Annotated in this window: 43 protein-coding genes and 1 pseudogene (2 of these 44 cut by a window edge); 16 read left to right on the top strand and 28 right to left on the bottom strand. The window is 68.1% G+C overall.

Annotated elements, in window-relative coordinates:
• The 19 genes and pseudogenes from FFI97_RS13275 to FFI97_RS13180 form a co-directional block, all read right to left on the bottom strand.
• Window positions 1-433 carry the 5' end (the start) of an arylsulfatase gene (locus FFI97_RS13275; RefSeq protein ID WP_139705194.1) on the bottom strand. The gene continues 1,928 nt to the left of window position 1, outside the view, so the window shows 433 of its 2,361 coding nt (coding positions 1-433); it begins with the start codon at window positions 431-433; the stop codon falls past the left edge of the window.
• Between the two features lie 53 nt (window positions 434-486).
• Window positions 487-1,470, bottom strand: a complete 984-nt coding sequence (locus FFI97_RS13270) for a Bug family tripartite tricarboxylate transporter substrate binding protein (RefSeq protein ID WP_139705196.1) — start codon at window positions 1,468-1,470, stop codon at window positions 487-489.
• Between the two features lie 245 nt (window positions 1,471-1,715).
• Window positions 1,716-1,880, bottom strand: a pseudogene (locus tag FFI97_RS13265) (acyl-CoA dehydrogenase family protein); the annotation flags it as partial.
• A 9-nt stretch (window positions 1,881-1,889) separates the two neighbouring features.
• Window positions 1,890-4,640 (bottom strand): FAD-dependent oxidoreductase, encoded by a 2,751-nt coding sequence (locus tag FFI97_RS13260; RefSeq protein ID WP_185993607.1) that lies wholly within the window; start codon window positions 4,638-4,640, stop codon window positions 1,890-1,892.
• Window positions 4,641-4,817: 177 nt separating this feature from the next.
• The gene (locus tag FFI97_RS13255; protein WP_062470843.1) at window positions 4,818-5,474 is read right to left on the bottom strand and encodes a response regulator transcription factor; all 657 of its coding nucleotides are present in this window, start codon (window positions 5,472-5,474) and stop codon (window positions 4,818-4,820) included.
• Window positions 5,475-5,552: 78 nt separating this feature from the next.
• Complete coding sequence (locus tag FFI97_RS13250) at window positions 5,553-6,914, bottom strand: TolC family outer membrane protein (protein ID WP_144004450.1); 1,362 nt, start codon at window positions 6,912-6,914, stop codon at window positions 5,553-5,555.
• 86 nt (window positions 6,915-7,000) lie between these two features.
• Window positions 7,001-7,654, bottom strand: coding sequence for an SCO family protein (locus FFI97_RS13245; protein ID WP_070059880.1), 654 nt, complete (start codon window positions 7,652-7,654; stop codon window positions 7,001-7,003).
• Window positions 7,655-7,683: 29 nt separating this feature from the next.
• Entirely contained in the window at window positions 7,684-9,468 is a 1,785-nt protein-coding gene (locus tag FFI97_RS13240; protein WP_139703579.1) for a multicopper oxidase domain-containing protein, read from the bottom strand.
• A 34-nt stretch (window positions 9,469-9,502) separates the two neighbouring features.
• A complete protein-coding gene (locus tag FFI97_RS13235) occupies window positions 9,503-10,840 on the bottom strand; it encodes an HlyD family type I secretion periplasmic adaptor subunit (protein WP_070059823.1) in 1,338 nt (445 codons plus the stop codon).
• Between the two features lie 36 nt (window positions 10,841-10,876).
• Window positions 10,877-12,559: a type I secretion system permease/ATPase gene (locus FFI97_RS13230; RefSeq protein ID WP_139703580.1), complete on the bottom strand. Its 1,683-nt coding sequence runs from the start codon at window positions 12,557-12,559 to the stop codon at window positions 10,877-10,879.
• 31 nt (window positions 12,560-12,590) lie between these two features.
• Window positions 12,591-12,902, bottom strand: coding sequence for a hypothetical protein (locus FFI97_RS13225; RefSeq protein WP_139703581.1), 312 nt, complete (start codon window positions 12,900-12,902; stop codon window positions 12,591-12,593).
• Window positions 12,903-12,944: 42 nt separating this feature from the next.
• Window positions 12,945-23,669 (bottom strand): peroxidase family protein, encoded by a 10,725-nt coding sequence (locus FFI97_RS13220; RefSeq protein WP_144004449.1) that lies wholly within the window; start codon window positions 23,667-23,669, stop codon window positions 12,945-12,947.
• Window positions 23,670-24,165: 496 nt separating this feature from the next.
• Window positions 24,166-24,612: a hypothetical protein gene (locus tag FFI97_RS13215; protein WP_139703583.1), complete on the bottom strand. Its 447-nt coding sequence runs from the start codon at window positions 24,610-24,612 to the stop codon at window positions 24,166-24,168.
• Window positions 24,613-24,625: 13 nt separating this feature from the next.
• On the bottom strand, window positions 24,626-25,399 hold the full coding sequence (locus FFI97_RS13210) for a LuxR C-terminal-related transcriptional regulator (protein WP_139703584.1): 774 nt from the start codon (window positions 25,397-25,399) through the stop codon (window positions 24,626-24,628).
• A gap of 859 nt (window positions 25,400-26,258) precedes the next feature.
• Window positions 26,259-26,945, bottom strand: coding sequence for a response regulator (locus FFI97_RS13200; RefSeq protein ID WP_095950012.1), 687 nt, complete (start codon window positions 26,943-26,945; stop codon window positions 26,259-26,261).
• Window positions 26,946-26,982: 37 nt separating this feature from the next.
• Window positions 26,983-28,665 (bottom strand): sensor histidine kinase, encoded by a 1,683-nt coding sequence (locus FFI97_RS13195; RefSeq protein ID WP_139703587.1) that lies wholly within the window; start codon window positions 28,663-28,665, stop codon window positions 26,983-26,985.
• A gap of 373 nt (window positions 28,666-29,038) precedes the next feature.
• On the bottom strand, window positions 29,039-29,509 hold the full coding sequence (locus FFI97_RS13190) for a hypothetical protein (RefSeq protein ID WP_083259040.1): 471 nt from the start codon (window positions 29,507-29,509) through the stop codon (window positions 29,039-29,041).
• Window positions 29,510-29,905: 396 nt separating this feature from the next.
• A complete protein-coding gene (locus FFI97_RS13185) occupies window positions 29,906-31,252 on the bottom strand; it encodes a DUF5666 domain-containing protein (protein WP_139703588.1) in 1,347 nt (448 codons plus the stop codon).
• Window positions 31,249-32,082 carry a DUF6502 family protein gene (locus FFI97_RS13180; protein ID WP_139703591.1) on the bottom strand — a complete coding sequence of 278 codons (834 nt, stop codon included), beginning with the start codon at window positions 32,080-32,082 and terminating at the stop codon, window positions 31,249-31,251. Before FFI97_RS13180 ends, FFI97_RS13185 begins: the two co-directional genes overlap by 4 nt.
• A gap of 354 nt (window positions 32,083-32,436) precedes the next feature.
• On the opposite strand from FFI97_RS13180, the gene FFI97_RS13175 reads away from it, so the two are divergent.
• The gene (locus FFI97_RS13175) at window positions 32,437-33,390 is read left to right on the top strand and encodes an alpha/beta fold hydrolase (protein WP_139703593.1); all 954 of its coding nucleotides are present in this window, start codon (window positions 32,437-32,439) and stop codon (window positions 33,388-33,390) included.
• Window positions 33,387-33,704, top strand: coding sequence for an antibiotic biosynthesis monooxygenase family protein (locus FFI97_RS13170; RefSeq protein WP_139703595.1), 318 nt, complete (start codon window positions 33,387-33,389; stop codon window positions 33,702-33,704). The genes FFI97_RS13175 and FFI97_RS13170 overlap by 4 nt, the downstream gene beginning before the upstream one ends.
• A gap of 4 nt (window positions 33,705-33,708) precedes the next feature.
• Here the strand turns inward: FFI97_RS13170 and FFI97_RS13165 are convergent, their stop codons facing one another.
• Window positions 33,709-34,425 (bottom strand): FadR/GntR family transcriptional regulator, encoded by a 717-nt coding sequence (locus FFI97_RS13165; RefSeq protein ID WP_139703597.1) that lies wholly within the window; start codon window positions 34,423-34,425, stop codon window positions 33,709-33,711.
• Between the two features lie 74 nt (window positions 34,426-34,499).
• Window positions 34,500-35,825 (bottom strand): MFS transporter, encoded by a 1,326-nt coding sequence (locus tag FFI97_RS13160; RefSeq protein WP_095950005.1) that lies wholly within the window; start codon window positions 35,823-35,825, stop codon window positions 34,500-34,502.
• 185 nt (window positions 35,826-36,010) lie between these two features.
• Here FFI97_RS13160 and FFI97_RS13155 point away from each other — a divergent pair, with 185 nt between their 5' ends.
• Both FFI97_RS13155 and FFI97_RS13150 read left to right on the top strand, forming a co-directional pair.
• A complete protein-coding gene (locus FFI97_RS13155) occupies window positions 36,011-36,568 on the top strand; it encodes an ureidoglycolate lyase (protein WP_062470974.1) in 558 nt (185 codons plus the stop codon).
• Window positions 36,569-36,706: 138 nt separating this feature from the next.
• Window positions 36,707-37,069 (top strand): hypothetical protein, encoded by a 363-nt coding sequence (locus FFI97_RS13150; protein ID WP_095744465.1) that lies wholly within the window; start codon window positions 36,707-36,709, stop codon window positions 37,067-37,069.
• 62 nt (window positions 37,070-37,131) lie between these two features.
• On the opposite strand, the gene FFI97_RS13145 is transcribed toward FFI97_RS13150, so the two are convergent.
• Window positions 37,132-37,338: a hypothetical protein gene (locus FFI97_RS13145; RefSeq protein WP_062470893.1), complete on the bottom strand. Its 207-nt coding sequence runs from the start codon at window positions 37,336-37,338 to the stop codon at window positions 37,132-37,134.
• Between the two features lie 145 nt (window positions 37,339-37,483).
• Between FFI97_RS13145 and FFI97_RS13140 the strand changes: the two genes are divergently transcribed.
• The 12 genes from FFI97_RS13140 (at window position 37,484) to ntrC (ending at window position 51,324) form a co-directional block, all read left to right on the top strand.
• Window positions 37,484-39,079, top strand: coding sequence for a methyltransferase regulatory domain-containing protein (locus FFI97_RS13140; RefSeq protein ID WP_139703599.1), 1,596 nt, complete (start codon window positions 37,484-37,486; stop codon window positions 39,077-39,079).
• 61 nt (window positions 39,080-39,140) lie between these two features.
• Window positions 39,141-40,877 (top strand): gamma-glutamyltransferase, encoded by a 1,737-nt coding sequence (ggt, locus tag FFI97_RS13135; RefSeq protein WP_139703601.1) that lies wholly within the window; start codon window positions 39,141-39,143, stop codon window positions 40,875-40,877.
• Window positions 40,878-40,938: 61 nt separating this feature from the next.
• Window positions 40,939-41,679: a pseudouridine synthase gene (locus FFI97_RS13130; RefSeq protein ID WP_139703602.1), complete on the top strand. Its 741-nt coding sequence runs from the start codon at window positions 40,939-40,941 to the stop codon at window positions 41,677-41,679.
• A gap of 105 nt (window positions 41,680-41,784) precedes the next feature.
• Window positions 41,785-42,798, top strand: coding sequence for a YncE family protein (locus FFI97_RS13125; RefSeq protein ID WP_139703604.1), 1,014 nt, complete (start codon window positions 41,785-41,787; stop codon window positions 42,796-42,798).
• Entirely contained in the window at window positions 42,782-43,612 is an 831-nt protein-coding gene (locus FFI97_RS13120) for a polysaccharide deacetylase family protein (protein ID WP_139703606.1), read from the top strand. Before FFI97_RS13125 ends, FFI97_RS13120 begins: the two co-directional genes overlap by 17 nt.
• A gap of 16 nt (window positions 43,613-43,628) precedes the next feature.
• Window positions 43,629-44,603 (top strand): sterol desaturase family protein, encoded by a 975-nt coding sequence (locus tag FFI97_RS13115; protein ID WP_139703607.1) that lies wholly within the window; start codon window positions 43,629-43,631, stop codon window positions 44,601-44,603.
• A gap of 56 nt (window positions 44,604-44,659) precedes the next feature.
• Entirely contained in the window at window positions 44,660-45,562 is a 903-nt protein-coding gene (locus tag FFI97_RS13110; RefSeq protein ID WP_139703609.1) for an EI24 domain-containing protein, read from the top strand.
• Window positions 45,559-46,359 carry a competence/damage-inducible protein A gene (locus FFI97_RS13105; RefSeq protein ID WP_167394999.1) on the top strand — a complete coding sequence of 267 codons (801 nt, stop codon included), beginning with the start codon at window positions 45,559-45,561 and terminating at the stop codon, window positions 46,357-46,359. The genes FFI97_RS13110 and FFI97_RS13105 overlap by 4 nt, the downstream gene beginning before the upstream one ends.
• 147 nt (window positions 46,360-46,506) lie before the next feature.
• Window positions 46,507-47,922, top strand: coding sequence for a type I glutamate--ammonia ligase (gene glnA / locus FFI97_RS13100; RefSeq protein WP_062470904.1), 1,416 nt, complete (start codon window positions 46,507-46,509; stop codon window positions 47,920-47,922).
• Window positions 47,923-48,155: 233 nt separating this feature from the next.
• Entirely contained in the window at window positions 48,156-48,683 is a 528-nt protein-coding gene (locus FFI97_RS13095) for a hypothetical protein (RefSeq protein ID WP_062470907.1), read from the top strand.
• 14 nt (window positions 48,684-48,697) lie between these two features.
• A complete protein-coding gene (gene glnL, locus FFI97_RS13090; protein ID WP_062470910.1) occupies window positions 48,698-49,777 on the top strand; it encodes a nitrogen regulation protein NR(II) in 1,080 nt (359 codons plus the stop codon).
• Between the two features lie 26 nt (window positions 49,778-49,803).
• Window positions 49,804-51,324, top strand: coding sequence for a nitrogen regulation protein NR(I) (ntrC, locus tag FFI97_RS13085; RefSeq protein WP_139703611.1), 1,521 nt, complete (start codon window positions 49,804-49,806; stop codon window positions 51,322-51,324).
• Between the two features lie 26 nt (window positions 51,325-51,350).
• Here ntrC and FFI97_RS13080 read toward each other — a convergent pair whose 3' ends face one another.
• The 6 genes from FFI97_RS13080 to glp all read right to left on the bottom strand — a co-directional run.
• A complete protein-coding gene (locus tag FFI97_RS13080; RefSeq protein WP_070059800.1) occupies window positions 51,351-51,881 on the bottom strand; it encodes a hypothetical protein in 531 nt (176 codons plus the stop codon).
• 5 nt (window positions 51,882-51,886) lie between these two features.
• Window positions 51,887-52,672: an exodeoxyribonuclease III gene (gene xth / locus FFI97_RS13075; protein WP_139703613.1), complete on the bottom strand. Its 786-nt coding sequence runs from the start codon at window positions 52,670-52,672 to the stop codon at window positions 51,887-51,889.
• A 223-nt stretch (window positions 52,673-52,895) separates the two neighbouring features.
• Window positions 52,896-54,389: an ABC transporter permease gene (locus tag FFI97_RS34310; RefSeq protein ID WP_144004448.1), complete on the bottom strand. Its 1,494-nt coding sequence runs from the start codon at window positions 54,387-54,389 to the stop codon at window positions 52,896-52,898.
• 76 nt (window positions 54,390-54,465) lie between these two features.
• Window positions 54,466-55,296: a substrate-binding domain-containing protein gene (locus FFI97_RS13065; RefSeq protein ID WP_139703615.1), complete on the bottom strand. Its 831-nt coding sequence runs from the start codon at window positions 55,294-55,296 to the stop codon at window positions 54,466-54,468.
• A 57-nt stretch (window positions 55,297-55,353) separates the two neighbouring features.
• Entirely contained in the window at window positions 55,354-57,273 is a 1,920-nt protein-coding gene (locus FFI97_RS13060) for a molybdopterin biosynthesis protein (protein WP_139703616.1), read from the bottom strand.
• On the bottom strand, window positions 57,270-57,671 hold the final stretch of the coding sequence (glp, locus tag FFI97_RS13055; protein ID WP_139703618.1) for a gephyrin-like molybdotransferase Glp. It continues 852 nt past the right edge of the window; 402 of the gene's 1,254 nt are visible here — the last part of the coding sequence; its start codon lies off the right edge, out of view; it ends in the stop codon at window positions 57,270-57,272. Before glp ends, FFI97_RS13060 begins: the two co-directional genes overlap by 4 nt.

Here is a 57,671-nt window from a genome sequence, read left to right as displayed (position 1 = left end):
CGGCGCTCTTGGGTATGACGCCCACGTAGCCGTCCCAGTCGGTGGCGTATTCGGAGATGTGGCCGTAGCCCACGCGGTGCGCGTTGCGCCCCGTCAGCAGCGACGCGCGCGTGGGCGAGCACACGCCGCAGTTGTGGAAGGCGTTGTAGGTGATGCCGCTGCCGGCCAGCCGCGTCAGCGTGGGCGTGTGGATCTCGCCGCCGAAGGTGTCGGGGTGCGCGAAGCCGGCGTCGTCGAGCATCACGATCAGCACGTTCGGTGCGTCGTCGCGCAGATGCGGCACGGCCTTGCGCCGCTCGTGCGTGGACTCCGACAGCTTGCGCCCCGCGATGCTGGCGCTGGGCGGTGCATCGAAGGGCAGGTGGCTGCCCTGGCCGGGCAGGGTGTTGAAGCCGCCGAGGGTCGCGGACGGGTTGGATTTTTCTTGTGTCATGGGGTCTCCGGGACGCGCGGAGGCAGGGCCCCGGCGTCGTGGTGGATCGGGCGTCAGTCCAGCGTGACGCCGATGGACTTGACCAGGGCGCTCCAGTCCTGCAGGTCCTGGCGCAGGACCTCCTTGAACTGCTCCGGCGTGGGGCGCGGCAGGTCGGTGAAGTTGAGTTCGCGCAGGCGCTGGGTCACGGCCGGGTCCTGCAGGGCGCGGTAGATCTCTTCGTTCAGGCGCTTGACGACGGCGGGCGGCGTCTTGGCCGGCACGAAGAAGCCGTACCAGGTGTAGTTCTTGAACGGGAACCCGGCCTGCGTCATCGTGGGCACGTCGGGCAGCATCGGCAGGCGGTCGGGGCCGCTGTAGGCCAGGGCCTTGACCCGGCCGGCCTTCACCACCTCGATGGTGGAGGAGATGTCGGCGAAGCCGGCGTCCACCTGGCCGCCCATGAGGTCCTGCACGCAGGGGCTGCTGCCCTTGTAGGGCACGTGCAGCAGCGAGATGCCGGCCTGCTTCTTCAGGCTTTCCATCGTGAGATGGCCGCCCGAGCCGTTGCCCCACGAGCAGTAGTTCAGCTTGTCGGGGTGGGCCTTGGCGTGGGCGACGAAGTCCTTGAGCGTGTTCGGCGGCAGGTCCTTGCGCACCAGCAGCAGGTTGCCGCCGCGGCCCACCTGCGCGACGGGCGCGAAGTCCTTGAGCGGCTCGTAGGGCAGCTTCTTGTAGAGCGCCGGGTTGATCACCATCGTGGCGGCGTAGGTGAACAGCACGCGCGTGCCGTCGGCCGGCCCCTTGGCGACGAAGTCGACGCCCAGGATGCCGTTGGCGCCGGCGCGGTTGTCGACGATCACGCTCTGCTTGAAGGCCTTGCCCAGCACGTCGGCGAACAGCCGCGCGATGAGGTCGGTGCCGCCGGCGGGCGGCGTGGGCACGACGATGGTCACCGTCTTGCCCGGGTAGGCGGCGCCGTCCTGCGCCGTGGCCGTGCCGGCGAGAGCGAGAAGGGCCAATGCGGTGAGTGCCGGCCGCAGCAATGTCCTGTTCACGGGAATGTCTCCTTGGGAATGGGTCGCGCAGGCCCCGCGCCTCTGGGCGCGTCCCCCATTGCCATGGGGGGTGGGACTGCGTCTCCATGCTAGGAAACAGCGGCCATCGATTCCGTCAACCAGCCGACAGATTCGCCGACACCGGCTCGGGGAATACCCTCTGGCTCAGCCGGATGCGGGCCGTATGTCGACCGGTGAGGGCGCGTTGTCGTTCCGTGGTCGCGCGCACTCTCGACGGGGCGCTCTCATGCGCCCAGCTTGCGCGCAATCAGGTCCTTCATGATCTCGCTCGTGCCGCCGTAGATGCGCTGCACGCGCGCGTCGGCATGCATGCGTGCGATCGGGTACTCGACCATGTAGCCGCAGTCGCCGAACCGCTGCAGGCATTCGTTCAGGACCTTGTCCTGCTGCGTGTAGGGCTAGGCCGCCAATGCCACCGAGTGCTGCTGCCAGTCCCCACGCTCCAGCAAGGCGGTCATCGCGGAGACCGGCGCGTGCTCGCGCACGGCCGGAATGACCTCGTCCGCCTCGTCCGGCGATCCGACCAGCACCGCGCCGACAAGCCGGCCCTCGGCGACCACCAGCTTGCGATAGATGCCCTGCGCAGGCTCGGACTGCGTCAACTCGAATTCGCCGGGCCGCGCGGCGTGCACGGAGCCCGCGGAGCGGACGTCGATGCCCGAGACCTTCAGCGCGGTCACGGGCACATGGCCGCGATAGACGCGCTTGCCGCCCAGCGCATTGACGGCCGCAATCTCTCCCTGCTCGGCCGCCACGGCCCACAGGGGGATCGAGTGGCCCTCGAACTCGGCCACATCGCCCGCGGCATAGACATGGGGGGCACTGGTGCGCATCTGTGCGTCGACGATGATGCCGCGGCCGAGCGCCAGGCCGGCCGACTGCGCGATGTCGACGTTGGCGCGCACGCCGGTGCACACCACGACCACGTCGGCGGGGAGCTGGCGTCCGTCCTTGAGCACGAGCCGCGCCACGCGGCCCTCGCTGCCCGGCTCCAGCCGCGCGGCGTCGGCACCGGTCATGACATGGATGCCCTGGGTTGCCAGGTGTGCTTCCAGCAAGGCGCTGGCTGGGGTGTCGATCTGCCGGTCCAGGATCTGGCCGCTGTTCGACAGCACCTGGACCTGCGCCCCGAGCTGCGCCAGCGCCTGCGCGGCTTCCAGGCCGAGCAAGCCGGCGCCCAGCACGACCGCGCAGGTGCCGTGGAAGCGCTGCATGTAGTCGCGGATCGCCATCGCATCGTCGGCATCGCGCAGCACAAAGCTGCCCTCGATGCCGTAGCCGTCGAGCGGCGGGACCCACGCCGAACTGCCTGAGCACAGGATGAGCCTGTCGTAGCCCAGCGTCTCCCGGGTCGCCAGCGTGAGCTCGCGACGCTGCGTGTCGACGCCCGACACATGCGTGTTGAGCCACGCGGTGACACGGTGCTCGGCATACCACTGCTCGGGGAGCAGGTGCAGGCCCTGGACACCCGTCGGCATGCTGATCAGCTTGGCAATGGCCATCCGGTTGTAGGCGTTGTGGTTCTCGCGGCCGATGAGATGGATCTCGCAGTCGGGGTGGCGGCGCCGCACATGGTCGGCCGCGGTCAGGCCGGCCACGCCGTTGCCCACGATCACGACGCGGCGGATCGACGCATCGAAGGGCACGACCTCGGGCTTGCGTGTCTCGCGCGCCGCCGGGGTCGCCTCCCGCTTCAGGTCGATGCGGATGGGCCCGGCATTGCGGATGCGCGCCATGCAGGCCAGGCGCGTGCCGTCGGCGCAGCCGAGCCGGGCCAGCGTCGCCCGCTCGTCGCTGCCGATGGGTGCGAGCCGTTCGCCGCCCGCCACGACGGCGATCGGGTCGGCGCCGCACACGCCGGAACGACAGCCGGCGTTGATGGGGGCGCCGCAGTCCTCGAGCGCTTCGAGCAGGGTCTGGCCCTTGCGGATGGGGGTCTTCATGCCGGTGGGGTCGATGCAGAGTTCGGCAGGCTGCGGGGACGCATCCGCCGGCGCGGCCGCAGCGGCCTCGTTCTCCGGGGGGGCTGCAACCGGCGCCTTGCGCGCGGCGTCGTTCGGGCCGCGGTGCAGCCGCATCGTCTCGATGACGATCGGCGCCAGCCGGGAACCGTCCCGGACACCCTTGCGCAATTCACGGCGAAGGAACAGGCGCTCGACATGCAGCGACCGCGCGATCCACGTCAGGCTCGCGATGATCGTCAGGCCGCGCAGCGTGGCGACGACTTCGGGGGCGATGGCCATACCGCTCAGGCTGCTCAAGGTGCTGACGACCAGCGGGGCGGTGAACCAGTAGTACAGCGAGAACGCGGCCGCCGCGAAGAGCACCGGCGACAGGTTGCGCGTCTTGCTGCCCAGCAATTCGATCAGGTTGAAGAGCGTCAGGCTGGCCGCCATGTAGACAAGCATCTGCATGACCGTGGAGACCGGACCGATCTCGGCGGGCGAAGGCACGAGGTAGTAGCCGAGGATCAGGCCCGGAAAGACGCCCGCGAAGAAGCTGCGGAAGTTGCGGTAGGCCGGGTTCGGGTCGTACTGGTCGGCCAGGTACGCGGCGCCGGGGTTGAGGTCGTAGCAGTTCTTGGCGCAGCCCACGCACGGTTCGCAGTGCGTGTTGGCGATGCGGATGAACGGCGTCTGGCCGTACAGCCGCTGCACCGGCAGCAGGGGGCAGATGCTGCTGCACCAGCCGCTCTTGCCCTTGAACAGCAGGCCGCCGATGAGCGCCGCCCCCATGGCTGCCGCCAGCAGGCCGGCGGTGGCCATGCCGTTGCCGTTGAACAGCAGCTTGCGCGCGACGACCGCGCAGATCAGCAGGCCGATGCCGATCGGAAATGCCGCGCCCTGCGACAGGCGGCGGCTCGTGAGTGCGCGCGTGATGCCGAGCCTGCGGGGGATCTGGTTGATGGCGGCCAGCGGGCAGACGTTGCGCCACAGCCCGGGTGCCAGCATGAACACGAGCGGGAGCGACGGCACGATCAGCCCCCAGAACAGCGGCATCGCGGTGGCGGGCCGCAGCGCCAGCATGACGGCCAGGGCCAGGGCCGAGGCGATGCTCACCACGCGCAGCGCGCGCCACACCGCTTTCGGCACGATGGTCGGCAGCTGCATGAAATTGGCGAAAACGAGAGCGGGAGAGGGCTTGAACATGGTTCGGTGGTACCTGCGTGAGAAGGTGTCGCCATTCATGCCCCGGGGGGACGCTGCGACAGTGGTGGCGCCATCGATGGGTGATGGGGCTCTGCGAGTGGTGCGATTCTGGCCAGTCGCACGTCTTAAGGTTGCTATCTTGTGTGCGGCACGCTTACGAGTCTGAAGACGACGGGCTCAGGTATTCAGGCGGTAGCCGACCCCGCGAATCGTGCGGATGATCTGCCGCCCGAGCTTGCGCCGCACGTTGGACAGGTGCACTTCCAGGGCGTTGCTCGTGGGGGCTCCGTGGATCCCCTGCACCAGCAATTCCACCTGGGCCTTGGGGACCGTGTGATCGAAGCGCAGCGCGAGCGCCTCCACCAGGTTCCATTCCCGCTCGGTCAGCGCGACAGGCATGCCGCAGCGGACCGTCGTCCGGCTGCCCAGGTCGAACTCGACGTCGCCGCACCGCACGCGCGGCGTTGCCAGGCCCGCGGCCCGGCAACGCAGTGCCCGCACCCGCTCGGCCACCAGCTCGGGGCGGCACGGCATCACCACGAAGTCGTCCGCGCCCGCGTCGAGGACCTCGGCCTGCGCGGTCGGGCCGGGCGCTCCCACCATCAGCATCAGGACCGGCGTGGTGATGTGCTGCACCCGCAACAACCGGACCCAGTCGAGTCCCGATCCGTCGGGCAACTGCGAGCTGACGAGCAGCACGTCGTAGGACTCGTTCTCCAGCATGTCGATGTCGCCGAGCCGCTCGACGCTGTCGATCAGGAACCCGTTCTTGCGCAAGTGCGTGAACAGGCCGTCGTCGACCCGCGCGCGATCCTGAAGCAGAAGCAGTCGCATGGCGTCACCTGCATGTTCAGCGCCGTCATGGCCGCGAGCAGTCGCTGGTGCTGTCGGTACGTGCCATGGCATGCCTCGTCATTGGCGAGCCGGCGTTCTCCTGGACACGGAGACGGGCGCCGCGCTGTCGACCGGGGTGCGGCCGTGGGTTGCAAGCGCGGCATCGATGGCGTTCAGGTCCTCGGGCACCAGCGTGCCGTTGGCCTGCCGCAGCTTGAGATTGCCGAGCAGCACCGAATAGCGCGCCACCGCCAGGTCGCGCTTGGTCTGGAACAGCTGGCTCTGCGCGTTGAGCACGTCGATGTTGATGCGCACACCCACCTGGTAGCCCATGCGATTGGCCTCCAGCGCGATCTGGCTGGAGACCTCGGCGGCTTCGAGCGCTTTCACCTGGCCGGCGGCCGACACCAGCCCCAGGTAGGTGGCGCGGGTGGCCTGCGCGACGCCGCGGCGCGTGGCCTCGAGCAGCGAGCGCGACTGGTCTTCGAGCGCCAGCGTTTCCCTGACGCGGTTCTCGATCGCGTAGCCGGCAAACAAGGGCAGGTTGAGGGAGACGCCCACGGTGAGGGCCTTGACCCGCGAGCGGCCCGGCGTGGTGTTGGTGCCCTGGGGGTTGTTCGTGACGTTGTAGCCCAGGGTCGCATCGAGCGTGGGCAGGTGGCCGGCCTGCGCCTTCTGCACCTCGAGCCCGGCCACGTCCAGGCCCAGGCGGGCCTGCTGGATCGCAGGGTGCCCGGCATCCGCGTGCGAGGTCCAGACCTCGATGTCGGCGGGCGCGAGCGGAGGCAGCATCACGGGCGCCGCCAGCGGCACGGGCACGCTGCCGGTGCTGCCGACGAGCTGGTCGAGCACGATCTTCTTCACCTGCAGGTCGTTCTCGGCGGCGATCTCCTGCGCGATCACCAGGTCGTAGCGGGCCTGCGCTTCGCGCGCGTCGGTGATGGTGGTGGTGCCGACCTCGAAGTTGCGCTTGGCCGAGGCCAACTGCTCGGCCACGGCCACCTTCTGCGCGCGCACCAGGGCCAGGCTGTCCTGGCTGGCGAGCACGTCGAAGTAGGCCTGGCTCACGCGCACGATGAGGTCCTGCTCGGCGATGGTGAGCACCATCTGCGCCACCTCGGCCTGCCGCTGGCCCTGCTCGTAGGCGGCCCAGTTGGCGGGGCGGTACAGCGGCTGCGTGGCGTTGATGCTGACGCTCTGGGTGTTGAACCCGCGCGTCGTCGCGCTGCCTTCCGTCGAGAGGTCCTGCCGGGTGTGCGAGGCGCCGGCCGACAGGCCGACGGTGGGCAGGATGCCGGCCCTGGACTGCGCCGCCCGCGCCAGCGTGGCCTCGTACTGGGCCCGCGCGCCCTGGTAGGTGGCGTCGTAGCCGCGCGCCGACGTGTAGATCTCGACCAGGCTCTGGCCATGGACGGGCCACGCGAAGCTCGCTGCGAGCACGGCGCCCCATGCCGGGACGAGACGCTTCCCGGTGGCGGGGGCCCGTGAGCCCTGTCCACCGGGTGGGGGTCGGCGCAGGCGCTGGTTCAGACCGTGCTCCGAGGGTCGGCCTGCAAGATGGCGCCACCCGCGCGGCGAACCGCGGCCGGGCTGCGATCGACATGCAGGATGGCGGCCACGATCTGCTCGGGCGCCGCCAGCGCCGGCGCCATCGACCAGCGGTCATAGACGTCGTTGCCGATGCGCACCATGCCGGTGTGGCGATTGATCTCCTTGTCGACCTTCGGGTCCGGGTCGTAGAAGCCCAGGGCAAAGCGCACGAGGTCGATGTTGCTCCGGCTCCCGGTCAGGAAAAGCCAGCCCGGGTTCACGCTGTGCATCTCGGCGTAGTCGGCCAGGTGCTCCACGGTGTCGATCTCCGGGCGGATGGTGATCGAGTACATGAAGATGTCCCGGCCCACCCGAGAGGCCAGGCGCTCCTGCACGCGCAGGAGGTTGTTGGTCATGAGCGGACAGATGCCTTCGCAGTCCGCATACATCATGTTGATGGCGACGATCTTTCCCCGGACCAGGTCGTCGTAGAAGTTCACCTTCGCCCCGGTGTGGGTCTTCAGTTCGACGTTCGGCATGCGACGCCCCGGGCGTGCAGCCGTTGCCGGTGCCTCGGCGGAGGCGGGCAGGCCGAACGCGTACAAGGACGCGACGCCCAGGCCGGCGATCAAGTGTCTGCGGTGGTTCATGAGAATCTCCTGAAAGTCATCGGCGTTCTTCACACGATGTCGAAGCGAACCATCATTGCGTGGTCCTCGTGGGTGAGGTTGTGGCAGTGCATCAGGTACTTGCCCGAGAAATCGCGAAAGCGCACGAGCACCCTCACGGTCATGAGTTCGCCGACGACGAAGACGTCCTTGCGTCCGCGCTCGTTCACGGGAATGGTCAGGCTCACGCCGTTGACGCTCTTGCTGAGAATCCGTCCTTCTTCGAAGTGCACGTGGATCGGGTGCTGCCAGCCGTTGTCGGGATTGATGAACTCCCAGATCTCGGCGGTGCCCCTGGTGACCCTGGCTCTGGCCGTGAGCGAATCGAAGAACAGCCCGTTGACGTTCCACATGCCGCTGTTGCGCTGGAACACCCAGGTGCGAACTGGCAGGGCCGCGAGTTCGCTGGCACTGGGCAGGTCGCGCAGCGGGCGCAGCACGCTCGGCACCACGCTCAGGTCGGGCGTCGGGGGCTGGCGATCGACGATGAACTTGAGCACGCGCGTGCCCGGCGACTGCACCACGCCGGGTTTGCGGGTGTCGACCTGCGTGAGCTGGTTGACGAGGTACAGCGTGGTGTTCAGCGGGAATCGCGAGAAGTCCACCACGATGTCCGCGCGCTCGGCCGGGGCGATCCGCACCCTCAGCTGGTTCAGGATCGGTGCCGGCAGCAGGTTGCCGTCGCTGGCGATCTGCGTGTACGGGTACACGATGGTGCCGCCCGTGTTCTGCAGCACGAACTCGTAGAAGCGCGATGGGCCGACGTTCAGCAGCCGCAGCCGGTACTTGCGGCGTGCCACGCGCAGCACCGGCTCGATCTTGCCGTTGACCACGATCTTGTCGCCCAGCACGCCCTCGGGGTTGAGCTCGTCGAAGGTCAGCCGGCCGCCCGAGTCGAACCGCTTGTCCGAGAAGCTCAGGGGGTAGTCGTACGCGCCGCTGGGCAGCCGCAGCCCCGTGGTCTCGTCGCCGGTGTCGAGCGTGTCGAAGACCATGTAGCGCCCGAACATGCCCTTGAGCACGTTCGGTGCCGTCACGCCTTCCGTGTGGTCGTGATAGAAGAGCGAGCCCAGGGCTTCGCGCGAATCGCCGAGGCCGCCGAACTCGTCGAAGCCGGCGTAGAGGTTGGGGTAGAAGTGGTCGTTGAAGGTCCCCGGCGCGGTCAGTGTCACGCCGCCCTGGACGGCGCTGTAGAAGTCGCTCGCGAAGCCGTCGCTCTCCGACGGCGTGTGCATGTTGTGCAGGTGCGTGCTGATCTCGGGCGAGCCGAATCCCGTGTGGTTCTGCGGCAGCTGGTTGCGGATGCGGCAGATGACCGACTGCCCGTAGCGCGCGTGGATCGTGGGGCCCGGCGTGGTCACCCCCGGCGTGTTGCCTTCGTAGCCCCAGATGGGCTGCGGGGGGTAGTAGGGGTTGTTGCCGTTGAACAGCCAGGCCGGGTTCTCCTTGGCCGTCAGCTGGTACAGCAGCGGCGTGCCGGCCTTGCCGGGCACGGTCAGTTCCGCGTAGCGCTGGTGCGGCGCACGCCCGCACTCGCCGCCTGCGATGTTCGCGTTGAGGGTCGGGGCCGGGGTCAGCGTGGCCAGCGGTGTGAGCGGCGTGACCTGGTTGGGCAGGTCCTCGACCCACGGTGTCGTCGGCGGGCTGGGCGGCAGGGGCGTGGGTTGTGCGCGGGTCTTGCCCGGTGTCAGGACCAGGGGAGCCGCCGTGGCTGCCAGCGAGGCCTTCAGGAACGTGCGTCTCTTGCTGTGGGCGACAGGCGTCACGGGGTCGTGGTGGTTGGAATCCTTGCGCATGATGTATTCCCCTCGTTGACAGAGAACAGCCCCGCTACATCTGCCGTCCCGATCGGCGGATGGTGGAGGTGATGGGCTCGATGACGTACTGCAGCGCGGTCTGCGAGACGCCCGCGATGTAGACCTCGGCGGGCATGCCCGCCTGGAGCTTGAAGTCGCCGATGGCCCTGAGCGACTCGGCGTCGGCCAGGATCATCACGCTGTAGTAGGGCAGGTTGGTCTGGCGCTCGATCAACCGGTCGCCGGCGACATAGGTCACCTTGCCCGTGACCATCGAGGTGTTGCGGTACTTGAAGGCGGTGAACTTCACCCGCGCGCGCTGGTTGAGGTGCACGTTGCTGATGTCTTCCGGACGGATGCGCGCCTCGATCATCAGCTGAGCGTCGCTGGGCACGATGTCCGCGATCGCTTCTCCGGGCCCGACCACCGCGCCGGGCGAGGTGAACTTCAGGTCGATCACTTCGCCGCTGGCCGGGGCCACGACGACCTGCCGCTGCGCCGCGTCGTTCGACTTGCGCTGCTCCTGCTCGATCTCGCCCAGGCGCTGCGTGGTGGCCTTGAGCTGGTCGCTGGCGGCCTTCACGTAGTCGTTGCGGATCGACTGGATCTTCAGGTCGATCTCCACCAGGCGCTGGGCGGCGCGCGCCAGTTCCGTGCGCCGCTCTTCGAGCTTGGCCGCGTACTCCATCACCACCGATTCGAGCTGGGAGATCCGGCTCGACGAAATGAAGCCTTCCTGGATCAGGCCGCGGTTGGCTTCCAGGTCCTGGCGCTGCAGGACGAGCGAGTTCTGCGCCTGCGCGATCTGCGCGTGCACGGCGACGATTTCCTGCTGCACGCGATCGCGCTGCGTTCTCATGAGCGAGGCCGCGCTGTCCAGCGAATGGCGCTGGGCCTGGAACAGCGCCGTCTCCTTGAGCAGGGCCTGGCCGATGCGATCGTCCTGCCGGGCCGCGCGCAGCAGGTCTTCGGGGAAGGCGAGCGTCTTGGCGACGGACTGCTCGGCCTCCAGGCGCACCAGCATGGCACGCTCCAGATGGACGCGATAGCTCAGGCGGTTGCGGTCGGCGTCCACGCGCACGTCGCCCAGGACCAGGATCGGATCGCCGGCGTTCACATGCTGGCCGTCGCGCACCATGACTTCCCGCACGGTGCCGCCTTCCAGGTGCTGCACCGGACGGCGGTTGAGGTCCACCTTGACGAACGCGGGGGCCACCACCGCCATCGAGAGCGGGGCGAGGCCCATCCACAGGCCCAGGGGCAGGATCGCGCCGAGGATGACCCAGCATCCGCTTCGCGCGAGGCGTCGTGCATGTTCCCGGCTGCTGCGTGGGGCGGCAACGGGAGGCATCGGGAGTGTGGCGGTGCTCATGGTGCGGGGTCCTTGTTCGCAACGGCGGCGCGGCGCTCAGGCGGCCTTCTGGTCCACGATGGCCTGGGCCTGGCGCTGCATGTCGCGCATCACCTCGCTCGCCGGGCCGAACTGCTGGATGCGGCCCGCGGCGAGCACCAGGATCTTGTCGACGTGGGCGATCAGCGACGGGCGGTGGGTGACGACGACCGAGGTCACGCCCGCCTGGCGCAGGCCGCTCATCGCCTGGGCGAGTGCGACTTCTCCCGCGCCGTCGAGGTTGGAGTTCGGCTCGTCCAGGATCACCAGCTGCGGGTTGCCGTACAGCGCACGGGCGAGCGCGATGCGCTGGCGCTGGCCCGGAGACAACCGCGAGCCGTGTTCGCCCACCGGCGTGTCGTAGCCCTTCGGGAGGGTCAGGATCATGTCGTGCGCATTGGCGCGCACGGCGGCGGCAACCACCGCTTCGGAGTCCACCTTGTCCAGGCGCGCGATGTTGTCCGCCACGCTGCCGTCGAAGAGCTCGACGTCCTGGGGCACGTAGCCGATGTAGGGGCCCAGCTCTTCGCGCGGCCAGTACGACACGTCGGCACCGTCCAGGCGGACCTTGCCGCTGCTGGGGCGCCACACGCCCGTGAGCACGCGCGCGAGGGTCGACTTGCCGGCCGCGCTCGGGCCGACGATGGCCAGGGCCTCGCCGGGCGCCAGCGCGAAGACGATGTTCGAGAGCACCAGGGTGTCCGAGCCGGCCGCGCGGTACGAGATGTTCTCCGCGCTCAGGCGTCCTTCGGGGCGCGGCATGGCGACATGCGGCTCGGTGCGCTCGAAGTCCTTCGACAGTTCCAGCAGGCGCCCGTAGGCCGCCCGCGCCTCGATCAGCGTGCGCCAGCTGCCCACGAGCTGCTCCACCGGCTGCACCGCGCGGCCCAGCAGGATGCTGGTGGCGATCATCACGCCGGCGGAAGCCTGCTGGCTCAGCACCAGGTACGCGCCCAGGGCCAGCATGAGAATCTGGATGGCCTGGCGCGCGGCCTTGGTCCCGGCGGTGAACGCCACGGTGCTGCGGCTGGCGCTGGTCTGCATGGTCGCGATCTGGTCCTGGAGCGCCCGCCAGCGCACCAGCAGGCGCTGTGTCATTCCCAGGGCCTGCAGCACTTCGGCGTTGCGCAAGGAACTCTCGACGTATTGCGCGGCGCGTCGCCCTTCGTTCTGCAGGGTTTCGAGCGACCGGCGGCTGATGCGGTCGTTGAGCCAGGCCAGGCCGAGCATGAGGAGGGCGGAGAACGCAGCGCCCACGCCGAGCGCGGGGTGGAACATCCAGATCACGAACACGTACACGAACACCCAGGGCGCATCGAACACCGCGATCAGGCCATTGGCGGAAAACACGGCGCGAAGCGCGGCCACGTCGCGGATTCCTTCTGTCCTCACGCCGCTCGGGGCGCGTGCGGCGCGCTCCACGATGGCGTTCACCACCGGTGGGGAGAGTCGCTCGTCCACCATGATGCCCACCACGTTCTGCAGCCGGGTTCGCAGGTAGTCCAGCAGCAGCAGGATGAACAGCGCCACGCCCGTCCCGGCGAGCAGCACCAGCAGCGTTTCATGGCTGCTGGTCGAGATGACGCGATCGAACACCTGCAGGGTGAAGAACGCGGGAACCAGGAACAACAGGTTGATGAAGAAGGAGAACGCCGCGATGTAGCCCAGCAGCGGTCGCAGTTCCGTCCACAGGGGTTTCATGTGCTTCTCCTTCGGTTTCGCCGGCCGGCGCTCAGTCCGCGCGCTGGTCCTGCGCGGCGGCCGGGGTCTGCGCCCCGTTGCCGTTCATGCCGCGCGCCGTGCCCGCGGCCGCTGCTTCCAGCAGCTTCACGCGTCGCACGAGCCTGTCGATGGTCAGCATCTGCGCCGAATAGGCGCGAGAGAGCTGCTGGGTCGCGTCGCTGAGCGCCTTGATGGCGATGGTCAACTCGTCCTTCTTGGCGTTGACCATGCCGATGCGCGACATGATCAGTGCCGCAACCTCGCGCGGGTCGGAGACCGAACGCGCTTTCTGTTCCGGGGGTGAGGTGTTTTGCTCGTCCATGTCTTTCTCCGTGATCGATGTCATTGAAACGTCAGCCGCGCCTCATGCCGACAGCAGGAAATCGGCCTGCGTGATGGTGTTCGCCCCGACACCGTTCACCCCCACCAGCAGGACGCTGTCCAGGCCGTCGAACTCGATCAGCGTGTCGGCACCCAGATCGGTGATGGTCACGTTGGCGGCAAAGTTGCCCGCGTTGATCCCGAGCCCGGAGATGTCGAGCCGGTCCTGTGCGTTGGCCCCGTTCGGACTGGCGTCGAAACCGTTGATCGTGTCGCTGCCGAATCCCGTCACGAACACGAAGATGTCGTTGCCCGCCCCGCCGTCCATGGTGTCGTTGCCATCACCCGCCGTGGCGACGATGGTGTCGTCGCCAACACCGCCGTTCACCGTGTCGCTGCCCAGGCCGCCCGTGAGGGTGTCGTTGCCCGCTTCGCCGTTGAGGGTGTCATTGCCGGCGCCACCCAGCACGACGTCGTCGCCGCCGCCGGCGTTGATGGTGTCGTTGCCGCCCTGGCCGTCGATGAAGTTCGCGCCGCCGTTGACGACGATGACGTCGTTGCCCTGACTGCCGATGATGTTCTCGACCGTGTTCAGCGTGTCGATGCCGATCTGCGCGCTGATCGCGAGATTGGCGAGGACCGTCGCTCCCGCCGTGGTGGCGGACAGGTCGTAGGTGTCGACGCCCGCTCCACCGACATAGCTGTCGCTGCCGTCGCCGGCGGCCGCGAAGAAGGTGTCGTTGCCGCCGCCGCCGTTCAGCGTGTTGGCACCGGCGCTGCCGGTCATCGAATCGTTGCCGGCACCGCCGGTCGCGTTCTCGATGTTCGCCACCGATTCGAAGCCCGTCGCCGTCCCGGCGCCCAGATTCACCGTGACGGCCGTGGTCGTGGCGCCATAGCTCAGGGTATCGACGCCGCCCTGCAGATCGGCCGTGACCGCCTCGACATTGGCGACGCTGCCGCCCGCAACGGCCGTGATCGCCGTTCCTGCCAGGACGACCGCGAGCGTCTGGCCCAGCGCCGTGCCGTTGATGCTCAGCCTGTCGTTGGTGCCGGCTCCGCCATCGATGGCGTCCGCGCCATCGCCAACGACGTAGTGGAAGGTGTCGTCCCCCTCGTTGCCGGTGAGCGTGTCGTTGCCCGCGCCGCCGGTGAGCGTGTCGTTGCCGGCGCCGCCGGTCACGACGTCGTTTCCGCCTCCGGCGTTGATGGTGTCGTTGCCGCCCTGGCCGTCGATCACGTTCACGCCGCCATTGACGTTGATGTTGTCGTCACCCTGGCTGCCGATGAAGTTCTCGATCGAGGAGAGCGCGTCGGTGCCGGTCTGGGCGCCCGTTGCGGTCGTGACGGTGACCGTCACCCCCGCGGTGATCGCGGACAGGTCCAGGGTATCGGTGCCGCCGCTGCCGACATAGCTGTCGTTGCCATCGTTCAGCGTCGCGATGAAGGTGTCGTTGCCGCCGCCGCCGTTGAGGGTGTTGGCCAGGGCATTGCCCGTGAGCGTGTCGGCACCGGCGCCGGTCGTCACGTTCTCGATGCCGGCGATCGACGTGAAGCCCGAGGCAGTTCCCGCCGACAGGTTCACCGTGACGGCCGCCGTGCTGGTGTAGGTCAGGGTGTCGACACCGGCCTGCAAATTGGCCGTGACGGATTCGACGTTGCTCACCGTGCCGCCGGCGACTGCCGTGAGCGACGTGCCGTCGTAGCTGACTGCCAGCGCATCGGCCGCGGCCGTTCCGATGACGTTCAGGGTGTCCAGCCCTGTGCCGCCGTCGACGGTGTCGGTGCCGCCTCCGATGGTGTAGTTGATGGTGTCGTCGCCCGCGCCGGCGGCGATGCTGTCGGCACCCGTTCCGCCATCGATGATGTCGTCCTGGCCGAGGCCGTTGATCGCGTCTGCGCCACCGCCGCCGAAGATCACGTCCTGGCCTTCGGTACCAGTGAGAACCTGGGCCGCGTTATTGGCGGGGATGTTGTCGCCCGTCACCACGGTCGTGGCGGAGCTCAGCGTCTCGAGCGTGCCGCCGTTGTCCGTGAAGCTCACCGTCAGGCGCAGTTCGCGATTGACCTGGCCGGCGCCCGGCGTGAAGGTCTGCTGGGTCGCTCCCGCGATCGCCGTGAACCCGCCCGCGCCGCCGCCGACACCCGTGTTGACGGCTTGCTCCCATTGGAAGCTGAAGACCGAGCCCGCCAGGCCATCGGCGTCGGTGATGCCGAGGGTCGAGGCCGTCAGGAGCTGGCCTTCGGTCGGTGTGGTGTCGCTGATGGTGGGCTGGCCGGTCGCCGCGGTATTGCCGGCGCCAACCGGGCCGGTCGCGGCGGAGTACACGTTTTCCAGCACGTCGTTGGCGTCCTTGTAGACCGCCCGCACGCGCAGCGCGAGGCCGAGCTCGAAGACCCGCGGCGCATAGGTGGCCCCGGTGGCCCGCGCGACTTCACCGCCGGCGTTCTCGATCAGGATGTCTTCGAAGATGCCGGGGCGAACCTCGGCCTGCCAGAAGTAGGCAATGGGCCCGGTGATCGCTCCGTCGGGGTTGGTGCCGCTGACATTGTCAGGATCGGTCACGCCCAGTGCCGATGCGGTGAGCAGCTGGCCGACGGCCGGCGTGGTGTCGCTGATCGTCAGCAGTCCTTCCGGATCGAAGTTGAAACCTTCTTCCGCAATGAACGCCGCGCCATCGGAGAACTGCAGGCGCTCGATGTTGCGCACCACGTCGATGCCGTCGGCGCCGGCCACGCCGTCCACGACATGGCTGATGCGCCAGACATCGTTTTCGAGGAAGGTGATCTCGTAGTTGCCGAAGACGTCCGAGAAGACGGCCGTGTCGAAGTCCGGCGCATCCGACATCAGGATCTCGCGGGCAATGGTGAGTTGACCCGGGTTGTAGGTGCCGTCGAAGACGCGCCCCTGCAGCTCGAGGTCGGTCATGGTGTCATAGCTCGCGATCTCGGCGCCCGTTCCGTCGGCGTTCTCCCGCACGCTGATGCGCACGTTCAGCCAGGCATCGCCGTCGATGATGTCGTTGCCGCCGCGGCCCTCCAGCAGGTCGCTGCCGCCGCCGCCCAGGATGATGTTGCCGGCGAACGAAGTCACCGGCCCGTCCATCTCCATGCCGACACCGAGCACCTGGTCCAGGAGCTCCTGCAGGCCGTCGATGAGTTCGATGTGGGTCAGCACGCTGCCCGTGGTGCCCGACAGCGCCATCGCGGCCGCATCGTTGTCGTCGCCGCGCAGGACGTCGGCATGCGCCGAGCCCGACATGCCCTCGACCGAAGTGAACCGCGCCAGCACGGTCGCGTTCGAGATCGGCACGGGCGTTTCGTCGAAGGCACGAAGGAACAGGTCGGCCGTGACGCCGAAGGCGTCGTCCTTGAACCCGGCCCAGTCGAAGCCGGAGCCGCCTTCGTAGCGGTCCACCTGCCCACCGTTGCCGAACATGATGTCGTCGCCGCCTTCGCCGTCCATCCGGTCGGAGATCGAGTTGCCGATGAAGACGTCGTGGCCCACCACCTGGTCGCGGGCGAAGGCGTCGAAGTTCTCGCCGGCGCTGCCGTCGGCCATGCCTTTCTCGATCCAGTCGTCGCCTTCGTTGCCGAACACGAACTCGTTGCCGCGGGCGCCGAGGATGAAGTCGTTGCCCGTGCCGCCGAACGCCTCGGACGGGTCTTCACCGGTGACGATGAAGTCGTTGCCGTGGCCACCCAGGATCAGGTTGATGCCGTTGCCGCCGTGGATGGCGTCGTTGCCGTCGCCGCCCTGCATGTTGTCGTCGCCACCCAGGTCCGTCATGATGTCGTCGCCGGCCCCGCCGAAGACGAAGTCGTTGCCGTCCCCGCCTTCGAGCCGGTCATTGCCGGCGTCGCCCCAGAGCGTGTCGTCGCCGATGCTGGAAATGATGGTGTCGTTGCCTGCGGTACCGCCCAGAACGACGTGGTCCTCGCCGCTGTACTGCAGGTAGTTCGGATCGGCCGCTTCGGTGCCGGGGTTGTTGCGCAGCACCAGTGGCGTCAGGCTTCCCTCGGCCGTCGGATCGTCGCGCCCGTCGAGCCCCAGGCCCGTGAACTGCCGGGACGGGTCCACCTCCAGCGTGAACCCCGGCGTCGTGAAGATGTCGCCAGGCAGGTGCTCGACATCGGTGTTGGCCATCACCAGCCGGGCGAAGGAGTTGTTCTCCAGCTCGGTGAGGAAGTTCAGGCCCTGCGTGCGCTCCAGGTAGTAGAAGCGGTCGCCGTCCTGCAGCTTCTCCATCTGCTCCTCGAACACGAAATTGAAGGTCGAGCCCAGCAGGCCGCCGAACGGCATCTGCTTTTCGGCCAGGCCGCCGATCCACAGGTCGATGTCGTCGACGCCGGTGGTCGTGATGCCGGCCTCGTCGGCGTAGGCATTGCGTCCGTACAGGAAGTCGAGCCGGTCCTCCGGCGCACCGATGCCGCCGTAGACCAGTGCCACCGCGGCCGCGCGCTTCTCGATCAGGGTGTCGGCGGCGGCCAGGCTGGCGTGCACGCCGTAGGCCGCAATGAAGTTGACCACCGAGGCCTCATGCTTGATGTGCTGCATGAAGTCGACCCAGTTCGCGTAGGGCTTGAGCTGGCTGTCACCGGTCACGCTGTAGAAGTCGCGCCGCGCGGCGTTGAGTGTCGGCACGCCGGTGTCGCGCCCGCGCACGATGTTGATCGTCGCCAGGTCGAGCGGCAGGCCGAGCAGGTTGTTGCGCAGGGCCTCAGTCACGAACTCGTCGATCTCGTTGCCCTGTTGCCGCGTGAGGCCGCGCGCGAGCGCGCCGGCCGCTTCATCCGCCGTGATGCCGCTGGCTGCGAACGCGAGCGGATTGAGGAAGGCCTCGATCAGCCCGAGCTGCTGGGTGGGGTCGGCCGTGCCGCCGATCACGTTGAAGTCGGCGTCGAAGCGGTCCACCGTCTCCGTCAGCATCGAGTGGCCGAAGCGGTACACCGTGTGGGCGAACTCGGCGACGATCGATGGATCGATCTCGGTGTCGTAGACCTGGGTGGCGGCAAAGAAGATGTCGATCTGCGGCTGCACCTTGCGCGCGAACTCCTCGAACACCAGGTGCTGGTACTGCATCTCGGTGCCGAAGCGGGCCGCCTGGAACAGGCGCTCGCCGTCCCACGAGCCATCGGGCAGGTGCCATTCGGCAATGAAGGCCGCGTCGCCCGACGCCATGATCACCGCCTTGGTGTGTTCGACCAGCCGGTTGTGCTCGGCGTGGAACACATGGTGAATGCTGGTCAGCGCGATGTTTTCGTTCACCCGGCCGTCGCCGGCGATGTAGTGCGCGTCGAGCAGTTCGTCGTCGTAGAAGCCCGCGGCCGGTGTGCCGCCGATCTGGTCGTCGGCATCGGCCGTCAGCGCGACGCCCTGGCTGTTCACCGGGTTGGCGGTGTGGGCGATGTCGGCCAGGAACACGTGGCCCGTGCGCACGGCCAGGCTTGCATCGATCGGCGCGCCCGGCGAGCCCGAGGCCAGCGTGCCGCCGGCCTGCAGCACGATCTGCGCGAAGCCGGTCACCGGGTCGGGAATGAAGTTGCCGTACTCGTCGGCCGCCAGCAGCGGCAGGTTGAGCGCGTCGGCATTGTCCAGCGCGATGCCCAGCAGGTCGCGCGCCTGCGCCTTGACCACCGCCCAGGTGGCCATGCCGCCCAGCTCGATGTCGTCGGCCGTGCCGAAGAGGCCGTCGGCACCGAGGTCGCGGTTGGTGATCAGCCGCCCGGTGGCGACCGGCTTGCCTTCGGCATTGAGCTCATAGGCGCGCAGGAAGACCTGGTGCGACGGGTGCGACGTGTAGGTCTGGTTCTGGTCGATGAAAGGCGTCGTGAGGTTCGTGGCCTCGTGCGTGGTGTCGTCCGCGGTGCCCATGACGCCGTCGGCGCCGGGGCCGGCAACCTGGGTGGCGCGCGTCAGCACCAGGAAGTTGCTGTTGCTGCCCGGCACATAGAGCGGATCGTCGGGCTGCAGCGGGACGAAGATGGTGCCGTTGCCGCCCTTGGCCACGAGGTCCAGGCCGTGGTCGAAGAACTGGCCGAAGAAGGTCATGAAGGCGTTGAACGGCGCCGACAGGCCTTCGTCCGGCGCGGTGTTCGGAATGACCAGCAGGGTGCCGGCGGGAATCGCCACGCCGTCCAGGTCGTACAGGACACCGTCCACCAGCGTGCCCAGGCCCGCGTCGACGAACGCGCTCACCGCCGCCGGGTTGTTGCTCGTCATGTCGACGATCAGGTTGCTGATGATGCGCGGGTCGGCGTCCACCACATTGCCGCTGGGGCCGTAGTCCGTGTTGGTGAGCGTGCCTCCCGGGCCGAGGTTGATGCTGTCACCGTCCTGGTCGTTGCGGAACACCGGATCGACCAGACGCGGGAACACCTGGTCCGCGGCGCCGAAGCCGGACTGGCCCTGCACCAGGTTGTTGTAGGAGCCGTCCACCGTGCGCAGGCCCAGCGGTGCGCGCGGGTTGTCCAGGATGTCGTTCAGTGCCTCGCCGCTCGCATGCCGCTCCGAGATCTTGATCTGCTCCAGGATGAACTGCAGGTCGGACTGCAGGAAGCGCACGCCCGCGCTGTCGACCAGCGCGGAGGACGGCGCCGGCGCCGGCGGCACGACGGCCGCCACGCCGGTGACCGCCGCGGTGGGCGCGGAGTACACGGTTTCCAGCACGCCGTCGGCATCGCGGTAGACGGCCCGCACCCGGATGGCCAGGCCGTCGAAGGGCGCGGTGACCCGGAAGGTCGTGCCGTTCACCGTGGCGGGCTGGCCGCCGCCCAGGTCGATGATGTCGCGGAACACGCCCGGCGCGCGCGTCGGGTCGGCCTCGTACTGCCACGTGTAGCTGATCGGCCCGGTGACGGTGCCGCCAGGGTTGTCCGCATCGGTGAGGGCGGCCGACACGCTCAGGAGCTGGTTGATCTGCGGCGTGTCGTCGCTGATCGTGACCGAGCCGCCAGGTGCGTTGTTGCTGCCGGACAGCAGCTGGACGGCGTCGGAGAACTGCAGCCGCTCGATGTTGCGCAGGATGTCGGTGCCGTCGGTGCCGACGTTGTCGGTGACGGTGGTGCGGCCGTCGGCGCCGGTGGTGACGGTGTAGTTGGCGCGCAGCCCGGAGAACATCGCGGTGTCGTAGTCGGCGCTGTCGGACATCAGGATCTCGCGCACGATGCTGAGCTGGCCCGGGTTGATCTCGCCCGAGAGCATGCGCGGCACCAGCTCCTTCAAGCTGTCGACGCTGGTGAGGCCGGGCACGCCCGAGACGGCGATGCGCACGTTGAGCCAGGCGTCGCCGTCGATGATGTCGTTGCCGCCGCGGCCCTCGATGGGGTCGCTGCCGTCGCCGCCCAGGATGATGTTGCCCTCGCCGAACGAGGTCATGCCAGCGGGCAGCAGGCCTTGCAGGCCGTCGATCAGCGCGATGTTGGTGAGCACGCTGCCGGTCCAGCCGGCCTGCAGGATCTCGACGGCGTCGGCGTCGTCGCCGCGCAGGAAGTCGGCGAAAGCCGATCCCGACAGGCCTTCGGTGAAGGCGAAGCGGTCCATCATCGCGGCGTTCGAGTTGACCACCGGGGGCACCACGAAGTCGTTGACGATCATGTCGGCGGTCACGCCGTACTTGTCGAACTTGTAGCTGGCCCAGTCGAAGCCGGAGCCGCCGTCGAAGTGGTCTTCGCCGTCGGAGCCGGTGAAGATGTCGTCGCCACCTTCGCCGATCAGTTCGTCGAAACCGCCGCCGGAGATCAGGACGTCGTTGCCGATGACGCTGTCTTGCACGAGCGGGTCGAAGCTGTCGCCCGTGGTGCCGTCCTGGGTTCCCAGCTCGATCCAGTCGTGGCCCTCGTTGCCGAATGTCGGCAGGTTGCCCTTGCTGCCCAGGACGAAGTCGTTGCCCTGGCCGGCAAAGACCTCGGAAACGTCCTCGCCGGTGATGATGAAGTCGCTGCCGTCCCCGCCGATGATGAGGTTCGCGCCGTTGCCGCCGTGGATGACGTCGTTGCCCTCGTTGCCCTTGAGCACGTCGTCGCCGCCGCGGTCCGTGATGATGTCGTCGCCCGCGCCGCCCTCGACCTGGTCGTTGCCGTCGCCGGACTCGATGCGGTCGTTGCCGCCGTCGCCGTAGATGGTGTCGTCGCCGATGCTGGCGATCAGGGTGTCGTTGCCGGCGGTGCCGCCGAGCACGACGTGTTCGTCGCCCGTGTAGCGCAGGTAGGTGGTCTCCACGGCCGCGGTCGTGGGATCGTCACGGATCACCAGCGGGGTGAGTTCGGTGCCGCCCTCGGTCGGGTCGCCGTGGCCGTCCACGCCGATGCCGGTGAACTGGCGCAGCGGGTCGACCTCGAGGATCAGGCCTGGGGTCGAGAAGATGTCGGCCGGCAGGTGCGTGGCGTCGGTGTTGAGCATCACCAGCTTGGCGAAGGTGTTGTTCTCCAGTTCGGTGAGGAAGTTGAGGCCGGCCAGACGGGAGAGGTAGTAGAAGCGGTCGCCGTTCTGCAGCGCCTCCATCTGCGACTCGAAGACGAAGTTGAAGGTCGAACCCAGCAGGCCGCCGAAGGGCATCTGCTCTTCGGCCAGGCCGCCGATCCACAGGTCGATGTCGTCCACGCCCGTGGTGGTGACGCCGCCGACCATCGCGTAGATGCCCGTGCTGTTCAGGAAGGCGAGCCTGTCTGCTTCGTCTGCAACGAAGCTGCGCTCCGCGGCCGTGCCGGCGTTGAGAACCACGGTGCCGCCGAAGACGAGTGCGGCCGCCACGGCCCGCTTCTCGGCCATCGTGTCGACGTCCGCGGCGGTCAGCGCGCCATGCGTGCCGTACGCCGCAATGAAGTTGATGACGGAGGCCTCGTGCTTGAGATGCTGCGTGAGGTCGACCCAGCTCGTATAGGGCTTGAGCTGCGGGTCCGCGGTCGAGGTGTAGAACTCCCGGCGCGCTTCGTTGAGCGTGGGAATGCCGGTGTCTCGGCCGCGTGCGATGTTGATGGCGGCGAGGTCCAGCGGCAGGCCCAGGAGCTGGTTGCGCACCGCGTCGGTGACGAACTCGTCGATCTCGTTGCCCACCTGCCGGGTCATGCCGCGCACGATGGCGCCGGCCGCCTGCTCCGGCGTCAGTGCGCCGTCGTTGTTGAACCCGATCGGGTTGAGGAAGGCATCGACCAGCGCGAGATCGCTCGACAGGAAATTGGGGTCCAGCCGGTCCACGGTCTCGGTCAGCATCGTGTGGCCGACGCGGAAGACCGCGTGTGCGAACTCGGCGACGATCGCCGGGTTGATCGTCGTCTGGTAGTTGGTTTCGGCCAGGAACTCGTCGACGGCCGGCTGCATCTTGCGCGCGAACTCTTCGAACACCAGGTGCTGGTATTGCATCTCCGTCGCGAAGCGCGCGGCCTGGAAGATGCGCTCGCCGTTCCATGAGCCGTCGGGCAGCTGCCATGAGGCGATGAACGCAGCGTCGCCGGTGGCCAGGACGGTGGCCTTGATCTCTTCGGCCTGCCGGTTGTGCTCGGAGTGGAAGACGTGGTGGACGGAGGTCAGGGCGATGTTCTCGTTGCCGCGGCCGTCGCCGGTGATGAAGTGGCGGTCCAGCAGCTCGTTGTCATAGGTGCCGGGTTCCGAGAGGCCGACGGCCGAGTCGCTGTCGGGCGCCAGCACGCCGCCCACGAACACGGGCGCCGCGGCATGCGCGATGTCGTTCAGGAAAGCATGGCCGGTGCGAACGCCCACGCTGGCATCGATGGGCGCGCCAGGCGTGCCCGAGGCGAGCCCGTTGCCGTCCGGGTCCAGCGGCCCGCCGACGTCGGCGGCGCGCAGCACGATCTGCGCGAAGCCGGTCACGGGATCGGGGATGAACTTGCCGAACTGGTCCGTCGCCAGCAGGGGCAGGTCCAGCACGTCGGCGTCGTCGAGCTGGATGCCGAGCATCAGCGCCTGCGCCTTGACCTGGGCCCAGTTGGCAAGGCCGCCGTCGGCGCCATCGAGCAGGCTGCCCGTGGCCACCGGACGGCCGTTGGCGTCGAGCACGTACTCGCGCAGGAACACCTGGTGCGAGGGATGCGAGGTGTAGGTCTGGTTCTGGTCGACGAAGGGCGTGGTCTGGTTGGTCTGGTCGCCGTTCGCATCGCGCGTGGCGCGCGACAGGATCATGAAATTGGGGGCGCCGGGGGTCGTATCGAACAAGGGGTCGTCCGGCTGCAGCGGCATGAAGATCATCTCGGTGCTGCTCTTGTTGACCAGGTCGAGGCCGTGGTCGAAGAACTGGCCGAAGAAGGTGAACCATGAATTGAAGGGCGCCGAGAGGCCTTCGTCGGGCGTGGCGTTCGGAATCTCCAGCAGCGTGCCGGGGGGAATGACGACGCCCTGGAGGTCGTACAGGACGCCGGCTGCGTCGAGCGTTCCGAGGCCCGCGGCCACGAAGGCGCTCACCGCCGCGGGGTTGTTGCTGGTCATGTCGGCGACCAGGTTGCTGATCAGCCGCGGGTCGGCATCGACCACGTTCCCGGCGCTGCCGTAGTCCGTGTTGGTGATCCCTGCGAAGGCGTCGTCCTGCTCGTTGCTGTAGGTCTGAGGCACCAGCTGCGGAAACGGGTTGTCTGCGGCACCGAACTCGCTCTGGCCCGGCATCAGGTTGTTGTACGACCCGTCGACCGTCCTGAGGCCGAAGGGCGCAAAGGCGTTCGGGACCAGGCTGGCGGGGTCCGCTCCCGCTGCTTGTGCTTCCGCAATGAGAATTTGTTGAAGAATGAATTCGAGATCGGACCTGATCAGCGTGGCCATTTCTATTCTCCTCAAGACGAACGACTTTCAATGCAGCCCCGATCCCGCCTACATGGCGAAAAGGCTCATGTAGCGTGGCTCAGGAGTGACCGCGCGCCTGGAATTGCCAGCCGCGGGGTTTTCGAGGAAGTGATGCAGCGCGTGACCCGGTGGCGGTCACGCCTGGAGAGCGGCTAGGGTTGTCGTCGGCCGCTCAGGCACCGCAGCGGGGCGGTGCAGCGAATATCCATTGCGCGATGCCGGTCAGGCGCGATGCCGGCATGGAGATGAAGCCCGCATTTCATGCGGACCTTGATTCGACACTTGTTCATGCGATACCCCCACCATGGATCCTGTCAAAAAGAATCTAGGTCGGCGCGCCGAAAGTCGTTGCCGCTTGTAAGCGGACGGCAACCGGTGGTCGATTGGTTGTCTTCGAAAACGAAGGTGCTAATTATGAGAGGCCATCTTCAGGAATGCAACTTTCTCACATACAAATTAACTGACGAGAACCTGACTAAGCGCGCCAGAGCCAAAAAAAAACAGCGACCGCGGCGACACCGGCCGAAATCAGGGCGATCAGCGCCATTTCCGCATGGCCACCATTGCTTTTTTGGGACGCCGCAGCGAAAGCGGGAGGGCGTTCATTGCCGTGTGGCGGGCTCGCGAAGGGGCTGTAGACGGCGGAGCCGGGACGATCAGGATCACCTGTTGTGGCCGCCGGATTGTCGGGAGAGGCCGTCGCCACGGCCGCTTCGTTTGCGACTTCGCCGTCCGCAACGCCGCCATCCGGGTTCTCGTGCGCCGCAACGGCGGCCGACGTCGATTCCGTCGCGATCGCCAGGTCGGCGCACATGACCTGCGTGGCCCAGGCCGCGACAAGCATGGCCTGGACGAAGGGCCGCTTGTCGAGCGCGCGGCGAGGGCGCGATCCGGCGGCGAAGGGGCAATCGATCGGGGTCATGGGTCGCTGCCGTTCAGATCAGGCCCGTGTGAACGGCGAAGTTCACCGCCTGGGCGCGCGAATGCACATGCAGCTTCTTGTAGATGCTCTTGATGTGCACGTTGACTGTCTGGCCCGTGATGCCGAGCTTGGCGCCGATCTCCGCGGAGACGTAACCCGAGGCCACGCAACGCAGGACCTCGCTCTCTCGCGGCGTCAGTGTCATGTCGCGCGACGGCGGCCTCGGCGGCGACGGCGCCTTGTCGGCGACCGGCTCGCGGGGGTGGTAGTCCAGGCGGTGCAGCAGGCGCCGCGTGAGTCGGGGCGTGATTGCGGCCCCGCCGTTCACCACGTGCAGCACGGCATCGGCAAAGCTTTGCAACCAGGCGTTCTTCAGGAGGTACCCCATGGCACCCAGTTCGAAGGCGCGCAGCACGTGGGCGTCGTCCTCGAGCGAGGAGATCACGATGACCTCGCTGCTGCGGTGCAGGCGGCGTGCCTCGGTGATCAGCTCGAAGCCCATCTCGTCGCCCAACTGCAGCTCGAGCATCAGCACGTCGAAGGTGTGCGTGGCCAGCAGCCGGCGTCCCTCGCGAACGCTGTCGGCCTGGCCTTCGAGCTGGATGCGCAGGTCCGACAGCAGCTCCTGGGCGATCACCCGGCGCATGTACTCGTCGTCGTCGACGAGCAGCACGCGCACCGGCGATTTCTCCTGGCCGATCAGGAAGTCCGGCCACAGCCTCGCGGCGGGCGCGCAGACGCCGACGGAGGCCTTCTCGCCAGAGCTGATGAGCCTGTGATCAAGCATGTGCCTGCCCCGGTTGGCGTGAGCGACGCAGGCCGGTCGTTGCGAGCGTGGGCGGGGAGACGCAAAGGTCGTCCGTCGAGCGCTCCGGGGCCACTTTCCCCATCGGCGGCAAAGCAGGTTGGGGTTTCATACATTTTCAATAGAAAAATGAAAGGCAAGTGCGGAATTGAATGTTTTCTGTGAGTTTTAATTGAAATTCAATTCAGCCCGAGGCTTGCGCAATCCTATGAACTTGACGGGACGGTTGCGCGGGTCTTTTGCTCCTGTTTGTGGAAAGACATGAGTGTTTCAAAATGGAACTACCTGAACCATGACGTTCGATATACCTAATTTCTATGTTTTTGAGGCTGATCGTGAAAAACGACGCATTGTTCGCCAAGTGAGCAATGCTGGTTGAAAAGTGGAATGGGTTTATTTATGCGGGGAAATTTCGAAAAGAATGAAATTAATCAAATATGAAATTCATTTCTGACTGGGTATTTGGTGTTTGGTGAAATAAAATAGTCAAAAAACCAATTGAAACCGAGGAAATAATTCGATTATTGAAATTCCGATGATATTTGAATTGAATGAAATCTTCTATTAACCAGGCTGTCTGCTATTTGATTTTTATTTTTTGGAATTTATTCTCTCGCTTGATCATGTTTTTCAATTCAATTGAAATTAAATTTCTTTGAGGTGGCACGAAATACGGTGCCGAATCTTTTTCCTCCTCTGCCAGTGCGGTGCGCTCCCGCACGTCAGCTGATCGCAGCAGGCGGTGATCGGAAAAGCGGGGAAATGGCGGGTCCCGGAGGGGCATGCCGACGCTGAGCGGCCCGCAGTGGGCGCCCCGAAGGACGGGGCGGGCAGGGCGCTGTCAGTGCGCCATCGCGTCGAGGTGGTGCTTGACGGCGTAGATGTACAGCTCGAGCCGGTTCGTCACGCCGAGCTTCTGGTAGATCGACGTGAGGTGGTTGCGCAGCGTGTGCTCGGTGACGAAGGCCTGCCCGGCCAGCGTCTTGTTGGAGGCGCCGCTGCCGTGCACCACGGTGCGGACGATGTCGCGCTCCTTCTGGGTCAGGCTGGCCTGCCTGACGGACTCGGGGTCGGCTTTCGGCGGCTTCTTCACCGAGGTGAGCTCCGAGAGCACGCGGCCCATGGTCGGGGCGTCGACGCAGAGCTCGCCGTGGTGCACGCGTTCGATCGCATCGAGCACCTGCTCGGCCGAGGCGTCCTTGCGCATCACGCCGCGCGCGCCGCGCAGCACCGCGAGGTCCAGCGTGCGCTGCTCGCGTTCGCCGGTCAGCACGACGACGCGCGAGACCTCGTTCGACAGCAGCTGCGGCAGGATGTCCAGGGCGCAATGGCCGTCCAGGTCGAGGTCGAGCACGATGACGTCGGGAGCCAGGCTCTGCGTGTGCGCCACGGCTTCTTCGCAGCAGCTGGCGGTGGCGACGACCTTCATGCGCGGCTGTTCGCCGTCGATCAGCCGGGACAGGCCCCACAGCATGGTCTGGTGATCGTCCACCAGCAGGACGCCGATGGGATGGGCTTCGGTTTGCATGAGGGGCTCCTCGGACTGTTGTCGTGCTTTTGGGGGCTCAGATGGGGATTTCGATCAGCACCTCGGTGCCGCCGCCCCGGCACCGGCTGACCTGCGCGCGGCCTCCGAGCGCCGCTGCGCGGTCGCTGAGGGAGCGTGGCCGGAAGGGCGCGAAGTTCTCTTCGTCGCCTTCGTTCTCGATGCGCAGGTGCAGGCAGCCATTGCGGCAGCCGATGCGCACGCTGCCGCGGCGGGCCTGCGTGTGCTTGCAGATGTTGTTCAGGCCTTCGCCCACCATCTGCAGGACCTCCGCGGTCATGCGGTCGTCAAGGCGCACGTGGCCTTCGACGTTCACCGAAATCTCGATGCCGTAGAGCCCCTGGATGCGGGCGGCCTGGCTGTACAGCTGGTGCAGCACGAGGCCGCACGAACTTTCCGGGCCGGCCTTGACCGCGCCCGCGAAGCGCCGCAGGTCGGCGATCACGCCGCTCGCCACCTCGGCGAGCTTGTCCAGGTCCTCGAGCAGCGGGTTGTCCGCGGCGGCCTTCTTGCGCAGGGCGCACAGGCCCATGCGCAACCCGATGTAGGGCTGCACGGCGGTGTCGTGCAGGTCCAGCGAGATCTTCAGGCGCTCGGTCGCGGCCGCTTCCGAGGCCATGCGGTCGAGCACCTCGATGGTCTCGATGACCGGGAAGATCTGTTCCATGAGGTGCGCGAGGAACAGCGCATCGGACTTGCTGAAGTGGCCGTTGCGCGAGGAGATGAACACGCGCCCCTCGCCCAGGCGCAGCGGCAGTGCGGCGCTGATGAACGCGCGGGCCTCGAGCATGGCGGCCACGGCGGCACTGCGCTTGGCGCCGTCGCGGCCCTCGGGGCGCCAGCCGATCGTGCCGGGGCCGTGCATGTGGCTGCGCGCAAAGAAGTGGTTCAGCGGCCAGGGCAGGCGGTTGCTCAGCACGGTGTGCGGATGTTCGAGCGCCATCAGCGGCGACTCGGCGATGCCCCCGAGCGTCTCGACACCGACGTGCTCGCAGGTGTCGTCCTTGCGCAGCGTGCGCAGGGTCCAGTTGCCGGTGGCGGTGTCCCGCGTCATGAGGATGCAGTGGCTGGCCTTGAAGAAGGCCAGCGTCTTTTCCATCGTGCGGGCGATGGTGCGGCCCGCGCCGAAGCGCGGGTTCGACAGCTGGCTGATGTCGCCCAAGAGGGCCAGGCGCCGCTGCAGCGTGAGCTTGGAGCCGCCCCAGTGCACGATCATGTGCCCCAGCGCCAGCAGGAAGGTGGTGCGCATCAGCAGCTGCGGCGCGTCGTCGCCCGTGCTGGTGCCGAGCCCGCAGGCGGCGAACGACGCGACCGAGACGATCGTCACGCGGGCGCCTTCCTCGAAGCCCCAGCGGAACGAGGAGGTCAGGATGGCGAAGAAATAGAACAGGAAGAACAGGCTGTGCACGCCGCCCGTCACGAAGACGATCAGCGTGAACCACATCACGTCAGACCAGTGGACCGCCTTGCCCTGGACATGGCGCCAGCCGCCCTGCGTGCAGGCATGCACCAGCACGCTGTGCAGGAGGTATCCGCAAAAAGCCAGCCAGACCGCGCTGGCCACCGGTTGCCGGGCAGGCCCCGCATCGACCGCCATGGCCAGCACCGCCGAGATCGACAGCACCAGCCGCATGCGGGCGGCCATGAGCGCATCCGTCGACAGGCTGCTGTCGAGGCTCGGGGCGGAGACGGGGGCGCGCATGGCAGGACATCCTTCGCATGAACTGTTTCATGCACGGCAGAGGCCGAAGTTCGGTGGTAACAGCCTGGCGTTCATTTCTTCTTGCAAATGACGTGGTGTATGTGAAGGTTTCACATTACTGCTTTGGTACTCGAAGGGAAACTCGTGGGTGATCTGTGACGACTGTTTCACATGGTTGCATTTGTGGGGTGGGCAGGCTTTTTTCATCGCCGTACGAGGGGCTTCCTTTCGGGCGGGGAGCGCCGCATCGCAAACGGGTACCCGGTTCATGGAGGTTCAGGGCAAGGGGGCGCGAGGGGCGGTGTTCGTACGCGCCGGACGCACCGATCCCCGGCGTGCCAGGACGGGCACGCCGTGCGATCCGGAGCCGGATTCAGCCCCGCCGTGGCACCAGCGCCGTCCGTCCCAGGGGCGTGACGCGCAGGACGGTGGCCTGGCGCAGCTTCTGCCGGGCGCGGCAGATCGGGGGGAGGGTGGCCTCCACCATGCCGGCGGCTTCCAGGACCGCCACGGAGTTGATCTCCGACGGGTCCTCGGTGTGCAGGGGAAAGGTCGAGTTGCCGATCCTGCGCAGGTAATCGAGCGGCATGACGCTCCATTGGGGGCGTTCTTCATGCACCGAGGCGCCGTTGCCGCAAAGCGTGGCGATCTCCGCGTGCCCTTCCTCCGTGATGGCGAAGACCTGGGCGCTTTCGTACCGCTGGTAGCCGAAGTTGTCGACGTGGAACTCGGCTTCGATGAGTCCGGTGGCGACCAGCACCGAGGCATGCCGGATGTCCGCGTCCGCCGTGAGCATGACCGGAAAACGCTTGTTCATGAGGCGAAGAAGAAGGACGAGCGGCATGCGGTGCTCCTCGCAGTGTCAGCGGTGCCGGCTGGCCCGACGGCGAACAGGCACCCGATGCGCAGCCCCGCACAGGGAGGCATCCGTCAGGCGTGGGCCTGCGATGCCAACGGGGAGCAACGGTCGCACTGAACTCGCGGGAACAGACACGGAAGCCACCAATGTAATAAATGTGATTTTTTCACTTTAGTCCCTTTTTCGTACTTTCGCCATGAATTTGGAGATAGATGGCCGAAGGTGTTATCTGGCCCGCGTGCACGCAGGCCGACGCCCGCCGCGCTGCGGCGGTGTCGAACCGGACTGGAGAAGTGCGAAAGCCCGGCGTCGCCTGCCGCCGGAAGGGCGGGCGATGCGGCCGGGCGGCGGGGCGGCGGGGCGGCGGGCCGCCGCTTCAGGTCACGGGTTGAACGTCACCCGTTGGGCGATGAGGACGCCGTCGACCACCCGGTCTCCCACGACGGCCACGCGTTGGCCGTTGGCCAGGTTCGCGGCGGTGCCGTTCTCGAACGTGGTACCCGGTCCGCTGGCGTCCACCGGCTGGCCCTGGACCCTGAAACTGGCAGGGGACACGTAGCCGCCGATGGCGCCGATGAGCGTGAACGAGGCCGGCCCGCCCGTGCCCGGCACATGGCGGATGCGCAGTTTCTTGACGACCAGCACCCCGCCGGACATGAAGCCGTCGACCTCGACCTTCACGCCGTTGCCGAGCGAACCGACGGGGCCGCCCGTGATCTGCGCGTTGGTGGCGTCCACCGGCGTGCCCAGCACCTTGAAGGCGCCGCGCGAGACGAAATCGGTGATGTCCCCCGCCAGTTGCAGTGCGATGCCGTTGCTCGTCGGTATCGCGTACCACCCCTGCACCTGGGTCGCCGTGAACGCGTTGCCGACCGGCGCGGCCGTGCCGCGGGCGCGCACGATGACGCCGTTGGCCAGCGACGAAGCGTCGATGCCCGCGAAGCTGGCGCCGCCATAGCTGACCGTGAGCTGGCCGAGCGTGAAGGTCTGGTTCGTCGTGTTGAGGCCCTGGATGGCGCCCGTCACCAGCGGGGCGGTCAGCGTGGGTGCGGTCAGCACGCGGGTGGCGCGCAGCGTGCCCGGCGCGCCGGGCAGGCCCCACACCTGGACGAGGCTGCCGTCGGCCACATTGGCAAGCCCGTTCGCGTCGGCCCAGACCGTGGCCGCATCGATGGTCACGTTGATGCCCATCACCACGAAGCTGCCGGCGCCCACGTCGATGCGCGAGACGGCGCCGCGCAGTTCGGCCGCCGACACGACCTGCGTCGCGATGCCGCGGGTGAAGTCGGGGTCGACCTTGCCGGCGACCCGCGCGCTCATGCCGATCTGGAGTTCGGTGGCGTCCTCGACGGTGATGGTGGCCGTGTCCGTGGTGTAGCGCAGGCCGTTCAGGATGATGCTGCCCAGGCCGTCCGCGGCGCCGATGCCGGCGGCGTCCGCGGTCACGCCGGTGCCGCCCGAGCCGACACCGGAGCCGTCGGTGTTGCCGTTGCTGGCGGTGTCGCCGGAGCCGCCCGTGCCGGCGTTGCCCGAGCCGGACCCGGTCCCATCCCCGCCTGTGCCCGTGCCCGCGCCGCCGGGGCTGTCGCCGCCGATCGCAGTGCCGGTGCCCAGGCCCAGGTTCCCGGTCGAGGCACCACCGCCGCCTCCGCAGGACATCAACAGGACCGTGAGGCCGGCGCAAAGCAAGCCCAGCAGGAGGCGGCGGGGTGTTTTCATCGTGCTCATGAGGGGCGCTCGCTTTCAGAGGACGCGGGCGGGGGCGGCGTGCCCTCGTCCTCGTAGTACGTGTAGATGCCGACACGGATTCGTCCATTGGCGCGAGCCGGCGCGCGGCTGACCGCCTGTGCCATTTCCTGCGCGAGCTCGTGGTGCAGGGCGGACCAGCGGTCGCGCACCAGGCGGTGGATTTGTTCGCAATCGTTCAGCGACAGCCCGCGCGCGTACACCGCGCGCTCGAGCATGCGGGGCTGTTCGCCCAGCGTGTTGGCGACGGCCGCCAGCAGGTGGTCCCGGCCGTTGTCGCCCAGGAAGGCCAGCATCGATTGCAGGTCCTGCACGGGCACGAAACCGTCGGCGGTGAGTTCGGCCATGCCCTCGTTTTCGGTCACCATGTTCAACCGGATCAGCTCGTCGAGGATGGTGCGGTGGTGGACGTTGCCGCGGCTGCTCAGGCGGGCGACCGCTTCGAACGAGGGCGCCGTGTGGCCCGACGTGACGGGCAGGCGCCGGAACGAAGCGTCTTCGGTCAGCATCTGCAGCCACAGCGTGAAGGTCTTGGCCGCGGCCGACAGTTCGGTGTGGGGCAGGGGGTCGACGGTGGAGCGGACCTTGGCGGTCACGGCCTTGCGGTTCAGGCCGGTGGTGACCGACAACTGGCTCAGGTTGGGCTTGGGAACGCCCTGGCTGCGCCAGGAGTGCTGCGCCTCCTCGATCAGCAGGTCACGCAGCAACTCCTCCAGGTGGGGGTGCTTGACCCCCATCGCGAGGGCGAGCTTCACCACGGGTCGAAGGATGCGTGAGCAGGCCGCCAGGGCCCATTCCAGCCGTTGTTCCATGACGCGACGTGTGTAGTCCTGAAAGTGCGATGCCGACAGGATCGGAGGCGGCGCCCCGACCACCATCAACGCCCCATTGTCCTGCGCACCGCGCTGCAGTGAAAGCTTTGGACTGCGGTTTGACGGCCAGTGAGCCAAAGTTTCATGTTCAGGCGCGGGGCGACCGTCCGGCCGGTGCTGCCAAGGCCGATCGGCCGACGGGCCGGCCAGGTTGCCTATGTCGCCCTGCAGCGTGCCCGCCGCAGGGCGCGCGCGGCCTGGACGACACCCAGGGTCGGCCCTTTCCCACATGCGGGCCCCGCGCCGGAGGCGACAAAGACACCTCTGTTTCTTTGCATGTCTCAAGGAGCCGAGATGGCCAATGCGAACCCCCGAAAGAACGACGCGGCCGGCACGACCGCCGTCACGCACCGCACGGTGCAGATCGATGGCGTCGAGGTCTTCTATCGCGCGGCCGGTCCGGTGGGGGCCCCGGTGCTGTTGTTGCTGCACGGCTATCCGTGTTCTTCGTTCCAGTACCGCGCGCTGATGCCGGCGCTGGCGGACCGCTGGCGCGTGGTGGCGCCCGATTTCCCGGGCTTCGGCTACAGCGGCACGCCCGAGGAGAACTTCGTGTTCGATTTCGATGGCTACGCGTACTTCCTCGACCGCTTCACCGCCGCGCTCGCGCTGCGCCGCTACGCGCTGTACCTGCACGACTACGGTTCGCAGATCGGGCTGCGCCATGCGATGCGGCGGGCCGGGCGGGTGACGGCGCTGATCATCCAGAACGGCGACATCTACGAAGACACGCTGGGGCCGAAGTACGCGGCGATCCGGGCGTACTGGAACGACCCGAGCGAGGCCCATCTCGCGGTGCTGGAGCGCGCCGTGAGCGAAGAAGGCTTTCGCGACGAGTTCATCGGCGAGGTGTCCTCGCGCGTGGCCCCGCGGCTCGCGCCCGATCTCTGGCGCCTTCACTGGCCGTTGATGGACACGCCCGCGCGGCGCGCCATTGCGCTCGGTCTCATGAAGGGGTTGAAGGACAACCTGCGGTGGTTTCCGCGCTACCAGGACTACCTGCGCACGTACCGCCCGCCCACGCTGATCCTTTGGGGGCCGCAGGACGGCTACATGCCGATCGAGGCCGGCCGTGCCTACCTGCGCGACTTGCCCGACGCCCAGTTCCACGCGTTCGACGACGGGGGGCACTGGCTGCTCGAGACGCACCTGGCCGAGGTGCTGCCGCCGCTGCGCGATTTCCTGGGGCGGCACTTGCCGGTGCCGGCGTCTGCATCCACCCGGACGATCGAAGGCGTGCCGGTATGAGCGTCGCCACCATCGCGCGCATCTGGCGCGGCCGCGTCACGCCCGATCGCGCGGAGGCCTACGAACGCTACCTGCTGGCTGAAGGCATTCCGTCGTTGCGCAAGACGGCGCTCGCGGTGCAGCTGTTCCGCGAAGACCGCGTCAACGAGACCGAATTCGTCACGACCTCCTACTGGCCCGACGTGGCCGCGATGAGCGCGTTCACCGGCGGCGACCCGAATGGAGTGCACCACCTGCCGCGCGATGCGGAGTTCCTGATCGAGCTGCCCGCGCGCGTCGAGGTGCTGCGCATCGTCGTCGACACGTGGACCTGAAGCGTCAGGCCGCCGAAGCCGCCTCGAGCCCCGTCGGAAAGTGCACGCCCGCGCGCTGCGCGGCCTGCACGATGTGCTGCGTCATCGCCTGCTGCGCCAGCGCCGGGTTGCCTTGCGCGAGCGCCTCGATGATCGCCATGTGCTCGTCGTAGGTGGCATGGCGCGCACCGCGCTTGTAGAAGGGCAGGCGCTGGCTCTCCTGCATGACCTCGGCGCTGTTGCGCAGGATCTCGGCGATGGCCTGGTTGCCCGCGATGCCGATGATCTGCATGTGGAAGTCGAAGTCGAGCTGCGTGGCCTGCGTGAAGTCGCCGGCGTCGATGCATGCGCGCATCGCCTGTGCATTGGCGCGCAGCGCCGCCAGGTCGTCCGCCTCGATGACCAGGCAGGCCAGTCGCGCGGTGAAGTTCTCGACCGCGAAGCGCAGTTGATAAACGTCCTGCAGCGAATGCGAGGTGGCGAACTTCCAGGCCGGGGAGGCGGCCGGCGCCTGTTGTCCGCCGTCTTCGGCCACGTACATGCCCTTGCCGGGGCGCGGAATGACCAGGCCCGTGCCCTGCAGCGTCGACAGCGCCTCGCGCAGCGAGGTGCGGCTGATGCCGAGTTGCTCGGCCAGGTCGCGCTGCGAGGGCAGCAGCCCGCCGGCCGCGTAGGTGCCGTCCGCGATCCGCTGCTGGATCAGTCGGGCGGCGGTGGCGGCAACGGCGGGGGAGGCGAGCATGGGCTGTTTGCGGTGCGAAGTGCGGCAGTGGCGGGAACTGGAAATCTTACTGTGGCCGCACCCCGGGGCCTTCCCTACTTGTTGACCAGCTTGGCCGGCACCGTCCAGGTGAGGAAGGCGCCGAACAGCAGCACGCCGGCCAGCACGAACAGGGCGATGTCGGTGCTCTTCGTGGCGTCCTTGATCAGGCCGATCATGTAGGGGCTCACGAAGCCCGCCAGGTTGGCGAAGGAGTTGATGAGCGCAATGCCCGCCGCCGCGCCCGCGCTCGACAAAATGGCGGTCGGCAGGCTCCAGAACAGCGGCGACGTTGCCAGGCTGCCGCCCGCGGCCAGGGCCAATGCGGCCAGCGAGAGGTACACGTTGTTGCTGAAGATCGCGCTCAGCGTGAGGCCCAGCGCGCCGCAGCAGAAGGGCACGATCAGGTGCCAGCGGCGCTCGCGCATGCGGTCGGAGCTGCGGCTCACCAGCAGCATCGAGACGATGGCCACGGCAAAGGGAATGGCCGTGAGCAGCCCGATGTTCAGCGCGCCCGACACGCCCGACTGGCGCACCAGCGTGGGCAGCCAGAAGGTCAGGCCGTACTGGCCCATCACCGTGCAAAAGCAGATCAGCGCCATCTTCACGATGCGGCGGTCCGCGAACAGCGCGCGCAGCGTCATGTGGCTGGTGCCGCCCTTGGTGGCGTTCTCGGCGGCGATGTTGCGCGCGAGCACGGCCTTTTCTTCGGCGGTGAGCCAGCGTGCGGCCTGGATGCTGTTGTCCAGGTACACGATGACGAGCAGGCCGATCACCAGCGAAGGCAGTGCCTCGATGAGGAACAGCCACTGCCAGCCGCGCAGCCCGCCCATGCCGTGCATGGCGTCCATGATCAGGCCCGACAGCGGTCCGCCCAGCACGCCCGACACCGGGATCGCGCACATGAAGACCGCCACCATCTTGGCGCGGCGGTGCGAGGGAAACCAGTAGGTGAGGTACAGGATCATCCCCGGGTAGAAGCCGGCCTCGGCCGCCCCGAGCAGGAAGCGCAGCACGTAGAACTGCGTGGGCGTGGTCACGAACATCATCGCGGCCGAGATCAGGCTCCACGTGATCATGATGCGCGAGATGGTGGCCTTGGCGCCGATGCGGTGCATCAGCAGGTTGCTCGGCACCTCGAAGAAGAAGTAGCCGATGAAGAACAGCCCCGCGCCCAGCCCGTACATGGCTTCGCTGAACTGCAGGTCACTGAGCATGTTCAGCTTGGCGAAGCCGACGTTCACGCGGTCCAGGTAGGCGGCCACGTAGCAGAGCATCAGGAACGGCATGAGTCGCCATGCCACTTTCTTGTAGAGCGCGTTCTCCGCTGCAGCAGAGGTGGTGGCCGGCTGCAGCGGCGCATGAAGGGTGGTGGTTGACATGGCGGTCCTCGAAGGCGTCGATGGGTGGATTAACTGGTATTACCGGTATGATTTAACGCGACCGAGACCTTAAGGCCTCATGCGTCATTGGACACTAGCGATTTCCCTGACGCCGGGAGATTGACTGAGTAGATGCATCGCAAGGATACTGGTAATACCAGTTGGACCAAAAAGCCGAGGAGTTTCTGTTGACGATTGCCAGCCCCACCTTCCTGCCCCCGGCGCCGGGCACGCCCGCGGCGCTCGCGCTCGTCGCGCAGCCGCTGACGCGCGAGGCGTTCGCCGCGTTCGGCGACGTCATCGAGAGCGCGCACGCCCGGTCGATGCCGATCAACGCGGGCATGACCACGCGCTTTCACGACCTGGCGCGCGTGGACCCGGGCCCCGGCGACAGCCGCGTGCTGGTGAACATCTTCGAGACGCAGCCCTACGCGCTGCCGCTGCAGGTGGGCATGTTGGAGCGCCACCCGCTGGGCAGCCAGGCCTTCGTGCCGATGGACGGCAGCCGCTTTCTCGTGGTGGTGGCGCCGGCGGGCGACACGGTGCGCGTGGAAGACATCCGCGCCTTCGTCACCGACGGGCGGCAGGGCGTGAACTACGCGCGCGGGGTCTGGCACCACCCGCTGGTGGTCACGCAGCAGCCGGCCAGCTTCGTGGTGATCGACCGCGGCGGGGCCGGGCCGAACTGCGACGAGATTCTGGTGCCGCCGGCGTGCGTGGTGCGCGTCAGCCTGGCGGGCTGAGCGCGCCATCCCTGCGGCCATCGCCCGGCGGCTGCGCCAGCGTCGCAGGCACCGCGACGCCGACTTGCGGCCATTGGCGAAAGAGGCCTACACCACCGGGAACGCCCCGGTGAAACCTTCGGGCCATGGGTGAACGCCATGCGCAATCCAACGAAATCGATGTTTGCCGGAAGCCTCGCTGTCGGGGTCATCAGCGTCGCGGCGCTCCTCGCCGGGCCGGCTGCCGCGCAGTCGGCCGACAAGCCGCCGCCACCGCCGGTCAAGCCGCAAGCGCAACCTGGGCCCGACCCCGAACTCCTCGTGAAGCCGCCGCCCCATGGCCATCCGCGGCTGGTGAAGCCCGCGCCGCCCGACCGGGACCCCGGCATGGTGAAAAAGCCACCGGCGGACGCGAAGCGGGCCGGCGAGGACAAGCCCCGCGTGGACGACCCCGGCGCGCCCTCGCGCCAGGATGACTGCCGGGGCACCGCCGAGGACTGCAGGCAGAACTCCCCGCGCTGACGTTTATCGTCATCGACGCCTGAGCGGTGCGGCCGGGCGTCAGCCCTGCGTGATGCGATGCCTTACTGGCACTGGAACAGCACGCCCGATTCGGCCGGTGCCTTGCCGAGCCACTTCGGCTCCTGGCTCTTGGCGCTGCAGTAGTCCGAGGCCTGGGTGTAGGTCATGGCACGCAGCACACCGTCGCGGAAGGGAACGATCTGGTTGGGCGGCGTCGAGCAGCCGGCAATGACCAAAGCCAGGGGAAACAGTGTGATGCGCCAGTTCATCGGGCCATTCTAAAGAGGTCGTGCAAGCGCATGAGCCTGCGGCCAGGGCAGGGCGGGTCGGCCCGCGCCGGCTTCTTTTTGCGAGGGCACGGGGCTATAGTCTGCGAGCACTGCTGCAGCCCCTTCCGATCCCCAAAGGACGTTCGTGCCGGACTCTCTGACTTCCACGCTCACCAGTTACTACGATGCGGTGCCCTACGACTCGCACCCGTTTCCCCAGTCCGCCGTGGAGCACCTGGAAGCCCTGGCCTTCCTGTTCGGGCTCGAGGCGCCGCCGCCGCACAAGGCGCGCGTGCTCGAGTTGGGCTGCGCCGCCGGCGGCAACCTGATTCCGTTCGCGACGCGTCACCCGCAAGCCCACGCGGTCGGGGTCGACCTGTCGCGCGTGCAGGTGGCCCAGGGCGCCGCGGCGCTCGACCAGGCGGGGCTGTCGAACATCGAGCTCAAGGCCTTCAACATCGCCGACATCGACGCCTCGTTCGGCCTGTTCGACTACATCGTCTGCCACGGCGTCTACAGCTGGGTGCCGGGGCCGGTGCAGGACGCCATCCTGCGCGTGTGCGCCGAGAACCTGGCGCCCAATGGCGTGGTGTACGTGAGCTACAACGTGTACCCGGGCTGGAAGGCGCGCGAGATCGTGCGCGACGCGATGATCCTGCGCGGCGGCCCGCGCGACACGCCCGAAGAAAAGCTCTCCTACGCGCGCGGCATGCTTGAGTTCCTCGAGCAGTCGGCCCGACCCGACAGCGTGCTGCGCAAGACGCTCGAAGAGACGATGCCGATCGTGCGCAACTCCGGCAACTACTACCTGCTGCACGAGTTCCTTGAGCCCTGCAACGAACCCTGCTATTTCAAGGAGTTCGTCGCGCGTGCCGAAGCGCGCGGGCTGGCCTACCTGTGCGACGCCGAGCCCTCGACCATGTTCGTGCAGAACTACGGCGAGAAGGTGCGCGACCCGCTGCTGCGCGAGTGCGGCGGCAGCCAGGTGATGATGGAGCAGTACCTCGACTTCCTCGTCAACCGCACCTTCCGCCAGACGCTGCTGGTGAAGCAGGGCAATGCCGCGAACATCCGCTACCGGCTCGAGGTGCCCCGCCTGCGCGCGCTCGAATTCGCCGGCATCTTCCGCGTCGACGGTGGTGAGGCGCTGACCATCGACGCTCGCGAGCAGCCCTGCACTGCGCTGCGCGAGCTGAAGGTCACGTTGCGGCTGCCGGCGCACAAGGCGGTGGCGCAGGCGCTCGACGCGAGCTATCCGTGTTCGATGTCGACCGAGGCTTTGCTGGCCGCCGTGGTGACGCTCGCCGGCGAGCCGCGCGCGGCCGTCGAACCCATCGTGCTGGCCATGCTCGAAGAGCTGCTGATCCTCGGCGCGCTGCGCATCCGCCGCACGCCGGTGTCGGCGGCTGCTTCGGTGTCCGTGTTGCCGCAGGTGCTGGCGCCGGTGCGCCGTGCGCTGGCCGGCATGCCCGCGTCGCAGGCGACGGCCGTGCTCTGCAACCAGTGGCACGAGCCGGTGTCGCTCACGGTGCTCGAACGCAGCCTGCTGCCGCTGCTCGACGGGGCGCACACGCACGAGGCGCTGGCCGCCTTCCTGCTCGACGAGGTGCGCGCCGAACGCCTGCGCTTCCTCAAGGACGACCAGCCGCTGACCGACCCGTCGGCGCTGCACGCCTTCGCGCAGGAGCAGGTCGCGCAGGCGCTGCAAAGCCTGCGGCGCAAGGCGCTGCTCACGGCCTGACGACTCACTTTCCGTTCACCCCTCCCTCATTCTTCATCCAACGCACAGAGGAGACTTTTCCATGCAGCACTTCAAGTGGACCCCCACCCTGCGCGCCGCCGTCGCGGCCGCGCTCACCCTGGCGGCGGCCGGCGGCGCGCAGGCCGCGTCGCAGGCGCCGGTGGCGGCCGAACACGGCATGGTCGTGAGCGCGCAGCACCTGGCCAGCAAGGTCGGCGTCGACGTGCTCAAGCGCGGCGGCAACGCGGTCGATGCGGCCGTGGCCGTGGGCTATGCGCTGGCCGTGGTGTACCCGGCCGCCGGCAACCTGGGCGGCGGCGGCTTCATGACCGTGCAGCTGGCCGACGGCCGCAAGACCTTCCTCGACTTCCGCGAGAAGGCCCCGCTGGCCGCCACCGCCAACATGTACCTCGACAAGGACGGCAACGTCGTCAAGGGCCTGAGCACCCACGGCCACCTCGCGGTGGGCGTGCCGGGCTCGGTGTCGGGCATGGAGTACGCGCGCGAAAAGTACGGCACGATGAAGCGCGCCGACCTCATTGCCCCCTCGGTCCAGCTGGCCGACAAGGGCTTCGCGCTGGAGCAGGGCGACATCGACATGCTGCTCACCGCCACCAACGACTTCAAGAAAGACCCGGTCTCCGGCGCCATCTTCCTGAACAAGGGCGAGCCCTTCGCGGTCGGCCAGAAGCTGGTGCAGAAAGACCTCGCCAAGACGCTGCGCGAAATCAGCGCCAAGGGCACCGACGGCTTCTACAAGGGCTGGGTCGGCAAGGCGATCGTGGCGTCGAGCCAGGCCGGCAAGGGCATCATCACGCAGGCCGACCTCGACCAGTACAAGACGCGCGAACTCGCGCCGGTCGAGTGCGACTACCGCGGCTACCGCGTGGTGTCGGCGCCCCCGCCGAGCTCGGGCGGCGTGATCATCTGCGAGATGCTCAACATCCTGGAGGGCTATCCGCTGAAGGACCTGGGCTTTCGCTCGGCCGAGTCGGTGCACTACCAGATCGAAGCCATGCGCCACGCCTACGTGGACCGCAACAGCTACCTGGGCGACCCCGACTTCGTGAAGAACCCGCTCGATCGCCTGCTCGACAAGGGCTACGCCGCGAAGATCCGCGCCGCCATCGACCCCAAGAAGGCCGGCGTTTCCAAGGACATCAAGCCCGGCGTGGCGCCGCATGAAGGCAGCAACACCACCCACTACTCGATCACCGACAAGTGGGGCAATGCCGTTTCGGTCACCTACACGCTGAACGACTGGTTCGGCGCCAAGGTCACGGCCGACAAGACCGGCGTGCTGCTGAACAACGAGATGGACGACTTCACCTCCAAGATCGGCGTGCCCAACATGTACGGCCTGGTGCAGGGCGAGGCCAACGCCATCGCCCCGGGCAAGCGCCCGCTGAGCTCGATGAGCCCGACCATCGTCTCCAAGGACGGCAAGCCGGTGTTCGTGGTCGGCACGCCCGGCGGCAGCCGCATCATCACGGCGGTGCTGCACACCATCCTGAACGTGGTCGACTACGGCATGAACGTGCAGGAGGCCGTGGATGCGCCGCGCTTCCACCAGCAGTGGCTGCCCGACGTGACCAACGTCGAAACCTTCGCGATCAGCCCCGACACCCGCAAGATCCTGACCGACATGGGTCACAACCTGGGCGTGCCGCAGCCGGCCAACCACCTGGCGGCGATCATCGTCGGCGCGCCCTCGCTGGGCGGCAAGCCGGTGGGCGCGAATCGCTTCTACGGCGCCAACGACCCGCGCCGCAACACGGGCCTGGCAGCGGGCTACTGAACCTGCGGCACACTTGAAGGCGGTCGTGCCCCTGTCGGCACGGCCGCTTTTTTCATTTCTCATGCACCTGCAAGACATCCTCTATACCCAGGGCTTCGGCACCCGCCGCGTGTGCGCGGGCCTGGTCCAGCAAGGCCACGTGAGCATCGCCGGCGCGGCCGTGACCGACCCCTTCGCCGACCTCGATCCCGAAGGCCTGCGGTTCACCGTGCAGGGCACCGAGTGGGCCTGCCACGAGAAGGCCTACCTGATGCTGCACAAGCCGGCCGGCACCGAGTGCTCGCAGAAGCCCTCGACCTACCCGAGCATCTACACGCTGCTGCCGTCGCCGCTGCGCCTGCGGCCCAACAAGGGCGCGGTGCAGGGCGTGCAGGCCATCGGCCGGCTCGACCAGGACACGACCGGCCTGCTGCTGCTGACCGACGACGGCCAGTTCATCCACAAGATGGGTTCGCCCAAGCACCATGTGCCCAAGGTCTACGAGGTGACGGCCAAGCACCCCATCGACGAAACGCAGATCGCCAAGTTGCTGGCCGGCGTGGTGCTCGACGACGACCCGAAGCCCGTGCGCGCGGCGGCCTGCGAATCGGACAGCCCGCTGCACCTGCGGCTCACGCTCACCGAGGGCAAGTACCACCAGGTCAAGCGCATGCTGGCCGCGGTCGGCAACCGGGTCGAAGGGCTGCACCGCTCGCGCATCGGCGGCCTGGCGCTGCCGGACGACCTGGCGCCGGGGCAATGGCGCTGGCTCACGGCCGAGCAGGTGGCCCAGCTGCGGGCGCCCGTGCCTCGCGCCGCGTGACATAGGTCAAGGCGCCGGGCTAAACAGCGGGTGAGGGGGCGCCCGCGGTCAGCTTTTCGTCGGGTTCGACCGTTAAGATTGTTAACCCTCTCCCGGAACCTTCCCTTGCGACTCCCTGCCCGCCCGAACGGCCGCATCGCGGCCTTCCTGCTGTCCTGCCTGTGCCTGACAGCCCTGGTGACCCTCCCCGCCGCGGCGGCGCCGCCGGCCCCTCCACCGGTTTTTGTGCTCAATTCGCTGGACGCCAGCGTGAGCGTGATCAACCCGGTCGACTGGACCGAGAAGCAGCGCATTCCCACCGGCAAGGAGCCGCACCACATCTACATGACACCCGACGAGAAGTCGGTCATCGTGGCCAATTCGGCGGGCGATTCGCTCACCTTCCTGGACCCGCGCACGGCCGAGGTGCAGCGCGTGGTGTACGGCATCATCGATCCCTACCAGCTGCAGTTCTCGCGCGACATGAAGTGGTTCGTCACGGCGGCCAACCGCCTGAACCACGTCGACGTGTACCGCTGGGACGGCAAGGACCTGAAGCTGGTCAAGCGCATCGCCACCGGCAAGACGCCCAGCCACATCTGGATCGACAACACCAGCACGGTGGCCTACGTCACCATGCAGGACAGCGACGAGCTGATCGCGGTCGACCTGCCGACGCAGACCATCCGCTGGCGCCTGGCCACCGGCGCCATGCCGGCCGACATCTTCGGCGCCCACAACGACAAGACGCTGCTCGTGGGCCTCACCGGCAGCGACGGCGTGCAGGTGTTCGACGTGGCCGGCGCCCAGCCCAAGCTGGTCGGCAAGATCCCCACCGGCAAGGGCGCCCACGCCTTCCGCTCGGCCGGCGACGGCAAGACCGTGTTCGTGAGCAACCGGGTCGCCAACACCATCAGCCGCATCGACCTGACCACGCTGAAGGTTGTTGCCAACTACAACGTGCCCGGCGGCCCCGACTGCATGGACGTGTCGGCCGACGGCAAGACGCTGTACGTGACCTCGCGCTGGGCCAAGAAGCTCACGGTGGTCGATCTCGCGAGCCAGAAGGTCGTGCGGCAGATCAACGTCGGCCGCTCGCCGCACGGCGTCTGGACCCTCGACCATGCCAAGCGCATCTGAGCGCGTGCGCGGTGTGCGCACCGCCGGGGTGGCCTTCGCCGTCGCGGCGCTGGCCTGCGCCACCGTGCCGGCGGCGGGGGCGCAGGACGCCGCCGCCTGCGACAAGCCGGTCTACCTGACGCTGGACACCGGCCACATGGGCATCGCCCCGCTGGTGGCCGACGTGCTCAAGCGCCAGGACGTGCGCGTCACCTTCTTTGCCGCCGCCGAGCGCACCCAGACCGACGGCGACAGCCTGGACGACCACTGGGCGTCGTGGTGGAAGGCGAGGGCGGCCGAGGGCCACGAGTTCGGCTCGCACACCTACGACCACGCCTACTGGCGCGGTGACGTCAAAGGCACGCCGCCGAGCTTTCGCATCAAGCCGTCGGCCGGCCCGCAGACCGGCAAGGAATCGGTCTGGAACGCGGCCCAGTACTGCGCCGACATCCGCAAGTCGTCCGACCGGCTGGCCGCCATCACCGGCAAGAAGCCGCTGCCGCTGTACCGCGCGCCGGGCGGCAAGACCTCGCCCGCGCTGCTGGCGGCCGCCAGGGACTGCGGCTACGCGCACGTGGGCTGGTCGCCCGCCGGCTTCCTGGGCGATGAGCTGCCGAGCGAAACGTTCAGCAACCAGAAGCTGCTGGCCCAGGCGCTCGCGGGCATCCGCCCCGGCGACATCCTGCTGGCGCACCTGGGCATCTGGTCGCGCAAGGACCCGTGGGCGCCCGCCAACCTCGAGCCGCTCATCGTCGGCCTGAAGGCCAAGGGCTTCTGCTTTCGCACCCTGCGCCAGCATCCGGACTACCGCGCCTGGATCGCCTCCCACCCTTGATTCCTGAGTTTTCGCCGTGATCGACTGGTTGACCGACGTTTTTTCCGCCATGCAGGGCTGGCTCTTCGAGACCGCCGTGCAGCCGCTGGTGTACGCCATCGGCCTGGGCGGCTGGGCCGAGGACGCCTTCGACGCCACCGGCTGGCTGCTGGTCGGCGTGATCCAGATCCTGGTGCTGCTGGCCGTGATCGGCCCGTTGCAGCGCTGGCGCGCGGTCGAGGCCGTGACCGACCGCCGCGCGATCCGCATCGACGTGCTCTACACGCTGATCCACCGGCTGGGCCTGTTCCGGCTGGCGCTGTTCTTCACGCTGCAGCCGCTGTTCGACGACCTGCTCGGCAGCCTGCGCATGGCGGGGTGGGGCACCTTCCACCTGGACGAGGCCTGGCCCGGCGTGACCGACGTGCCGTGGGTGGCTTTTGCCATCTACCTCGTGGTGCTCGACTTCGTCGGCTACTGGATCCACCGCGGCCAGCACCAGTTCAACTGGTGGTGGAGCCTGCATTCGCTGCACCACTCGCAGCGCCAGATGACGATGTGGAGCGACGACCGCAACCACCTGCTGGACGACGTCATCCACGACACGCTCATCGTCATCGTGGCGCAGCTGATCGGCGTGGCGCCGGGCCAGTTCATCGCCGTCGTGGCCTTCACCCAGCTCAGCGAAAGCCTGCAGCACGCCAACCTGCGGCTGAGCTTCGGCGCCATCGGCGAGCGGCTGTGGGTCAGCCCGCGCTTTCACCGGCTGCACCACAGCATCGGGCTGGGCCACGAGTCGCACGGCCGGAGCACGCTCGGCGGCCACAACTTCGGCGTGCTGCTGCCCTGGTGGGACATGCTCTTTCGCACCGCCAACTTCGAAAACCGCTACGACCCGACCGGCATCCGCGACCAGGTCGAGCCCGGCGCCGACGGCCGGCCGCGCGACTACGGCCAGGGCTTCTGGTCGCAGCAGTGGCTGGGGCTGAAGCGGCTGTTCGGCCGCGCCTGATCCGCCCGCAGGCCCGGCAGCGGGCGGGCCGGGGCCTTGCGCTATCCTCGAACCTCATGCGCCTGCTCCTCGACTCCTTCTGGCGCGCGGTGGCCTATTGCATGCTCCCGCGCGTGATCGTGCTGTCGCTCCTGCCGCTGGCGCTCATGGTGCTGCTGGCCGCGGGGCTCGGCTACTTCTACTGGGACGCGGCCGTCGCCTGGACGCGCGAGGCCCTCGACGCCTGGCCGCTGCTGTCCAGCTTCTGGGCCTGGATCGGGCGCCTCTTCTCCAGCGACGTCACGGCCGCGCTGGCGCCGCTGGTGGTGGTGTTCGGCGTCACGCCGCTGATCGTGGTGCTGTCGCTGCTCATCGTGGCCGGCTTCATGGCGCCGGCACTCACCAAGCTCGTGGCCGAACGGCGCTTTCCGACGCTCGAGCAGAAGAAGGGCGCCTCCTTCTTCGGCAGCGTGCTGCGCTCGCTCGGCGCCACCGTGCTGGCGCTGATCGCGCTGGTGGTGTCGATGCCGCTGTGGCTCATTCCGCCGCTGGTGCTGATCCTGCCGCCGCTGATCTGGGGCTGGCTGACCTACCGCGTGATGAGCTTCGACGCGCTGGCCGAGCACGCCAGCCCCGAGGAACGCGCCGCGTTGCTGCGCGCCCACCGGTTGCCGCTGCTGTGCATCGGCGTGCTGTGCGGCTACCTGGGCGCTGCGCCGAGCATCGTCTGGGCCTCGGGCCTGCTGTTCGCTGCCGCCTTCTTCGTGCTGGTGCCGATCGCCATCTGGATCTACACGCTGGTCTTCGCCTTTTCTGCGCTCTGGTTCGCGCACTACTGCCTCGACGCCCTGACCCAGTTGCGCGCCCAGCGCGCGGCGCAGCAGCCCGCGGCTGGCAGCGGCGACGCGCAGCAGACGCTCGAGGCGGCCGAAGCCACCGAGGCCAACAAGGCCGCTCTTTCTCAATGGAGTTCTCCATGACACGCGCATTCGGTCTCATCGTCGTCGGCGACGAGATCCTTTCCGGTAAGCGGGCCGACAAGCACATGGCCAAGGTCATCGAGCTGCTGGCCGCGCGCGGCCTCCAGCTGGGCTGGGCCGAATACGTGGGCGACGAGCCCACGCGGATCACCGCGGCCCTCATGCGCGCCTTCGCCTCGGGCGACATCGTGTTCTCGACCGGCGGCATCGGCGCCACGCCCGACGACCACACCCGCCAGTGCGCCGCCCAGGCCCTGCGCGTGCCGCTGGCGCTGCACCCCGAGGCCGAGGCGCTGATCCGCGAGCGCATGCAGGACACGGCCCTGGAGCAGGGCGTGCCCTACGAACCCGACCGGCCCGACAACATCCACCGCCTGAACATGGGCGTGTTTCCGCAGGGCGCGTCGATCATCCGCAACCCGTACAACAAGATCCCGGGATTCAGTGTCGAGCACGTGCATTTCGTGCCGGGCTTTCCGGTCATGGCCTGGCCGATGATCGAGTCGGTGCTCGACAGCCGCTATGCCGATCTGTTCACCCGCAACGCCATCGCCGAGAAGTCCGTGATCGTTTTCGGTGCGATGGAAGCCACCCTCACGCCGCTGATGCAGGCCATCGAGCAGGCCCACGCCGGCATCAAGGTGTTCAGCCTTCCCAGCGTGGATCACCCCCAGTACGGGCGCCACATCGAGCTGGGCGTCAAGGGCGACCCCGCAAAGCTCGATGCCGCCTATGGCCAGCTCATCGAAGGTCTGCACACTTTCGATGCGAAGCTTGGCCCTGAATTGGTGCGTTAATCTGCATTGCACCAATTTGGGGATATTTTCCTTTTCCGGCAGCCCCTGGGCCGTCACCTGGGCCTCATCCGGCGGGGTGACAATGGCACAGAAACTGCATCCTCCCGTCCCTGTATTCCTAACCACCATCCAACTCAGGAGAAACTGATGGCAAAGACCGTCGCCGATGTACTCAAGCTCGTCAAGGAAAACGAGGTCAAGTTCGTCGACTTGCGCTTCACCGACACCCGCGGCAAGGAACAGCACGTCACCGTGCCTGTGTCGCACTTCGATGAAGACAAATTCACCTCGGGCCACGCGTTCGACGGTTCGTCCATCGCCGGTTGGAAGGGCATCGAAGCCTCGGACATGCAGCTCATGCCCGACCCGAACACCGCCAACATCGACCCCTTCTTCGAAGAAACGACGCTGATCCTGACCTGCGACGTGATCGACCCGGCCGACGGCAAGGCCTACGAGCGCGACCCGCGTTCGCTCGCCAAGCGCGCCGAGGCGTACATGAAGGCTTCCGGCCTGGGCGACACCGCCTACTTCGGTCCGGAACCCGAATTCTTCGTGTTCGACGGCGTGCGCTGGAAGAACGACATGTCGGGCTGCTTCGTGAAGATCGAGTCCGAAGAAGCCTCGTGGAACACCGACAAGGAGTTCGAGCACGGCAACAGCGGCCACCGTCCCGCAGTCAAGGGCGGCTACTTCCCGGTGCCCCCGGTCGACAGCTTCCAGGACATGCGCTCGGAAATGAGCCTGGTGCTCGAATCGCTGGGCATCCCGGTCGAAGTGCATCACCACGAAGTGGCCAACGCCGGCCAGCTCGAGATCGGCACCCGCTTCAGCACGCTGGTGCAGCGCGCCGACTGGGTCCAGCTGCAGAAGTACGTGATCCACAACGTGGCCCACGCCTACGGCAAGACCGCCACCTTCATGCCCAAGCCCATCGTCGGCGACAACGGCTCCGGCATGCACGTGCACCAGTCGGTCTGGAAGGACGGCAAGAACCTGTTCGCCGGCGACGGCTACGCAGGCCTGTCGGACTTCGCGCTGCACTACATCGGCGGCATCATCAAGCACGCCCGTGCCCTGAACGCCATCACGAACCCCGGCACCAACAGCTACAAGCGCCTGGTGCCCGGCTTCGAAGCCCCGGTGAAGCTGGCCTACTCGGCCAAGAACCGCTCGGCCTCGATCCGCATCCCGTTCGTGGCCAACCCGAAGGGCCGCCGCGTCGAAGCGCGCTTCCCCGATCCGCTGATGAACCCGTACCTGGGCTTTGCCGCGCTGCTGATGGCCGGCCTGGACGGCGTGGAAAACAAGATCCATCCGGGCGAAGCCGCCAGCAAGGACCTGTACCACCTGCCGCCGGAAGAAGACGCGCTGATCCCGACCGTCTGCCACAGCCTGGACCAGGCCCTGGAGCACCTGGACAAGGACCGTGCGTTCCTGACCAAGGGCGGCGTGTTCACCGACTCGTACATCGACGCGTACATCGACCTCAAGATGCAGGAAGTCACGCGCTTCCGCATGGCGACGCACCCCGTCGAGTTCGACATGTACTACTCGCTGTAAGCGGCTCGCCCCCAGGCTGCGCGCACTTCGTGTCGCTTCGCCAACCCCCTACCGGGGGCAACACCTGCGGCCCGGCAAAGCCGGTTCCGCGGTGTTTCGCGAAGGGCGCGAGCCTGATGAGTAAGACAAAAGGACGGCCCCGGCCGTCCTTTTTCCTTGGTGCGGAACACCCTGTCGTGAGCGGGCCCGAATTGCATCAAAATGCGCGTTTGTCGCGCCCTCTCCGGATCCAAATGAAGACTGCTTCCCTGATTTTCCTGGCCGCCGCCTCGTTCGCCACCGCCACGGCGGCGCTCGCGCAAGAGCGCGTCTGGCGCTGCGGCAACGAGTACACCAACAACGCGACCGTGGCCCAGCAAAAGGGCTGCAAGATCATGGAAGGCGGCAACGTCACCGTCGTGCAGGGCACGAAGCCTTCGGGCGGTGGTGGTGGCAGCGCGTCGTCGTCGGGCTCGGGCGGTTCGGCCGCGCGCGCCCCGGCGGGCAGCCCGCGCGTCGAAGGCGTCGACCAGCGCGCCCGCGACGGCGAGGCGCGTTCGGTGCTCGAGGCCGAGCTGCGCAAGGCCGAGGCCCGCCAGACCGAGCTCAAGAAGGAATACAACAACGGCGAGCCCGAGAAGCAGGGCAGCGAGGGCCGCAACTACCAGAAGTACCTGGACCGCGTGGCCGAGATGAAGGCCGAACTCGCGCGCAACGAGAGCGACATCGCCGGCATCCGCCGCGAAATCGGCCGCCTGCCCGGCAAGCCGCAAGCGCAGTAAGCGGCGCGCAGTCCATGGTGTTCGGCAAGAAGGCGACTGGCGCCAATCCGCGCTTTCGCGCCTTCGACCTCTTGTCCACGCTGATCGCCGTGGTCAACAGCGACGGCTCGGTGCTGTTCGCCAACGCAGGCCTCGAAGACGCGCTGGGTACCTCGCGGCGCACGCTCGAGGGCTCGCAGTTCGGCGCCTGTTTCCATGAGCCGCAGGTGCTGCGCACCGCGCTCGACGGCGCCAGCAGCAACGACTTCGCCACGCTGCGCTACGAGGCCTTTTTGCGGCGCGTGAACCACGAGCTGATGCCCGTGCAGGTCACGCTCGCGCACGGCGACAAGAAGGGCGAGCTCATCATCGAGATGTCGCCGCTGGAGCAGCAGGTGCGCCAGGACCGCGAGGAGCGCCTGATCGACCAGGCGCAGGCCAACAAGGAACTCATCCGCAACCTCGCGCACGAGATCAAGAACCCGTTGGGCGGCATCCGCGGCGCGGCGCAGCTGCTGCAGATGGAGGTCGAGTCGCGCGACCTCATCGAATACACCCAGGTCATCATCCACGAGGCCGACCGGCTGCAGACGCTGGTCGACCGGCTGCTGGCGCCGCACCGCCGGCCGCACGTGGTGGGCGACGTGAACATCCACGAGGTGTGCGAGCGCGTGCGCTCGGTGATCCTGGCCGAGTTTCCGCGCGACCTGCACATCGAGCGCGACTTCGACGTCTCCATTCCCGAGTTCCGCGGCGACCGCGAACAGCTCATCCAGGCCACCCTCAACATCGCGCACAACGCGGCGCAGGCCCTGGCCGAGCGCCGCGCGGCGGGCGATGCGCAGATCACTTTCAAGACCCGCGTGGCCCGCCAGGTGATCTTCAACAAGCAGTGGTATCGATTGGCACTGGAATTGCATGTCATCGACAATGGACCGGGTGTGCCGGACACGATCAAGGACCGCATCTTCTATCCGCTCGTTTCGGGCAGGGAAGGCGGGACCGGGCTGGGACTGACGCTTGCGCAAACTTTTGTGCAACAGCATCACGGCGTGATCGAGTGCGACAGCGTCCCGGGCCGAACCGATTTCAAGATATTGATTCCGCTGCCCTAGCGCAGCCCCGGCAACAGAGGAGATGCATGAAGCCGATCTGGATAGTTGATGACGACCAATCGATACGCTTCGTGCTCGAGAAGGCGCTGCTGCGCGAAGACCTGCCCACGCGCAGCTTCACGAACACACGCGAAGTGCTGGCCGCGCTCGAACAGGCCGAAGGCGATGAGCAGCAGGGCCCGCAGGTCCTGGTGAGCGACATCCGCATGCCGGGCGGCTCGGGGCTCGACCTGCTCGACAAGATCAAGGCCAAGCACCCCGGCCTGCCGGTCATCATCATGACCGCCTTCTCCGACCTGGACAGTGCGGTCTCGGCCTTCCAGGGCGGCGCCTTCGAGTACCTGCCCAAGCCCTTCGACCTGCCGCGCGCCGTGGAGCTCATCCGCCGCGCCGTCGACGAAAGCCAGCGCGAAGAGGTATCTGAAGAGCGCATGGTCGCCGCGCCCGAAATGCTCGGCCAGGCGCCCGCGATGCAGGACGTGTTCCGCGCCATCGGCCGGCTGTCGCAAAGCAACGTCACGGTGCTCATCACCGGCGAATCGGGCTCGGGCAAGGAGCTGGTGGCGCGCGCGCTGCACAAGCACTCGCCGCGCGCCAACGGCCCCTTCGTGGCGATCAACACCGCCGCCATTCCGAAAGACCTGCTCGAGAGCGAACTCTTCGGCCACGAGCGCGGCGCCTTCACCGGCGCGCAGACCATGCGCCGCGGCCGCTTCGAGCAGGCCGAGGGCGGCACGCTGTTCCTCGACGAAATCGGCGACATGCCCTTCGACCTGCAGACGCGCCTGTTGCGCGTGCTCAGCGACGGTCACTTCTACCGCGTGGGCGGCCACAACTCGGTCAAGGCCAATGTGCGCGTCATCGCTGCCACCCACCAGGACCTCGAGCAGCGCGTGAAGCTCGGCGGTTTCCGCGAAGACCTGTTCCACCGCCTCAACGTGATCCGCCTGCGCCTGCCCGCGCTGCGCGAACGCGGCGAAGACGTGCCCGCGCTCACGCGCCACTTCCTGCAGCAGAGCGCGCGCCAGCTGGGCGTCGAGCCCAAGCGCATCTCCGATGCGGCACTCGCCAGGCTTGCGGCCTTCAACTTCCCGGGCAACGTGCGCCAGCTCGAGAACATCTGCCACTGGCTGACCGTGATGGCGCCCGCGCAGCTGATCGAGTCGAAAGACCTGCCGCCCGAAGTGATGGCGGGCAGCGGGGCGGAAGGGCATGTGGCGGTGGCCGAGGTGGCGGCGCCCGTGCAGGCTGCGGCGCCGTTGGCCGTCGAGCGCGACGCGTCCGCGCCGGTGGTCGCCGCCCCCGAGGTGGTGCCAGGCGCACCGACGGGCCCCAGCGCCTGGGAAAGCGGCCTCGAGGCCGAAGCTCAAGCGCTGCTGGCCGCAGGCCGCACCGACGTGTGGGACGTGCTCACGCGCCGCTTCGAATCGCGGCTGATCCTCACCGCGCTGGCCAACACGCGCGGCCGGCGCATCGAGGCGGCCCAGAAGCTGGGCATCGGGCGCAACACCATCACCCGGAAAATCCAGGAACTCGGTATCGAATGAAAAGGCCCTCCCAGGGCCTTTTTTTATTACCGGCTGCGCTGGCCGAGCGTGAGGGAATCGAGCTGGAAATTGCCGCTCTTGTCCCAGAGCCAGGTGTCGACGTACGTGTGGCCGCCCAGCTTGCCGGGGCTCGGCAAGGGCGAGGTCGCCTTGACCAGCTCCGCGATCATCGGCGGCACTTCGGGCGCATGGCTGGGCACACGGCTGAAGGTGACGTTGGTGACCTTGCCGTTGGCATCGATCTCGGTCTCGACCACCACCACCGCGTACACCAGCGGCGGGATCTTGCCCTTGTAGATGCGGCTGGCGTACGCCTTGTAGATGTGGCGCGCGCCGGTCTTGCGGTAGGTGCGGATGGCAGGCGTCTGCGCGGTGATGAGCCGCACGGTCGGCACGTCGCGGCTGCCTTCGGTGGCGGTTGCGCCGCCGGGCGATGTGCTGCCTGTGCCGCTTTCCGATCCGCTGCCCGGCTTGAGCACCGAGCAGGCGGTCAGCGCGAGCGCCGCGGCGGCGATCGCGGCGGAACGGGCAAGGCGTGCGGCGATCGGCGTCGTCATGGCCGTCAGGCGCCCGCGCCGAGTTCGAGCACCACCGGGGCGTGGTCGCTCGGCTTTTCCCACTTGCGCGGCACGCGGTCGATGACGCAGCTTTTCACCAGCGGCCGCAGCGGCTCGCTCACGAGGATGTGGTCGATGCGCAGGCCGCGGTTCTTCTGGTAGCCCAGCATGCGGTAGTCCCACCAGGAGAAGCTCTTTTCGGGCTGCTCGAACATGCGGAAGCTGTCCGTCAGGCCCAGGCCCAGCAGCGCCTTGAAGTGGTCGCGCTCTTCGGTGGTGTGGTGGATCGTTTCCTTCAGGCCCACGGGGTCGAAGCTGTCGCGGTCTTCGGGCGTGACGTTGAAGTCGCCCAGCAGCACGAGGTTCGGGTGCGCCGCGAGTTCGCGCGCGATGTAGTCGTGCAGCGCGTCGAGCCACTTCATCTTGTAGGCGAACTTCTCGCTGCCCGGTTCCTGGCCGTTCACGAAGTAGCCGTTCACCACGCGCAGCGGGCCCGAGGGCGTCTCGATGGTGGCGGCGATCACGCGCGACTGCTCGTCGGCGAAGTTCTCGATGTTCTTCACCACGTCGCGCACCGGCGCCAGGCTGAGGATGGCGACGCCGTTGTAGGTCTTCTGCCCGAACACCGCCGCCTCGTAGCCGGCCGACTTCAGCACCTCGAGCGGAAACTTGTCGTCGGTCATCTTGAGCTCTTGCAGGCACAGCACATCGACCGGGTTGGCGATGAGCCAGTCGAGCACATGCTGCAGGCGCGCGGTGAGGGAGTTGACGTTCCAGGTGGCTATTTTCATGAGGGCTCTGCGTATTCGGTTATCGGGGGGCGGTCGTGCGTTCGCAGCCGGTCGGTGAGGTCTCTGTGCAGGCGAAGGAAGTGGCCGCGCCCAGACCCGGAAGGAAGGCGTGTCGGCAGCGAGACCGCGACAGTGATTTCCATCGCGGTATTTTGCCTCGCTGGATCGGGATGCCGTGTAAGCGAAGGCGAGGGGCGCGGAACCGCCGACCAGCCCGCCGGCGCTAGGGCTGAAGGTACCAGCCCAGCTCGCCCTGCAGGAACTGGGCGGCCTCGGGCGGCAGATCGTCCGAGTCGAAGAAGCTCGCCACGGGCCGCTCGACCACGATGTGCCCCGCGTGCAGGTAGGCCACGCGCGTGGCCAGGCGCTTGGCCTGCCCGAGGTTGTGGGTGCTCATCACGATCGTCACGCCGCTGTGGGCGACCTCTTCGATGAGGGCCTCGATCTCGTTCTTGGCGCCAGGGTCCAGGCTGGCCGTGGGCTCGTCCAGGAACAGGATGTCGGGCTGCAGCGCCCAGGCGCGCGCCAGGCCCAGGCGCTGCTGCTGGCCGCCCGACAGCGAACGCGCCGAGCGCTCGGCATGTTCGAGCAGGCCCACGCGCGCCAGCGCCAGGCCGCAGCGCTCGCTGCGCTCGGCGGCCGGCACGCCCGCCAGCCACAGGCCCACCCACACGTTGCGCCACACCGAGAGGCTCAGCAGGAACGGGCGCTGGAACAGCATGGCCGCGCGCGGCAGGCGGCCCTCGGGCCGCAGCGGCAGGCGCTCGCAGCGCCCTTCGCAGGGCAGCAGACCGTGCAGCAGCCGCAGCAGCGTGGTCTTGCCCGAGCCGTTGGCGCCCACGAGCACGAGCCGGTCGCCCCGGTGCAGGGTCAGCGAGGCCTCGTCCAGCGCGATCAGCGCGCCGAAGCGCACCGTCGCGCGCTCGAGCCGGATCAGCGGCACCGTGCCGGCCACGGCCGGCGTGTGCGGGGCGAGCGCGCGGCGCATCGCGCGCGGCTTCGCCGGCGGGGCAGCGTTCAGCGGGCGCGTGGCCAGCCATTGCAGCAGCCCGATGGCGCCGTTGACCGCGCCGACCACCGCCAGCAGCACGATGCCCAGCGCCAGGGCCAGCGCGAGGTCGCCCTTGCTGGTCTCCAGCGCGATGGTGGTGGTCATCACGCGCGTGACGCCGGCGATGTTGCCGCCGACGATCATCACGGCCCCCACCTCGGCGATGGCCCGCGCGAAGGCCGTGAGCAGCACGGTGGCCACGCCCATCCGGTCGTGCACCAGCATCAGCAGGGCGGTGGCGAGCGGCCCGGCGCCCAGCGAGCGCAGCTGGTCGCCGCCGTCGGCCAGCGCCGCCATCACGAGCCGGCGCGACAGCGCGGCGATCAGGGGCGTGACGAGCACGCTCTGCGCCACCACCATCGCCGACGGCGTGAAAAGAATGCCCAGTTCGCCCAGCGGCCCTGAGCGCGAGAGCAGCAGGTACACCAGCAGGCCCACGACCACGGCGGGCAGGGCGAGCAGCGTGTTCACCAGCCACACGGCCAGCACATGCCCCGGGAACCGCGCCACCGCGAGCCAGGCGCCCAGCAGCAGGCCGAACAGCGCGCCGACCAGGCAGGCCGTGGCGCTCACCTGCAGCGACAGCGCCGTGATGCGCACGAGTTCGGGGTCGGCGCTGGTGATGAGGTGCCAGGCCAGCGCCCAGCCTTCGGTCACGGTGTTCATCGAAAGACGGCTTTCATCGCCGGCGCGAGGCCGTGCGCATCGCGTGGCCCGGCCCCGTCATCGACCGGCGCGCCGTTCACTGGCCTGCGTTCGGGAAGAAGAGCTGCTCGCCGCCGATCTTGTACGCAGCGATGGCGGCCTGCCCGTCGCGCGACACGACCCAGTCGGAGAAGGCTTGCGCCAGGTCCTTCTTCACGTGCGGGTGCCTGGCCGGGTTCACGACGATCACGCCGTACTGGTTGAACAGCTGCTTGTCGCCCTCGACCACGATGCCCAGGTCGGCGCGGTTCTTGAAGTTGAGCCAGGTGCCGCGGTCGGACAGCACGTAGGCATTGGTCGAGGCCGCGATGTTGAGTGCCTGGCCCATGCCGCAGCCGCATTCCTTGTAGCCGGCCGGCTTGGCGGCGGCCAGGTCGATGCCGGCCAGCTTCCACTGGCGCAGTTCGGCCGCATGCGTGCCGCTCTTGTCGCCGCGCGAGACGAAGGCGCCGCCCGTGGTGCCCAGCCGCTTGAGCGCGGCCGCAATGTCGTTGCCGCGCACGCCGGCCGGGTCGGACTTGGGTCCGATCAGCACGAAGTCGTTGTACATGACCGGGCGGCGCGGCAGGCCGAAGCCTTCGGCGACGAACTTCTCTTCGGCGGGTTGGTCGTGCACGAACAGCGCGTCGGCGTCGCCGCGGCGCGCCATGTCCAACGCCTGCCCGGTGCCCACCGCCACCACGCGCACCTCGGTGCCCGATGCTTTCGTGAACTGCGGCAGCAGGTGCTTGAACAGGCCCGACTGTTCCGTCGAGGTGGTCGATGCCAGCACGATGAACTTGTCCTGGGCGTGCGCCATCGGCGCGAGCAGCGTGCCGACAAGCGCACCGGCGAGGGCGAGAAGGGTGAAGCGTCTGCGCGAAGCCATCGTCATCGTGTCAGTCCTCGAGAGTGAAAGAAAGAAGCGAAAGAAGCGGTCCTGCCATCAGGCTGCGGCATCGACGCGAAAGCCCAGCCGGCCCAGCGCCTCGCGCGCCGCGGCCGATTGCAGCAACGCAATGAAGGCTTGCACCGGCGCGCGCGCAAGCCGTGCCTGGGGCACCACGAAGTCGTAGCGTTCCTCCTGCACGGGAATGAAGCCCAGCCCGTACTGCCGCGCGACCGTGTCGATGGCCATGCCCCAGTCGGCGCGCTGCTGCGCCACGGCCACCGCCACCGCGTTGTGCGACTTGGTCTGCACGCCGTAGCCGGGCGGTTGCGCGCCGCCGAGCAGGCGGTCGATGAGGATGCGCGTGCCGCTGCCGGCGTTGCGGTTGACCATGGTGCAGCCGGGCTGCGCGGTCGCGGCGGCGATGGCCGCGGCGGCGTCCAGGCCCTCGAAGCGCGTGTCGCCGGGGCGATGGACCACGCCCTGCATGCGGCCGTAGCCCGTCACCAGTTCGAGGCCCGGCGTGAGCAGCGGCCGGTTGTAGACGCCCGTCGCCGGGTCCAGCAGGTGGATGCCGGCCACGTCGCATTCGCCGCGCTTGGCGGCCATCAGCCCGCCCGTGCTGCCCACGTTCATGGCCTTGATGCGGATGCCCTGGCGCATCAGCTCGCCGGCCAGCCAGTCCAGGCCCACGCAGTGGCTGCCGATGAAGATCAGGTCGGCGGCGTCAAGTCCCTGACCCAGCAGCTGCACCTGCACGGGGGCGCCGGCATCGACGATCTCGGTGTGCTGGCCGATGGTGATGAAGCCGTCGGCGCTGCTGAAGGTGGTGACCGAGCCCGAGCCCTTGCCCATCGGGTAGGCGGCCACGCCATCGTCGGTGGGCACCAGGCCCACCAGCAGGTACTCGGTGCGACCGCGCTCGGAGTTCACGCGCATCGGCAGCGTGGCCGCCACGTGCGCGTACCGCTGCGGCGGCCGGCCCGCGAAGGCGCGGATCACGGGCGCCAGGAATTCATGGAAGGTGAAGACCGCCGAGGTCGGAAAGCCCGGCAGGATCACGACCGGCTTGCCCCCCGTGACCGCCAGGCACACCGGCTTGCCGGGCTTGAGTGCCACGCCGTGTGCCACCACGCCCGGGTCGCCGAGGGCGGCGACCACGCGGTACGACAGGTCGCCTTCGCCCTTGGACGTGCCGCCCGAGAAGACCACGGCGTCGCATTCAAGCCCGCGTGCAAGCGCGGCCGACAGCAGCGCTTCGTCGTCGGGGATCACGCCCAGGCGCACGGGCTCGCCGCCCAGTTCCTCGACCGCGGCGCCGATGATGGCGGCGTTGGAGTCGTACACCGCGCCCGTGGGCAACGGCGCACCGGGCGCGACGATCTCGTTGCCGGTGGAGAAGATGGCCACGCGCGGCTTGCGCCACACGCCGACCTCGGCCAGGCCCAGCGCCGCGAGCACGCCGATCTCGCGCGAGCTCAGCACCTGGCCGGCGCGCAGCACGGTTTCGCCGCGTGCGATGTCGGTGCCGGCGTAGCTCACGTTCTCGCCGGCCGTGGCGGCGCGGCGCACCTGCACGTTGCCGCCGTCGAGGTCGGTGTGTTCCACCATCACCACCGCGTCGGCGCCGCGCGGCAGCATGCCGCCGGTGGCGATCGCCGTGGCGTGGCCGGGCGTCACTTCGCGCTGCGGCACGATGCCGGGTGCCAGCGTCTCGCCCACGAGGGCCAGCGCGCGGACCTGTTCTTCCATCGCGCCCCAGGTGTCGGCGGCCTGCACGGCAAAGCCGTCGACGTTGGAGCGGTCGAAGCCGGGCACGTCGATGGCGGCGACCGCGTCGTCGACAAGCACCCGGCCCAGCGCCGCGTGCAGGGGAACGGTCTCGCGGACCAGCGGCGCGAGGCGCAGGTGTTCGCGGAAGCGGCGCTCGGCCTCGTCCCGCGTGACGACATCGAGAAATTGCGATTGGGCTTTCACAGGCACTCGTACAGATGAACAGTGACGTCGGTCCCGGGCCCGAAGCCTTCGCTTTCGGCGGGGGCGATCACGAAGCCGTCGGCGCGCGTGGTCGAGCTCAGCACCGAGGCGCCCGAGAGCGCGAGCGGTTCCACGCCGTCGGCGCCGACCTTCACGCGCACGTAGTCGACGCGCCCCACCTGCGAGACGATCTTGCGCGCCACGGTGGCGCGCGTGCGCGGGTAGGGCCAGTCGGCGGGCCGGCCGCCGAGCAGGCGGATCGCGCGCCCGGCAAAGAAGTCGTAGGCGCACAGGCAGGAGACCGGGTTGCCCGGCAGCAGGAACACCAGCGTGTCGCCGATGCGCCCCATGCCCGCCGGGCTGGAAGGTCGCATCGCGATGCCGTGGATCGCCAGCTC

Source organism: Variovorax sp. KBS0712, assembly GCF_006323185.2.
In the GTDB taxonomy this organism is placed as follows: Bacteria; Pseudomonadota; Gammaproteobacteria; order Burkholderiales; family Burkholderiaceae_C; genus Variovorax; species Variovorax boronicumulans.
Note: the sequence above shows the minus strand (reverse complement) of the source record. Positions and strands in the feature narration are given on the sequence as shown.

Coding starts and splice junctions, on each gene's coding strand:
- FFI97_RS13260 (WP_185993607.1), bottom strand. CDS start 4,640: ATGTTCAAGCCCTCTCCCGCTCTCGTTTTCGCCAATTTCATGCAGCTG.
- FFI97_RS13255 (WP_062470843.1), bottom strand. CDS start 5,474: ATGCGACTGCTTCTGCTTCAGGATCGCGCGCGGGTCGACGACGGCCTG.
- FFI97_RS13245 (WP_070059880.1), bottom strand. CDS start 7,654: ATGAACCACCGCAGACACTTGATCGCCGGCCTGGGCGTCGCGTCCTTG.
- FFI97_RS13240 (WP_139703579.1), bottom strand. CDS start 9,468: ATGCGCAAGGATTCCAACCACCACGACCCCGTGACGCCTGTCGCCCAC.
- FFI97_RS13235 (WP_070059823.1), bottom strand. CDS start 10,840: ATGAGCACCGCCACACTCCCGATGCCTCCCGTTGCCGCCCCACGCAGC.
- FFI97_RS13230 (WP_139703580.1), bottom strand. CDS start 12,559: ATGAAACCCCTGTGGACGGAACTGCGACCGCTGCTGGGCTACATCGCG.
- FFI97_RS13225 (WP_139703581.1), bottom strand. CDS start 12,902: ATGGACGAGCAAAACACCTCACCCCCGGAACAGAAAGCGCGTTCGGTC.
- FFI97_RS13220 (WP_144004449.1), bottom strand. CDS start 23,669: ATGGCCACGCTGATCAGGTCCGATCTCGAATTCATTCTTCAACAAATT.
- FFI97_RS13215 (WP_139703583.1), bottom strand. CDS start 24,612: ATGACCCCGATCGATTGCCCCTTCGCCGCCGGATCGCGCCCTCGCCGC.
- FFI97_RS13210 (WP_139703584.1), bottom strand. CDS start 25,399: ATGCTTGATCACAGGCTCATCAGCTCTGGCGAGAAGGCCTCCGTCGGC.
- FFI97_RS13200 (WP_095950012.1), bottom strand. CDS start 26,945: ATGCAAACCGAAGCCCATCCCATCGGCGTCCTGCTGGTGGACGATCAC.
- FFI97_RS13195 (WP_139703587.1), bottom strand. CDS start 28,665: ATGCGCGCCCCCGTCTCCGCCCCGAGCCTCGACAGCAGCCTGTCGACG.
- FFI97_RS13190 (WP_083259040.1), bottom strand. CDS start 29,509: ATGCCGCTCGTCCTTCTTCTTCGCCTCATGAACAAGCGTTTTCCGGTC.
- FFI97_RS13185 (WP_139703588.1), bottom strand. CDS start 31,252: ATGAGCACGATGAAAACACCCCGCCGCCTCCTGCTGGGCTTGCTTTGC.
- FFI97_RS13180 (WP_139703591.1), bottom strand. CDS start 32,082: ATGGAACAACGGCTGGAATGGGCCCTGGCGGCCTGCTCACGCATCCTT.
- FFI97_RS13175 (WP_139703593.1), top strand. CDS start 32,437: ATGGCCAATGCGAACCCCCGAAAGAACGACGCGGCCGGCACGACCGCC.
- FFI97_RS13170 (WP_139703595.1), top strand. CDS start 33,387: ATGAGCGTCGCCACCATCGCGCGCATCTGGCGCGGCCGCGTCACGCCC.
- FFI97_RS13165 (WP_139703597.1), bottom strand. CDS start 34,425: ATGCTCGCCTCCCCCGCCGTTGCCGCCACCGCCGCCCGACTGATCCAG.
- FFI97_RS13160 (WP_095950005.1), bottom strand. CDS start 35,825: ATGTCAACCACCACCCTTCATGCGCCGCTGCAGCCGGCCACCACCTCT.
- FFI97_RS13150 (WP_095744465.1), top strand. CDS start 36,707: ATGCGCAATCCAACGAAATCGATGTTTGCCGGAAGCCTCGCTGTCGGG.
- FFI97_RS13145 (WP_062470893.1), bottom strand. CDS start 37,338: ATGAACTGGCGCATCACACTGTTTCCCCTGGCTTTGGTCATTGCCGGC.
- ggt (WP_139703601.1), top strand. CDS start 39,141: ATGCAGCACTTCAAGTGGACCCCCACCCTGCGCGCCGCCGTCGCGGCC.
- FFI97_RS13130 (WP_139703602.1), top strand. CDS start 40,939: ATGCACCTGCAAGACATCCTCTATACCCAGGGCTTCGGCACCCGCCGC.
- FFI97_RS13120 (WP_139703606.1), top strand. CDS start 42,782: ATGCCAAGCGCATCTGAGCGCGTGCGCGGTGTGCGCACCGCCGGGGTG.
- FFI97_RS13110 (WP_139703609.1), top strand. CDS start 44,660: ATGCGCCTGCTCCTCGACTCCTTCTGGCGCGCGGTGGCCTATTGCATG.
- FFI97_RS13105 (WP_167394999.1), top strand. CDS start 45,559: ATGACACGCGCATTCGGTCTCATCGTCGTCGGCGACGAGATCCTTTCC.
- glnA (WP_062470904.1), top strand. CDS start 46,507: ATGGCAAAGACCGTCGCCGATGTACTCAAGCTCGTCAAGGAAAACGAG.
- FFI97_RS13095 (WP_062470907.1), top strand. CDS start 48,156: ATGAAGACTGCTTCCCTGATTTTCCTGGCCGCCGCCTCGTTCGCCACC.
- glnL (WP_062470910.1), top strand. CDS start 48,698: ATGGTGTTCGGCAAGAAGGCGACTGGCGCCAATCCGCGCTTTCGCGCC.
- ntrC (WP_139703611.1), top strand. CDS start 49,804: ATGAAGCCGATCTGGATAGTTGATGACGACCAATCGATACGCTTCGTG.
- FFI97_RS13080 (WP_070059800.1), bottom strand. CDS start 51,881: ATGACGACGCCGATCGCCGCACGCCTTGCCCGTTCCGCCGCGATCGCC.
- xth (WP_139703613.1), bottom strand. CDS start 52,672: ATGAAAATAGCCACCTGGAACGTCAACTCCCTCACCGCGCGCCTGCAG.
- FFI97_RS34310 (WP_144004448.1), bottom strand. CDS start 54,389: ATGAACACCGTGACCGAAGGCTGGGCGCTGGCCTGGCACCTCATCACC.
- FFI97_RS13065 (WP_139703615.1), bottom strand. CDS start 55,296: ATGGCTTCGCGCAGACGCTTCACCCTTCTCGCCCTCGCCGGTGCGCTT.